We start from the raw sequence: 54925 nt of genomic DNA, 5'->3' as shown, positions 1-54925 counted from the left end.
AAGGCGCTGGTGGACCCGGCCTACTTTCAGGGCAACGTGACCTACTATCTCAAGCAGCAGCAGACCGGCGCGGTGCTCACCGAGGACGGGGACGACATCCCCTTCAAGGCCGTTACCGGCAGCATCGACGCGCTGGACTATGCGGTGAAGCGCTCGGACGGCAGCGTCCAGTACCCGCTGGGCTTCCGCAGCTGGAACTACGACCAGGTGATGGCGGAGGTGCTGGCCCAGGCGGGCACCCTGAGCGCCCTGCACGGCTTCGACCAGATGGACCCCTACTGGACCGACCTGTTCACCCGCTTCATCGAGCATGTGCAGCAAAAAGGCGTGAACGTGGTGTTTTTGATGACCCCCTATCACCCTTTCATCGCCCTGCACGTCTACAACAACCCCGAAGGCTTCACCGGCTTTTTTGAGGTGGAGCCCTGGGTGCGGGAATTTGCCGCCATGAACGGCATTCCGGTCTACGGCAGCTATCATGCCGGGCGGGTGGGCATTCAGGAGAGCATGTTCTTCGACGGGCTGCACTGCAAGCCCGAGGCGCTGCGGCTGATGTTCCCCGGCGTGGAAAAGGCGCTGGCGGGCGAACAGACCCCCTACCAGCAGCTCTATCTGGAAACCTACGGCGACACCGAAAACAGCGCCAATGCCCTCATCGGCTACGACGCCGGGTGCGTGGTGGTGGACGAAAGCTGGCTGGCCCAGGCCGAAGCGGCCACGCTGGGAGTTTGAACCGGGTTTGCCGGGGCCAATGGGCCCCGGCGTTTTAAAAATTGCCGCTTGACAAACCTGCTTTCACAAGGTAAAATGGTAGCATTATAAACGATGCGCAGATGGGGAGAAAGCCCGGGCAAAGCGTTTTTCAGAGAGCCGCCGGATGGTGCGAGGCGGCAGCGCGGCGCGGATATACTGGCCCCGGAGCACCCGGGCTCAACGGCGGTTTCCGCCTCATAGGCCCGGGCGGCACCCGCCGTTACACGGGCGCGGTTCGCAGTTTGCCGACCGTACAAGAGGCCGCCTTCGGGCGGCAATGAGAGTGGTACCGCGGGTGCTTTTCAAAAATTTGCTGAAAGCCCTCGTCTCTCAAAGCAGTGCTTTGAGGGACGGGGGCTTTTTTCGTTCCTCAGAGGCAGAACAGAAGGAGGAACTATTGCAATGATGGACGTGACCAAGTACAGCGTGGGCTATTACAATCCCCCCAGGTGCGAATACCGCTGGGTGCACAAAGACCACATCGAAAAGGCCCCCGCCTGGTGCAGCGTGGACCTGCGGGACGGCAACCAGAGCCTGATCGTACCCATGAGCCTGGAAGAAAAACTGGAGTTCTTTGACCTGCTGGTGAAGATCGGCTTCAAGGAAATTGAAGTGGGTTTCCCCGCCGCCAGCGAGACGGAATACGAGTTTTTGCGCACCCTCATCGAGCAGAACCGCATCCCCGCCGACGTGACGGTGCAGGTGCTGACCCAGTGCCGCGACCACATCATCCGCAAGACCTTCGACGCGGTGAAGGGCGCGCCCAGCGCGGTCATCCACTTCTACAACTCCACCAGCGTGGCCCAGCGGGAGCAGGTATTCAAGAAGTCGAAGGACGAGATCAAGAAAATCGCCACCGACGGCGCGGCGCTGGTGAAAAAGCTGGCCGAAGAATACGAGGGCAACTTCCGCTTTGAATACAGCCCCGAGAGCTTCACCGGCACCGAGCCGGAGTACGCCCTGGAAGTTTGCAACGCGGTGCTGGACATCATGCAGCCCACCCCGGAAAAGCCCATGATCATCAACCTGCCGGTGACGGTGGCCATGAGCATGAGCCACATCTACGCCAATCAGATCGAGTACATGAGCGACAATTTGAAATACCGCGACAGCGTGGTGCTGAGCCTGCACCCCCACAACGACCGGGGCTGCGGCGTGGCCGACACCGAGCTGGCCCTGCTGGCGGGGGCGGACCGGGTGGAGGGCACCCTGTTCGGCAACGGCGAGCGCACCGGCAACGTGGACATCATCACCCTGGCCATGAACATGTACACCCACGGCGTGGACCCCCATCTGGATTTCTCCGACATGCCCGCCATCGTGGAGCTCTACGAGCGGGTGACCCGGATGCGCGTCTACGAGCGCACCCCCTACGCCGGCGCGCTGGTGTTCGCCGCCTTCTCTGGCAGCCACCAGGACGCCATCGCCAAGGGCCTGACCTGGCGCAGGGAGAAAAACCTCCACCAGTGGACGGTGCCCTACATCCCGGTGGACCCCACCGACATCGGCCGCCGCTACGAGGCGGACGTCATCCGCATCAACAGCCAGAGCGGCAAGGGCGGCATCGGCTATCTGCTGGCCCAGGACCACGGCTACGACCTGCCCCCCAAGATGCGGGAGCACTTCGGCTACACCGTCAAGGGCGTTTCCGACCACGCCCACAAGGAGCTTTCCAGCGCCGAGGTGCTGGACATCTTTGAAAAGACCTACCTGAACAAGGTAAGCCCCCTGAACGTGGCCGAGGCCCACTTCATCCAGAAGAGCGGCATCTTCGCCGTCATCACGCTGGAAGAGGGCGGCAAGGTGCGGGAGGCCTCCGCCCAGGGCAACGGCCGTCTGGACGCGGTGTGCAACGCCATCAAAGCCGCCACCGGGCTGGACTTCACCATCAGCACCTACTCCGAGCACAGCCTGGAGCACGGCTCCACCAGCCAGGCCGCCAGCTATGTGGGCCTTGCCTGGGGCGACGGTTCCACCACCTGGGGCGCGGGCACCGACACCGACATCATCCGCGCCGGCATCAAGGCGCTGGTGAGCGCCGTCAACAACAAGTGACGCAAGCGATAAAAAGGAGGGAAAGACCATGGGAATGACCATGACCCAGAAGATCCTGGCCGCTCACGCGGGGCTGGCCGAAGTGAAGCCCGGCCAGCTCATCAACGCCAGGCTGGACCAGGTGCTGGGCAACGACATCACCACCCCGGTGGCCATCAACGAGTTCGAGAAGGCGGGGTTTTCGGGCGTCTTCGACAACGCCCGCATCAACATCGTGCTGGACCACTTCGTGCCCAACAAGGACATCAAGAGCGCCCAGCAGTCGAAACAGTGCCGCCAGTTCGCCGCAAAGCACGGCATCGTGAACTTCTTCGACGTGGGCAAGATGGGCATCGAGCACGCGCTGCTGCCCGAGCAGGGCATCGTGACCGCAGGCGACTGCATCATCGGGGCGGACAGCCACACCTGCACCTACGGCGCGGTGGGCGCTTTCTCCACCGGCGTGGGCAGCACCGACATGGCCGCTGGCATGGCCACCGGCACGGCCTGGTTCAAGGTGCCCGCCGCCATCCGCTTCGACCTCACCGGCAAGCTGGGCCCCCGGGTGAGCGGCAAGGATGTGATTTTGCACATCATCGGCATGATCGGCGTGGACGGCGCGCTTTACAAAAGCATGGAGTTCGCCGGCCCGGGCGTGGCCGCCCTTTCCATGGACGACCGCCTTTGCATCTGCAACATGGCCATCGAGGCGGGGGCGAAGAACGGCATCTTCCCTGTAGACGAGGTGACCATCGCCTACCTCACCGGCCGCAGCCGCCGGGCGTGGACGGTCTATGAGGCCGACCCGGATGCGGAGTATGAAAAGGTCATCCACATCGACCTCTCGGCCATCGAGCCCACCGTCTCCTGGCCCCACCTGCCGGAGAACACCCGCACCGCCAAGGAGAGCGAGGGCGTTGCCATCGACCAGGTGGTCATCGGCAGCTGCACCAACGGGCGGCTGGAAGACATGCAGGCCGCCTACGAGATTTTGAAAGGCAGGACCATCGCCCCCGGCGTGCGGGGCATCATCATCCCCGGCACCATGGCGGTGTACAAGGCCTGTTTGCAGAACGGCTGGCTGGAAGCCTTCATCGACGCGGGATGCATCGTGTCCACCCCCACCTGCGGGCCGTGCCTGGGCGGCTACATGGGCATCCTGGCGGAGGGCGAACGGTGCGTTTCCACCACCAACCGCAACTTCGTGGGCCGCATGGGCCACGTGAAAAGCGAAGTGTATCTGGCAAGCCCCGCCACCGCCGCCGCCAGCGCGCTGACCGGGCACATTACCGACCCTCGGGAGGTGGAGTAAATGAACGCACAGGGAACCGTTTTTAAGTACCCCGACAATGTGGACACCGACGTCATCATCCCCGCCCGCTACCTGAACAGCCAGGACGCGGCGGAGCTGGCCCGCCACTGCATGGAGGACATCGACCCGGAGTTCGTGAACAAGGTCAAACCCGGCGACATCATGGTGGGCGGCTGGAACTTCGGCTGCGGCTCCAGCCGGGAGCACGCGCCCCTGGTCATCAAAACAAGCGGCGTCGCCTGCGTTATTGCCAAGAGCTTCGCCCGCATCTTCTACCGCAACGCCATCAACATCGGCCTGCCCATTCTGGAATGCGAGGCGGCGGCCGAAGCCATCCGTGCGGGGGACGAGGTGGCGGTGGATTTTGACACCGGCGTCATCACCGACCTGACCACCGGCGAAGTGTTCCAGGCCCAGCCCTTCCCCCCCTTCATCCAGGACATCATCCGCGCCGGCGGGCTGATGAACAGCATCCGGCAGAAAGGCGGCGCAGTGAAATGAACAAAACCATCGCGGTGATCCGGGGCGACGGCATCGGCCCCGAGATCGTGAACGAAGCCCTCAAGGTGCTGGATAAGATCGCGGGAAAATACGGCCACACCTTCACCTGCGACGACGTGGACATGGGCGGCGTTGCCATCGACAAGTGGGGCGACCCGCTGCCCCAGGCCATGCTGGACAAGTGCCTTGCCGCCGACAGCGTGCTGCTGGGCGCGGTGGGCGGCCCCAAGTGGGAGGGCCTGCCCGGGCCCCAGCGCCCGGAAAAGGGCCTTTTGCGCCTGCGGGCGGGCATGGGCCTTTACTCGAACCTCCGTCCGGCCAAGCTGTGGCCCCAGCTGGCCCAGGCCAGCCCCCTGAAACCCAGCATTGTGGAAAAGGGCATCGACTTTCTGGTGGTGCGGGAGCTCATCAGCGGCATCTACTTCGGCGAGCACAAGACAGTGGAGCAAAACGGCGAGAAGGTGGCCACCGACGTGATGCGCTACGCCGAGCATGAGATCGAGCGCATCGGCCGCATCGCCTTTGAGGCCGCCATGAAGCGGCGCAAAAAGGTGACCTGCGTGGACAAGGCGAATGTGCTGGACTCGAGCCGCCTGTGGCGGGCGGTGCTGCACCGCATCAAGGAGGAGTACCCCGAGGTGGAGTACGGCGAGATGTTCGTGGACAACGCTTCCATGCAGCTGGTGAAGGACCCCAGCCAGTTCGACGTCATCGTGACCGGCAACATGTTCGGCGACATCCTCTCGGACGAGGCCAGCATGCTCACCGGCACCATCGGCATGATCCCCTCCTCCAGCCTGGGGGACGGCACCCGGGGCATGTACGAGCCCATCCACGGCTCCGCCCCGGACATCGCCGGCCAGAACAAAGCGAACCCCATCGGCACCATCCTCTCCGCCGCCATGATGCTGAAGTACAGCTTTGGCATGGACGCGGAGGCCGCCGCCATCGAAGCGGCGGTGAACAAGGCGCTGAACGACGGGGTACGCACCGCCGACATGATGGCCGGGGGCTGCACCCCCGTCAGCTGTTCGGAGATGGGCGACGCCGTCGCCGCCCGGATCTAAAATCCGCATAAAATGCGCTTTGCCCCTGCCCGTCCTGCTGGACGGGCAGGGGCCTTTGTGCTATACTGTGGGTAGAACTGACCGGGAGGTATACCAGCCATGAAAAAGCCGCCAGCCTTTGCCGCCTGCGCCCTGGCCGCCCTGCTGCTGGCCGGGTGCGGCGAGCGCACCTGCACCGGCATCCTCACCGCACCGGGCGACGAAGCCGCCCGCACCTTCACCCTGCAAGGGGAGGAGGGCACGGTCTATTCCGTCAAAGTGGCGGAAAACGCACCGGTGGCGGCATGGCCGGAGGGCACCGAGCCCGGCGACCTCTATTCCGGGAACTGGCCCGCCCTGCGTCTTTCGGTGAAAGGGCGCGCTTCCCTCTTTGGCGGTGAGCCCGTGGCCCTGACGGCCAGCAGCGTGCAGATCGACGCGGCCCGGCAGCCGGAGGGCCTGACCCTTGCCGGCGGCACTTCCCTGTCGGTCTGGCAGGCCAGCTTTGACCGGGAATACTGCGCCCCGGACGGCACGGTGCTGCTGGAGGAGCGGTTGAGCGGCAAGGCCGAGGACACCATCGAGAGCGTGCCCGGCCTGACCGAAGCGGCCAAAGAAAACATCCTCGCCTTTTACGAAGCCCAGGGCATCCTCTATGACCTGCCCGCCCAGCTGGAAAGGGCCTGGGCCGCATACAGCGACAGCGAAGTGTTTGACCGTTACACCCTGGGGCAGGAGGTGAACCTCTGCGCCCAGAACGACAGCACCCTCTGGTTCGTTACCAAGGTGACGCTGCCCCTGGGCGGGCGGGTGGTCACCGAGGAGCAGTTCTGCGCCGCCTTTGACAAGGCCACCGGCGAGGTTCTGGCCCCTGATGAGCTGTTCACCTGCACCGGCGAAACGCTGGCCGCCGCCCTGCTGGACGCCGCCGGCATCACCGACGAACCGAAGCGCAGCGAACTGCTGGCCGCCTTTGACGAGAGCCGGGTGGTGTTCCGCGGCGAGGCGCTGGAGGTATTCTATCCAGAGGGTGCGGTGCCCAGCGAGGAAACGGCCCTCATCCTCGGCCTTGACTACACCGGCGAAGTGAAGGCCCTTTTGCAGCCCCGGGCCCAGCCCCAAAAGGCAGCGTGACAAAATCACGGTAAAGGCCGCCGGTTTGGGGTATGCTATGAGCGTAAGGCAAACAAAGAGGCGGCAAGACCCGCCGAAAGGAGATAAGAACGATGAGCGTTGTGCATGTGGATTCCAAGAATTTTGAGGCCGAGGTGCTGCACAGCACCCAGCCGGTGCTGCTGGACTTCTGGGCCACCTGGTGCGGCCCCTGCCGGATGCTGGCCCCGGTGCTGGACGAGGTCGCCGCCGAGAAGGCCGGCCAGGTGAAGGTGTGCAAGCTGGACATTGACCAATGCCCCGAACTGGCCGCCCAGTACGGCGTGATGAGCATCCCCACCCTGATGGTCTTTAAGAACGGCCAGGTGGTGAACAAGAGCGTGGGCCTGGTGCCCAAGGCCGCGGTGGAAAAGCTGCTGGGCTGAGAAAAAACCGGCCGGGAGGACGGGCCCTTTAGGGGCCTTTTCTCCCGGCTTTTTTGCGTTTTACCGGCCGCAAGGCTCCCGCTGGCGGGCGGGGGGCTTTGCGGGGGCTTTTCTGCCTTACGCCTGCCCCAGATATTCCTCCAGGCAAAGGCCCTGTTCGGTGATGGCGCGGGCGGCCTGCGGCCCCACATAGCGGTAGTGCCAGGGCTCGTTGGCAATGCCGGTGATGTCCACCTTATCCGCCGGGTAGCGCTTGATGAAGCCGTATTCCCAGGCGTGTTCCAGCAGCCAGTCGTAAAGCTCCTGCCCGGTGCCCATGGATGCGTCGGGGTTGATGTCCACCGCCAGGCCCAGCTCGTGCTCGCTGGTGCCCGGCTGGGCCACCCACTGGGCCGCCGCCTGGCGGGCCAGGTCCTCGGGGTAGCCCTCCTGCCGGTAGGCTTCTATCTTGTCCTCCATGATCTGCCGCTGCTCCTCGCCGGTGCGCCAGCCGGAGGCCACCACCGAGTAAAGCCCTTCGGCCCGGGCCGCGTCGAACAGCTGCTGCAACGCGGGCAGGATGCGCTCGTCCACCCGCTCGCCGCCCGCCACCTCCACCGTCTGCACCTGCCAGTCCGCAGGCAGGGGGTGGCTGGCGTTCACCAGCGTCAGCTCCCAGCTTTCGGCGGCGGGGGCGCTGGCCGGCGCGCTTTCCGCCGGGCGGCTCACCGGGGCGGAGGGCGCGTCTGCGAGCAGGGCCTGCACCCCTTCCGCGGCCCAGGCGGACAGACGCCACACCCCCGCCAGCGCCAGCAGGAACGTTCCCAGCGCCAGCAGCCTGCGGCCAAGGCGCCGCCGGGCACGGCGGCGGTCGAACACCCGCTGCCGGGGCGGCGGCGCTGGCCGTTTTATCCTTCGATGCTGTTCCATATTTTCTTTCCCTCCCGATGCAAAAACAGCCGCCCTTAGCCGGGGTGCCGTAAGAAAACGGCGCCGGGAAAAGGGCGCTTTTGCGGTATCGCAGCGTCAAAGCGCCTTGACAACCACCAAGGGTGCCTGCGGCGCTTTTCCTTGCGCTGCCATCAAAATCGCCACTTTTCCTGGTGCGGAGCAGTTTTGCCCCAGGATTTTGGATGAAGAAAGCACAAAGAGCAGCCCCGCAAGCCTTGGTGGCTTGGGGGCTGCTCTGCGTGTTTTATGCGCCAAAATCCCCAGGCAAAACCGTCGTTTTCTTATGCCACCCCGGCTTTTTGCGGCACATTTATTGTACCGAAAAAGGGCGGCGGCTGTTTTTGCATTTCAGGACGGAAAACACAAGCTTTTCTTGCTGAAATCTTACGATTTTATGACGCGGGCATCTTTACCGTGAAGATGACCCGGCCCTCAAAACTCTCGGCGGTGATCTGCCCGCCGTGGCGGGCGACGATCTCTTTTGCAATGGCAAGGCCCAGCCCCGCGCCGCCGCTGCGGGTGGCGCGGGCAGAGTCTGCCCGGTAAAAGCGCTCGAACAGGCGGGAGAGCACCTCCGGGGGGATGGTACGGCCCCGGTTTTCCAGCCGGATGATCACCTCCCCCTGCTGTCGGGCAAGGCTGAGAAGGAGGGGGCTGCCCGGCTCGCTGTAGCTGATGGCGTTGCGGATGAGATTGTCCAGCACCCGCTCCATCTTGCCCGCATCGCAGGTCAGCATCACCTTCGGCGGCAGCTGGGCCCGCCATTCCAGGCCCTTGTCTGCCATGAGGGGCTTGAATTCCCACATCATCTGCTCCAGCATGCGGCTCACATCCACCTGCTCCTTTTCCAGCTCGATGGACGAGAGGTTGAAGCGGGTGATCTCAAAGAATTCGTTGATGAGCTCCTCCAGCCGCAGGGCCTTGTCCAGCGCCACGCCGGTGTAGCGCCCGCGCATTTCGGGGGAAAGGCCCGGCTCCTCCTGCAAAAGGGTCAGATAGCCCACCACGCTGGTGAGGGGCGTTTTCAGATCGTGGGCCAGATAGACGATCAGGTCGTTCTTGCGCTGCTCGGCCTCCCGGGCCACGTAGGCGCTGCGCAGAGCCTGCTCCCGGGCGAGGTTCAATTCGTCCTCCGCCGCTTTCAGCGCGGCGGGCAGGCGGATGGGCTCTTCGTCCGGGCGCGCCAGCCGTTTTGCCGCCTGCAGCAGTTCCTCGGTGCTTTGGAGGGCCCGGCGCAAAAACCACCACCCCACCAAAAACCACACCGCCAGCAGCCCGCAGGCGCCCACCAGCAGGAAATTGTCCTTGACCCAGCGGAACAGCTCGTAGTTGGGCTCCCAGCCCTGCCAGGCGCGGTTGTTGCCCGCCCACCAGACCACCACGGCCAACACCAGAAAGGCCAGGGCGGTGAAGAACATCGCCGCGAACATCTGAGCGGTGAGCTGGCGGCCAAAGCCGCTTTCTCGCTTCTTATTCAACGGTGTAGCCCACCCCCCAGACAGTTTTTACATAGCGGGGCTTGCGAGGCGGCTCGCCCAGCTTTTCCCGCAGGCGGGCGATGTGGGCCATCACGGTGTTGCTGCTGTCCAGGTATTTTTCGCCCCACACGGCGCTGAACAGCTCTTCCGAGGAGACCACCTTCCCCTGCCGCTGGCACAGGTACCACAGGATGTCGAACTCGGTGGGGGTGAGGGATACCTCTTTGCCGTTCAGGGTGCACTTGTGCCCCTCTTTGGAGATGCTCAAGGCCCGGATGTCCAGCCGGTCCGGCTCGTCGGCGTTGGCGGCGTCGTAGCGAAGGTAGCGGCGCAGCTGGGTCTTGACCCGGGCCACCAGTTCCAGCGGGTTGAAGGGCTTGGTGATGTAGTCGTCCGCCCCCAGAGACAGGCCGGTGATCTTGTCCATGTCCTCCACCCGGGCGGTGAGCATCACGATGGGGAACAGATGCTGCTGGCGGATGCGGCGGCAAAGGGAAAAGCCGTCCATGTCCGGCAGCATCACGTCCAGGATGGCAAGGTCCGGCTTGTCCGCTTCAATGCATGCCAGCGCCGCCGCGGCGGTGCCGCACAGCTGCACCCGGTAGCCCTCGTTTTTGAGATACACCGCCACCAAATCGGCGATCTCCTGCTCGTCGTCTACCACAAGGATGGTCTCGTTCATTCCGTGCCCCCCTCCCCCAGCGGCTTTGCCATGAACAGCACGTCCTCGTAGCTGCCGTCCGGGTACTTCATGTTCCGGGGCAGGACGCCGCAGACTTCAAACCCCAGCTTTTTGTAAAGGGCGATGGCCCCGGCATTGTGGGCGGCCACCTCCAGCTCCAGCTGTTCCAGCCCCTTTTTCCGGGCAATGCCGACGAGCTCTTCCAGCAGGGCGGTGCCGATGCCCTGCCCCGTGAATTTTTGATAGAGGGCCACGGCGACCTGGGCCCGGTGGCGGGTGCGCGCCGTGGAAAAGCCCGTCAGCGAGGCGCTGCCCGCATGCTCGCCGTCCACAAAAGCCAGCAGCATCAGGTTCACCGGGGACTCGTTCTGGCCGCGGATGAAGGCCTTTTCCTCCTCCTCTGTCATGGTGACCTCCTCCGGCCCGCGGGCCAGCCACGGGGTCTCGCCGCAGGTGGCCTTGAGATAGCGAAGAAGCATTTGTGCGTCCTGCTCGGCGGCGCAGCGCAGGGTGAGGGCATGGCCGTTCACGGTGCGGGCAATGGGTTTTACAAACATGGGCTTGTCCTCCTCTTTTTTGCATTTCGGCCCCGGCCTTTGGAAGGCCGGGGCCGGGCGTTTTATTTTGTTTTGGGCGCGCCGGGCAGGTATTTTTCCCGCTCCACGCCCTTCTCCCGCAGCTTGCGGCGGGTGGCGGTGCGCAGCAGGCTGTAGACCACCGAGCAGGCGGGGATCATCACCAGCATGCCCACCACGCCCATGGCGCTGCCGCCGATGGTGACGGCCATGAGCACCCAGATGCCGGGCAGGCCCACCGAATTGCCCACCACGCGGGGGTAGATGAGGTTGCCCTCGATCTGCTGGATGCAGAGGAACAGCACCACGAACCACACCGCCTGGAGGGGGTTCTGCACCAGGATGAGGAAGGCCCCCACAAAACAGCCGATGAAGGCGCCAAACACCGGGATCAGGGCTGTGACGGCCACCAGCACGCTGACCAGGGTGACGTAGGGCATGCGGCAGAGCAGCATGCCCACCGCGAACAGGCTGCCCAGGATGCAGGCCTCCAGGCACTGGCCGGAGAGGAATTTGGAGAAGGTGTGGCCCGTGAGCCGCGCCACCTCCACCACCTTATCCGCCCGCCGGGCAGGGCCCCAGGCATAGAGCAGCATCTTTGCCTGCCGGGCGAGGGTCTCTTTGCACACCAGCAGGTACATGGCGAAGATCAGGCCGATGAAGAAATCCACAAAGCGCATCACGATGCCGGTGGCGGCGGTGGCGGCGTTGCCCACCAGCGCGAAGCCGCCGTTTTTGAACCAGTCTGCCACGGCGGTGATGGCGCCCTCCCAGTCGGTAATAAACTCGATGGAAGCCCACTCCTCCAGCACCGGATACTGCACCATCAGGTCCGCCAACCATTTCTGGCACCCGGCCCAAAAGCCGGGCAGCTGGGCGCCGATGCTGGCAATGGTGCGGCCCAGCTGGGGCAGGATGAGCAGCAGCACCAGCGCCAGCACGCCCAGCACCGCCAGCAGGGTCAGGGCAAGGGCCGCCGCGCGGCGCATCTTTACCATCTTTTGGGGCAGTTTTTTTTCAATGGCCCGCATGGGCACGTTCAGGATAAAGGCCAGGCTGCCGCCCACCACAAAGGGCGACATAAGGCCCCACACTCTGTTCAGGATAACGCCCACCCGGTCCAGGTTTTGCAGCCCCCAATAGAGCACGATGCAGAAGCTGGCCATGAGCAGCAGCGTTCGGATGGTCTTTTTATCAAGCTGCATGGTTGCAAGCCCTCACTTTTTGTGTTCTCGCCCCGAAAAGGGGGCTTTTCCTTATTGTATCCTGCTTTGGGCCGATGCGCAAGCTGTGTTTTCAGCTTTCCAGTTCGCCCAGCAGCCAGTCGAGGCTCTGGCGGGTCAGGTCCAGCTGCTCCTGGGCCCGCTCCAGCTGGGCGCGCACCGCCTCGCAGTCCCCGCCGCCCATTTCTGCCAGGCCGGTGACCCCCGCCTGCAGCGGCGCCCAGTACTGCCCGGCCTGATAGTCGATTTTTGCCCATACCGCGCCGTTCCACTCGCCGTCGGTGACCTCAAAAGCGGGATAGCGGCCCACCGGCAGCGTGCCCGAGAGGGCCGCCGGGTCCGGCGCGTAGTAATAAATGGCCCCGCTCTGATACACCACCAGTTCGGTGTTCGCAAGCGGCAGGGTGGCCGGCCCCTGGGAGTAGCCGTTCTTGCCCGCCGCCTTGATGAGGGGCAGAAAGTCCTTGTAGCTGTAGTCGAGGTCCACGTTGCCGGAAATGCCGTTCACCCGGCCGGTGCTGGAATACTGCCACATGTCGTAGCCGCCCTGATGGCCCACATAGCCCCGGTAATCGGCGATCCACAAGGGATAGGCCGCCAGCTCGGCCATGTTCAGGTGGTTCTGGGCGAAGTTGGTGTAGGTGTAAAAGCCGGGGAACCAGCCCTTTTGGTCCAGAATGTCCATGGCGAAGCGCACAAGGCCGGTCAGCTCGGTGCGGCCCAGGGTTTGCAGGCTGGAGGCCTCCACATCCACGAACACCGGGTATTCCAGCCGCAGGCCCTCCAGCACCCCCAGCAACACGTCCAGCTCGTTGATGACCGCCGCCTCGGTGCGGGCGTAGGTGTAGTAATAAACGCCCACCCGCATGCCCGCCGCGTGAGCCTCGGCCACGTTCTTTTCAAAGTAGGGGTCCACATAGACCCCGCCGCTGCCCGAGGACACCGCCCGCACGATGGCGAACTGCTTGCCCGCCGCCACCTGCTGCCAGTCGATGTTCCCCTGATACCGGGACACGTCGATGCCCGTCTCGAAAATCTCCATAAAAAGCCCCCCTCTTTGCCATGGTATGCAAAGAGAGAGGCCGTTTGTTCCTTTAAGTCACCAGGCCGCCGTTGACGCCCAGCACCTGGCCGGTGATGTAACCCGCCCCGTCGCCGGCCAGAAAGACCAGCGCGCCGGCCACCTGCTTCGGGGTGCCGAGCGCCCCCAGGGGCGTTTCCTGGGCCAGGGCCTCCTTATCCTCGGCGGAGAAGGCGGCCATCATGTCTGTGTCGATGACGCCGGGGGCCACGCAGTTGACGGTGACGCCGCTGGGGCCTTCTTCCCTGGCCAGCGCCTTGGTCAGGCCGATGAGGCCCGCCTTGGCGGCGGAGTAGGCCGCCTCGCAGCTGCCGCCCACCTGCCCCCACATGGAGCTGACGGTGAGGATGCGGCCCCACTTTTGGCGAATCATGCGGGGCAGCGCACGGCGGCAGCAGTAGAAGGCGCCGGAAAGGTGCACATCCAGCATCCGCCGCCATTCCTCGTCGGTCACGTCGGTGAACAGCTTCTGGGCGGCGATGCCGGCGTTGCACACCAGCACGTCCACCCCGCCGAAAGCCTGTTCGGCGGCGGCAAACATCGCCTCCACCTGGGCGGGGTCGGCCACGTCCGCCTGCACCGCCAGCGCCCGGCCGGGCCAGCGGGCGGCCAGGGCTTCGGCTTTTTCGGCGCTGTGCAGGTAGTTGACGACCACCTGATAGCCCGCCTCGGCAAAGCTTTCGGCGGCGGCGGCTCCGATGCCCCGGGCCGCGCCGGTGATCAATACCGTTTTCATCGCGCTTCCTCCCGTTTTTTGCGCAGGGCGGCAAAGAATTCCTTCAAAAGCTGGGCGCACTCCTCCGCCAGCAGGCCGCCTTCCACCTTGGGGCGGTGGTTGAAGGGCAGGGCGAACAGGTCGGTGAGGGAGCCGCAGCAGCCCGCCTTGGGGTCCGCCGCGCCGTAGACCACCCGCCTGATGCGGCTGTTGATGATGGCCCCGCTGCACATGGGGCAGGGCTCCAGCGTCACGAACAGCTCGCACTGCCACAGCCGCCAGCCGCCCAGCGCTTTGCAGGCGGCGTCGATGGCCAGCAGCTCGGCGTGGTGGGTGGCGTTTTTGCCGGTCTCCCGGGTATTGCAGGCCATGGCCACCGGCTCGCCGTCCTTTGCCACCACTGCGCCCACCGGCACCTCGCCCAGGGCGGCGGCCTTCTTCGCCTGCTGGAGGGCAAGGCGCATCAGCTGTTCATCGGTCATGGTTCATCCCCCAATGGTCTTGTAGAAGCTCAAGGCCGCCAGCACCGCCAGCGCCGCCAGATAGCCGGGGCTGCGCAGAAGGCGCAGCCAGTCCCCGCCCTGCCCATGCAGGCGGCCCTTTTTCCGGGCGGGCAGCGCCCGCCAGGGGGCGAAGGCCAGGGCCGCCAGGGGCGGCAGGAACATCAGCGGATAGCAGATGACCTGAGGCGCGCCGTACTGCTGGCAGTACTGCCCCGCGAAGGCCAGGGTGTTGTTGTAAAGATGGAAGAGCATGCCCGGCACAAGGCTGCCGGAACACAGGGCGGCAAGGCCCAGCGCGGCGCCGCCGAAAGCCGCGGCCGCCACCGAGGGCGCGCGCCCGTGGAGCAAAGCGAACAGCAGCGCCGGCCCCGCCACGGCCACCACCGGGCCGAAGGGGCGCAGCCACCCCTGCAAGAGGCCGCGGAAGAGCAGTTCCTCCCCCACGGCGGGCACAAGGCAGACCGTCAGCCAGGCCGCCGCCAGCGCAAGGCCGGAAGCGGGCAGGTCCATCGGCCCGCCGCCAGCGCCGGGAAAGGCCGCCGCCAGCAGATTGCCCGCCATCATCAGCAGCCAGAACAGCAGGAACAGCCCGGCCCACTGCCCGGCGTTCAGCCTGCGGGGCGAGGCGGCGGGCGCGCCGCCCGTCAGGGGCAGCAGGGCAAAGGGCGCGGCGAGAGACAAGGCGCTCACCGCCGCCTGCAAAAGGATGGCCGCCGCAAGGCCGGTGCCCGCCGGGTTCGCAAGGCTGGCCCCCGGCACACGCAGGGCCAGCAGGGCGTTCGCCAGGGCGGTGAGCGCCGAGCGGGCCGCCAGATAGCCCAGAGCGGCACAGCCGCAGGCGTCGCCCGCCCGCCGCAGGGCCGCCGCCCGGGCCGCGCCCGCGGGCAGGACCTCAGCGGTCCTCATCGGAAAGGTCTTTGTAGTCCACGTCCACCGGGCGGCCGGAACCGGGGGCGGGGCGGCCGTCCAGCGTTTCGGTCAGCTTGTCCAGCTGGCGGGCGGCGTCCTTTGCGGTGCGCTCCAGGCCCCGCATCAGCACCGCGGCATACACCGCGCTGATGAGGCTGAGAGCCCCTTCCGCCAGCAGGATGACGCCGATGGCCATCACCAGCAGCTGCACCGTCTCGAAGGGATTGACCATCATCAGCACGCCCAGCGCCGCCGACAGGCCCGCCAGCACGAGGAAGCTCCACCAGCGGGCGTAGCCCATCTTGCGCAGCTCAAAGGCGGATTGCAGCCGCACCACCGCGTCCACGATGACGTAGATGCCCACCAGGATGGGCAGCACCGAGACCACCGTGTCCGGCTTAAAAAGCAGGAACACGCCCAGAGCGCTGGCGGCCACGCCGAACACCACGCCGAAATAGTCAAAGAAAAAGCGCTCCTCGGCCCGCACATAGCCCCAGATGCTTAAAAGGCCCTTGATGAGGATGACCGCGCCAAAGAGATAGCACACCAGCCGCAGGGAGGCCTCCGGCCAGAGCAGCAGCGCCAGGCCCAGCAGCATGAAGGCCAGCGCCGAAAGCAGAAAACCCTTTTTCATGTGTGTCATTGATCGACCATCCTTTCCCGCAGGGCCGTGTTCCGGCCCTGCCTGTTGGCGTTCCATGGGTTTAGTATACCATATTTGCGGCGCAAACAAAAGCGGGGCGGCCCCCAAGACGGGCCGCCCCGAAACTTTTATTGCATCAGTTCGCACACCGCCTGGGCGTAGGCCACAGGGTCTTCGATGGGCAGGCCCTCGATGAGCAGTGCCTGGTCGTAGAGGATGCCGGCGTATCTGCCCAGCTTCTCGGTCTCGCCCTTTTCCTGCAGGCTTTGCAGGGTGGCGAAGATGGGGTGGTCGGCGTTGATCTCCAGCACCTTCTGGCTCTTGGGCGCGCCCTCGGCGCCGGGCATGGCGGAGAGGACCTTCTCCATCTCCAGGGACAGGGGCCCTTCGCTGGACAGGCACACCGGGTGGCTCTTGAGCCGGGTGGACAGGCGCACCGCCTCCACCTTGCCCGCCAGCGCCTCCTTCATGGCGTCGAACAGGGCCTTGTTGGCCTCGGTCTTTTCCTCGGCGGCCTTCTTCTCCTCCTCGGTCTCCAGGCCGAGGTCCCCGGACGAGACGTTCCTGAATTCCTTCTCCGCGTCCTTCTCGCCGTAGCGGCGCAGCATCTGCAGGCAGAATTCGTCCACGTCCTCGGTGAGCAGCAGCACGTCGAAGCCCTTGTCCAGCACCAGCTCGGCGGCGGGCAGCTTGGCCAGCCGGTCGGCGGAATCGCCGGCGGCGTAGTAGATGAACTTCTGGTCCGCGCCCATCTTCTCCACATACTCCGCCAGGGTGACCATCTTCTTCTCCCGGGCGCTGTAGAACAAAAGCAGGTCCTTCAGCTGGTCGGCGTGCATGCCGTAGTCGGCGTAGCAGCCGTATTTCAGCTGGCGGCCAAAGTTCTTGAAGAACGCCTCGTACTTCTCCCGCTCGCCGGTTTTCATGGCGTTCAGCTCGTTCTTGATCTTCTTTTCAAGGCTTGAGCGGATGAGCTTGAGCCGCCCGTCCTGCTGCAGCATCTCACGGCTGATGTTGAGGGAGAGGTCCTGGCTGTCCACCACGCCCTTGACGAAGCTGAAATGGTCCGGCAGAAGGTCGGCGCACTTTTCCATGATGAGCACGCCGCTGGCATAGAGCTGCAGGCCCTTTTCGTAGTCGCGGGTGTAGTAGTCGTAAGGCGCGCGGCCGGGGATGAACAGCAGCGCGTTGTAGGTGGCGGCGCCCTCGGTGCGGCTCACAATGACCCGGGCGGGGTCGGTGAAGTCGTAGAACTTGTCCTTGTAGAACTGGTTGTACTCCTCGTCGGTCACTTCGCCCTTCGTGCGCTTCCACAGAGGCACCATGCTGTTGAGGGTCTCCAGCTCGGTGTAGGTCTCGTACTCGGGGGTGTAGTCCTCGCCGGCGTCGGCGGGCTTTTCCTTCTGGCGGGTCTTTTCCCGGTACATCTGGATGGGATAGCGCACATAGTCGCTGTACTTCTTGACGATGCCCACCAGGGTGTACTCGTCCAAAAAGCGGTCGTAGTTTTCTTCGGGGGTGCTCTCCTTCACCACCAGGATGACCTGGGTGCCCACCTCGGGTTTGTCCGCCTCGGTGATGGTGTAGCCCTCGGCGCCCTTGCTCTCCCACTTCCAGGCGGTGTCGCTGCCAAAGGCCCGGCTGATGACCGTGACCCGGCTGGCCACCATGAAGGCGGAGTAGAAGCCCACGCCGAACTGGCCGATGATGTCGATGTCCTCGGCCTTGTTCTCGGCCTTGAAGTCGAAGCTGCCGCTGCGGGCGATGGTGCCGAGGTTCTTCTCCAGCTCCTCCCTGGTCATGCCGATGCCGTTGTCGGTGAGGGTGATGGTGCGGTTGTCTTTGTCCAGCGTCAGGTGGATCTTGTAGTCCTCCTTGCGGCTGGGCACCGAGTGGTCGGTGAGGCTTTTGAAATAGAGCTTGTCAATGGCGTCGCTGGCGTTGCTGATCAGTTCGCGCAGGAAGATCTCCTTGTTGGAGTAGATGCTGTTCACCATCAGGTCCAGCAGCTTTTTGCTTTCGGCCTTGAATTGTTTCACTGCCATGTGTGTTCGCTCCCTTTATTTCAAAATATCAAAGCAGAATAATTTTAGCACTCTGTTCATTTGAGTGCTAATTAACTATACCGCGTTTTGCACAAAAAAGCAAGGGGTTTCACACAAAATTTAAATTCCGTTCAAATTCAGCGCGGCGCTGCCAAAAGGGCGCGGCGAGGCCGTGGGGCCCGCCGGCCAGAGGCAAGGCGGGCGGCTGCCAACGAAAAACGCCGGGCTGAGATCAGCCCGGCGTGAACAGCTCGTCCACGGTAGCCCCCAGCTCCTGGGCCAGCTTGAAGGCCAGCGCCAGGGTGGGGTCGTATTTGTTGTTCTCGATGGCGTTGATGGTCTGGCGGGAAACACCGCACTTTTTGGCCAGCTGTTCCTGCAAAAGGCCCTTTTCCCTGCGCATTTCGCGAATTTTATTTTCCACGTTCGAAATCACCGTACCGTTTCTTCAGCACCAGCAGCACCACGAAGTAGGTCACTGCGGTAACGCTGAGATCAATGAAGGGATTGGACTGCAGCTTCTGGGCCCGCACCACCGCCTCCACCACATCAAATATCTGAGTCAGCACCGTGACGAGCAGCGTGAAGGCCCCGGCCTTCCAGACGATGAGCTGGCGGCGCTCATCCCCCACCCGCATCAGCGAGACCACCATGGCCACATCCAGAAGGATGGAGCCCAGCAGAAAAAGCCCAAACAAAATCAGGAAAAAGTTTTCCCACGTGAACATGCCTTGCGTTACAGGATCCATTGCGCTGCCTCCTTTTCAAAATGTCAAATTCTTTTGACATTATCAGCATACCACGAGGGGTGGCTCATGTCAAGAGTTTTTGACATTTTGCTTTAAGAAAATGCGGGCGCCGCTTTTCGCGGCGCCCGCAGAAGGCTTGCATCGAGCGCGAAGATTTCAGCGGGTGCTCTTGTCGTAGGGGATGCCCTCCGCCTTGGGGGCGCGGCTCTTCTTGCTGGTGAATGCCAGCACCAGCAGGGTGATGAGGTAGGGCAGCATGCGGTAGAAATGGGGGCTGACGCCCAGGTCCGCCAGAAGGAACACGCCGTCGCCGTTGATGTCGATGCTGGCGTAGGAGGCGGCGATGCACTTGAACAGGCCGAACAGCAGCGCCGAGCAGGCGATGTTCAGGGGCTTCCAGTTGCCGAAGATCATCACGGCCAGGGCCAGGAAGCCGAAGCCCGCCACGTCGCCGGTGGAGGCGCAGTTGGCGGTGGTCAGCGCGTAGACGAAGCCGCCCATGCCGGCCAGTGCGCCGGAGATGGTGGTGCCGGCGTAGCGCATGACGTAGACGTTGATGCCCAGAGAGTCCGCTGCCTGGGGATTCTCGCCGCAGCTGCGCAGGCGCAGGCCGAAGCGGGTCTTGTAGAGCAGGATGGACAGAATGATGAACAGCAGGATGCAGATGTAGGTGGCAAGATAGGTCTTGTCGATGAAGGTGCTGCCGAAAAAGCCCATCTCGTCGCCCCGGCCATAACCAAAGAAGCTCTTCTTGATCATGAACCAGCTGGCGGAGTCGCCCTCGGCCATCTGCAGGGTGTTCTGGTTGGCGATGATGCGGATGAAGAACAGCACCAGGGCGGGAGCCAGCAGGTTCAGCGCGGTGCCGCCGATGGTCTGGTCCGCCTTCAGGTTCACCGAGGCGAAGGAGAGCAGCAGCGAGAACACTGCGCCCATGATGGCCGCCACCAGCATGGCCAGCACCATGAAGCCCTGCAGGGCCACCCAGTCACCGGCGGCCTTTGCCTCGGCAAAGACGCCCGCTTTCTGGGTGAGGTTGACGAACAACACGCCGATGAATGCGCCGAAGATCATGATGCCTTCCAGCGCCAGGTTGATGATGCCGCTGCGCTCGGCGAAAACGCCCGCCAGCGCCACGATCATCAGAGGCACGGCATAGGTCAGGGTCTGTTGGATCAGAAAGGTCATTTCGCCTCGCCTCCTTTCGCGTCCTGGGCCCCGTCGGGGGCGTCAGCCGGTGTGTCCGGCGCGGGAGCCGGGGCGGCGGCCGCCGCGGGGGCCGCCTTGTGCTTTTTGCCGCGGCCGCTGAGCCACAGCTTGATGACCAGCGAGAAGGCACTGAGGTAGACGATCACGGCGATGATAACGTCGGTGATGTACTCGTTGTAGGCCGTCAGGTTGGTCAGCTGCAGGCCCACGATGTCCAGCATGGACATGAAGCAGCCGGTGAAGATGACACCGATGGGGTTGCTGGCCGCCAGGAGCGCCACGGGGATACCGTTGAAGCCGGTGGCGGGCAGGGTCTGGTAGGTGGACCAGAAGAACTCGGTGTTGCCGGCGAGATAATAGAGGGAGGCGGCCGCGCCGGACAGCGCGCCGGCGATGGCCATGCTCAGAACAATGTTGCGCTTGTCGCTGATGCCGGCGTAGCGGGCCGCATGGCGGTTGGCGCCGCAGGCCTTCAGCTCATAGCCCAGGGTGGTCTTGTTCATCAGGACATAGACCAGGATGGCGATGACGATGGCCACGATGATGCCGCCGTTCACCTGAGAACCCGGGAACAGCTTGTCCAGGCCGAGTTTTGCGGTCTGTACGCCGTTGTAGCTGGTCTTGTAGATGTAGCCGCTCTTGGTGTTCTCCACCAGGTTGCGGAAGTCGCTGCCGTCGAACATCCAGGTCACCAGGTTGGCGGCGATCCAGTTGGTCATGATGCAGGCCAGCACCTCGTTGATGTTGAGGAAAGCCTTGACGATGCCGGGGATGCAGCCCCACAAAGCGCCCGCCAGCATGCCGCCCAAAAAGGCGATGACCCACACCAGCGGGGCGGGCACCGTTTCAGTGGGGATGCCCAGCGCCAGCATCAGGGTGGCGGCGGTGCCCATCAGGTACTGGCCGGGGGCGCCGATATTGAACAGACCGGTCTTGAAAGCGACCGCCACCGACAGGCCGGTGAGGATGAGCGGGGTGGCACGGAACAGCATGTTGCCCACGCTGGTGGGGTTGAAGCCGAAGGTCAGCTGGCCAGCGGCGTTGCGGCCGGTGCTGAACAGGCCGCCGAACACCAGGCGGATGCCTTCCCACGCGCCGGAAAGGCCCAGATTCTTGTTGCCCAGGCCCACCACCAGGATGATGACGCCGCCCACGGCCATGCCGATGAGAATGGAGATCAGCGAGGCCAGCACCGACTTGGCGCCGTCCTTCTGCCACAGTTTGGAAAGTCCTCCGTTCATGCGCCCTCACCCTCCTTCTTTGCTCGTTTTGCGCCGGCCATGTAGAGGCCCAGCTCCTGCACCGTGGTGGCCTTGGGGTCAAGCTCGCCCACGATCTCGCCCTCGTACATCACCAGGATGCGGTCGGACAGGCTCATCACCTCGTCCAGCTCCAGGCTGACCAGCAGCACCGCCTTGCCAGCGTCCCGCTGGGCCACCAGCTGGCCGTGGATGTACTCGATGGCGCCCACGTCCAGGCCGCGGGTGGGCTGCACCGCCACCACCAGGGGCTTCTGGCGGTCCAGCTCGCGGGCGATGATGGCCTTCTGCTGGTTGCCGCCGGACATGCTGCGGGCGATGGTCACGGGGCCCTGGCCGCTGCGCACGTCGTATTGGGCGATCAGTTTTTCGGCGTAGGAACGCACCGCGCCGTCATTGATGAATCCGAAATTCTGGAAACGGGGCTCGAGGTAGGTCTGAAGCACCATGTTCTGCTCCAGGGTGAAGTCCAGCACCAGGCCGTGCTTGTGCCGGTCCTCGGGGATGTGACTCATCGCTTCGCCCCGGCGGCGGATGGAAGCATGGGTGATGTCCTTGCCGCAGAGGGTGATGTGGCCGCCATTGGATTTTTCCAGGCCGGTGAGGCCGTGGATGAACTCGGTCTGGCCGTTGCCGTCGATGCCCGCGATGCACACGATCTCGCCCGCGCGCACCTCAAAGCTCACGTCGTTCACCGCGTTGTGCTTGTGGCCGCCTTTGCCGGGCATGGAGAAGTGTTCCACCTTGAGCACCGTTTCGCCGGGTTTCGCCTCATCCTTCACCACTTCCAGCTGCACGGGACGGCCCACCATCATGTTGGAGAGGGACTGCTTGTCCGTCTCGGCGGTGTTCACGGTGCCGATGTACTTGCCCTTGCGCAGAACGGTGACCCGGTCGGCCACGGCCATGATCTCGTTGAGCTTGTGGGAGATGAACAGGATGCTCTTGCCTTCTTTGGCAAACTCCCGCATGGTGTTCATCAGCTCGTCGATCTCCTGGGGCGTGAGCACGGCGGTGGGCTCGTCGAAGATGAGGATCTCGTTGTCGCGGTAGAGCATCTTCAAAATCTCCACACGCTGCTGCATGCCAACGGTGATGTCCTCCACCTTGGCGTCCAGGTCGACTTTGAGGCCGTATTTTTCGCTCAGGGCCTGCACCTTCGCCCGGGCCTGCTTTTTCTGCAAAAAGCCCAGCCGGGTGGTCTCGGCGCCCAGGATGATGTTGTCCAGCACGGTGAACACGTCGATCAGCTTGAAGTGCTGGTGCACCATGCCGATGCCCAGGGCCGTGGCGTCGTTGGGGTTGTTGATCTTCACGACTTCGCCGTTCTTGCGAATTTCGCCCTGTTCCGGCTGGTACAGGCCGAACAGCACGCTCATCAGCGTGGATTTGCCTGCGCCGTTTTCGCCCAGTAGGGCGTGGATCTCACCCCGCCGCAGTTGAAGGGTGATGTCGTCGTTGGCGATGATACCGGGGAACTCTTTGGTGATGTGCAACATCTCGATGATGTTCTCGGTTTGCATGATTCTGGTCCCGCCTCCTCCGCATAAAATGTGCGTTTGTAACAATTTTTATTATACCGTAGACCCGGGCAAAACACAAGAAATTTCCCACCCGTTCAGCAGTACAAAAAGTGGGGGCGAAGGCACTTGCCTTCGCCCCCGCCGGTCACATCAAAAGAGACGATCAGATGATGTTCAGGTTCAGGTTGGAGTACTCCTGCTCCAGGTTGTTGTAATCGCTGTCGATGGTCAGCTCGCCGTTCAGGACCTTCTCGTACAGAGCGTTGTACTCGTCCGCGGTGAAGGTCTCAAAACGCCAGGAGCTCTCGGCGGTGGGCAGGCCCACAGCATGCTCGGCAACGCCCAGGCTGGTGGCAACGCCGCCGATCTCGGAGAAGGTGTCGTCGTAGACCTTGGCAACAGCCCACTGCACAGCGTCGGCCAGACCCTTCATGGCGCTGGTCACAACGGTGTCGGACTGGCTGGCCTGGTCCACGTCAACGCCGACCACATAGCCGTCGTTGGCGGAAGCGGCAGCAGAGATGGACTGGAACATGGAACCACCGCAGGCGAACACGATCTCGGTGCCGTTGGCGTACCAGCCTTCCATCATGGTCTGCAGCTCAGGAGAAGCGCCGAAGGAAGCGCCGTACTCCCAGGAGAAGTTCATGTCAACAGTCTTGCCCAGCTCGGCAGCGGCAGCGTTGGCGCCCTGCACAAAGCCGTAGCCGAAACGGCAGCAGGCGGGGTTGGTGCCGCCGCCGCCACCGGAGAAGCCCAGCTTCTCGAAGCCGTCCTTCACAACGGCGTAGCCGGCGAAGTAGCCAGCCTGCTCTTCCTGGAAGGCGATGGCGGCAACGTTGGTCAGGGTGTTGCCCTCTTCATCGGTCAGGGGGTAGCCGTCGATGAAGACGAAGGGAACTTCGGGGAACTCGGCAGCGGCGCGCTTCAGAGCAGTCTCCTGCATGAAGCCGGCGCAAACGACCACCTTCGCGCCGCCCTCAACAGCGGCCTTCATCGCGTCGTAACGGTCGTCGTCGGTGGCCTGATCGCCGTTGGCGGGCTGGTAGTACTTGTAGCTCAGGCCGTTGGCGGCGGCGTACAGCTTGACGCCGTCGTAGGTGCCCTGGTTGAAGGACTTGTCCTTCAGCTGGCCCACATCGGTGATGAAAGCGATCTCATAGGTGCCGTCAGCGCTGGTCATGTTGTCCTCGATGTCGTCGGCAGAGACGGTCTCGGGAGCAGCAGGCTCGCTGGCGGGGGTGGAGGCGGAGGTGGGCTCGCTGGCAGGGGTGGAAGCGGGGGTAGACGCAGGGGTACCGCCGCAGGCAGCCAGAGACAGAGCCATCGCCGCAGCCATGACAAGAGCGATAAACTTCTTCATGCTTGACTCTCCTTTTCTTTTTTCGGCCGGCGGCCCGGCAGGCCGGCCGGTCTTTGTGTGCCGGGCGTTCGTCAGCCCGGCCGCGCAATTTAAGTATACCGCCCTTGGCCCCGGTTTTCAATGATTTCGGGGCAAAAGAGACAGTTACAAAAAGTTACACAGGGCGAAAAGCGCCGCGCTTTTTCGCGCCGGCAGACGATTTTCACTCCAGGTTGGCGGGCCCGAACCCGATGGGCAGAAGCTCGCCCAGGGTCATTTCCAGATAGTCCTCCTCGCTTTTGGCCAGGATGACCTCCAGCCCGTCGCCGCCGAACTCATAGAGGAACTGGCGGCACACCCCGCAGGGGGAGGTGACCAGGGTGTTCACCTTGCCCTCGGCCGCGCCCACGATGGCGATGCGAGAAAATTCCCGCGCGCCCTCGCTCACCGCCTTGACCAGGGCGGTGCGCTCGGCGCAGCAGGTGGGGGTGTAGGTGGCGCTTTCGATGTTGCAGCCGGTGAACACCCGGCCGTCCTTCGCTTCCAGCGCCGCGCCCACCTTGAAGCGGGAATAGGGCGCGTAGGCCTTTACCCGGGCGGCAAAGGCGGCGCGGATGAGTTCCTGTTTGGTCATTGTGGGGGGCTCCTTCCTTATTCGGCGGCGCCCAGGGCGATCTTCATCATGTTGGTGAAGGTGGTCTGGCGCTGCTCGGGGGTGGTGATCTCCGGGCTGACGAAGCTGTCGGAGATGGTGAGGATGCAGGCCGCCTTTTTGCCCAGCACGGCGGCGTTGTGGAAGAGGGCGAAACTCTCCATCTCCACGGCCACGCAGCCCTTTTCGTCCCGCAGCAGTTCCCAGTAGGCGGGGTTTTTGCGGCTGTCGTGGCGGTAGAACACGTCGCTGGAGTGGATGACGCCCTCCACCAGGGGGATGCCCTGGGCGGCGGCGCTTTTGCGCAGGCGGTCGTTCAGCTCGGCGCTGGGCAGGGTGGTGTCGCCCTCAAAGCCGGACATAGTTCTGGCGTAGCTGCTCTCGGAATAGGCGGCGGTGGCCAGCACCACGTCGTAGAGTTTGGCCTTGTCGGTGTAGGAGCCGGCGGAGCCGATGCGGATGATGTTCTCCACGCCGTACTGGGCGTAGAGCTCGTGGGAGTAGATGCCGATGCTGGGCATGCCCATGCCGCTGCCCATCACGCTCACCTGTTTGCCCTGGTAGGCGCCGGTGTAGCCCAGCATGCCCCGCACGTCGTTGAAAAGCACGGGCCCTTCCAGGAAGGTCTCGGCGATGAATTTGGCCCGCAGCGGGTCGCCGGGCATCAGCACGGTCTTGGCGATCTGGCCCAGTTCGGCCTTGTTGTGGGGGGTAGACATATCGATCCTCTCCTTTTTATCAATAAAACCGCTATGGGAAAAGGGCCCGTCAGCCCTCGGGGCGCTCTTTCACGAGGCCGGTCTGGTAGGCGGCCACCAGGCGCTTTAGGTCCTCCACGTCGGCGGCCAGCTTGCGGCCGTTGTCGGTGTCGCCCACCAGCACCCGCGTTTTGGTGGTCTCGAACACATCCACGCTGGAGACGATGTCCAGGTTCTCTCGGATGGCCTTTTCCACCGTTTCAAAGGGCTGGTGCGCCCGCAGGGAAAGGCCCCGGCTGTTGTAGACCAGGGTGTAGCCGGCGATGCCGGTCCGCACGTGGTAGGCGCGGCAGAAGCCGCCGTCGATGCGGATCATCCGCCCGGAGCCCTTCACCGGGGTCTCCCCTTCCACCGCCCGCACCGGCACATGGCCGTTGACGATGTGGCTGCGGGCCTGGTCCAGGCCAAACTCCGCCAGGATGGCCCGGTCCATGCGGGTGTCGTTCACGAAGCGGTAATAAGGGTTGCTGGGCTCGGCATGGGTGGCTTTGTCCGCCACAAAAAGCCGCTCGAAGGTGGTCATCTTGGCCCGGCCGTAAAGGGGCGAAAGCCTGCCACACCACAGATACCACAAAAAGTCGCACCCGGTCTGCCAGGCCTCGCTGCCCTCGGGAGAGAAATAGGCCCGCCGGGCCCGCTCGTCGCAGTAGTCCATCAGGGCCCGCCCGGCATAGCCGTGCTGCTCGAAGGTCTCCACCTGGAAGCTGCCGGACTCGGTGAGGGGGATGGCCCCGTGGAACATCAGGTTTCCGTTCTCGATGTGGTACACGCCGCCCTTGGCATAAAGGAAGCGCACATGGCGCTGCAGGCGCTCGCTGTCGGTGAAGGAGCGCCGCAGCGAGGCCAGCACCTCCTCCTCCGCGGGGGTGAGGCGGGCGGGGTCTGCCGGGTCCACGGTGGGCAGGTCGTCGTCCTGCAAAGGGTAGCGTTTGCCCTCCACCTCCACGGTGCCCGCCGCAAAGTCGATGCGGCGCAGAAAGTCCCGCCCTTCCAGCTCAAAGTCGGGGTTGCGGTCGATGACGGCGCACTCCAGCTTGAACATGATGACGGCGATGGCCTTGTGCATGCGGGCCACGCGGGCCAGCTCGCCGCGGTGGTAAGGCCCGCGGCTCTCGTCCACCTTGGGGTAGAAATGGTGGATGTCGCAGTCCCGGTAGGTGTTTTCGGCAAAGAGGGCCAGGGGGCGGGTGTTGATGCCGTAGCCGTCCTCCACCGCCTCCAGGTTGTTGTAGGCCAGGGTGGTGCGCAGCACGGTGGCGATGCACACCGGGCTGCCCGCCGCCGCGCCCATCCAGACCACGTCGTGGTTGCCCCACTGGATGTCCACCGAGTGGTGGGCCATCAGCTGCTCCATGATGAGGTCCGGCCGGGGGCCCCGGTCATAGATGTCGCCCAGGATATGCAGTTTGAACACCGCCAGCGTCTTGATGAGTTCGCACAGCGCCTCGATGAAGTCGTCTGCCCGGTCCACCGCCAGGATGCTGTTCAGAATCTCGTTGTAGTAGAATTCCTTGTCGTGGTCCTCAAAATGGGCGTGGAGCAGTTCGTCCAGGATGTAGGCGTAGTTTTTGGGCAGCCGCTTGCGCACAAAACTGCGGGTGTGCTTGCTGGACACCACCCGGCAGACGTCGATGAGGCGGAAGAGGGTCCGCCGGTACCAGGCGGGCAGGTCGGTCTGGCGGGCCTTCAGCTCGTCCAGCTTGCGGCCGGGATAATAGATGAGGGTGGCGAATTCCGCCCGTTCCGCCTCGCCCGCCTCCTCCCCCAGCACCCGGTCCACCTTCTCCTTGATGACCCCGGAGGCGTTGTTCATGATGTGGGTGAAGGCTTCGGCCTCCCCGTGGAGGTCGCTCATGAAATGCTCGGTGCCTTTTGGCAGCTTGAGGATGGCCTGCAGGTTGATGATCTCGCTGCAGGCGCTGGCGATGGAGGGGTACTCCCGCGCCAGCAGGGTCAGGTATTTCAGATCTTTGCGCAGCTTATCCGCACCGGATCGCATGACATCCGTCCTTTCATTTGTCTTTTTGCAGTGAAAGATTGCACGATCAGCTTTCAGGGCCATTATACCACACCGGGGGTGAAATATGGTACAATGTTCACGGAAAATTTAAATCCACGGGAAAGGTCGTGTCTCATGCTCATCCCCACCCACTGCGAACTGTGTCCCCGCCGCTGCGGCGCGGACCGCACAAAACGCGCCGGGCGCTGCGGCGCCGGCGGGCAGCTGCGCGCCGCCCGGGCGGCCCTCCATTTCTGGGAGGAGCCCTGCATCAGCGGCAAAAAAGGCAGCGGCACGGTGTTCTTCACCGGCTGCCCGCTGGGCTGCTGCTACTGCCAGAACCATCCTATCAGCCGGCAGGGGCTGGGCAAGGGCATCGACGAAAAGCGCCTTGCGGACATCTTTCTGGAATTGCAGGCAAAGGGCGCGGCCAACCTGAACCTCGTCACCGCCACCCAGTGGCTGCCCTGGGTGACCGCCGCGCTGGATTCGGCCCGCGCCCGGGGCCTGGCCCTGCCGGTGGTGTGGAACACCGGCGGCTACGAAACAGTGGAGACGGTGGCCGCTTTGAAGGGCTATGTGGACGTGTGGCTCTGCGACGTTAAGTATATTTCATCAGAACTCTCCAAAAAGTATTCGGATGCGGCGGATTATTTCACCGTTTGCGAAAAGGCAGTGAAGGCCATGCTGAAACAGGCGGGGCCGCCGGCGTTCGGCGAAGAGGGCTATCTGCAAAGGGGGGTCATCCTGCGACATCTGGCGCTGCCGGGCGCTCTTGCGGACAGCCTCGCCGTGCTGGACTGGATGGCCGGCCTTCCAAAGGGCAGCTTCATCCCCAGCCTGATGAGCCAGTACACACCTTTTTATAAAGCGAAGGAGATGAAGCCGCTGGACCGGCGCATCTCCACCTGGGAGTACCGGCAGGTCATCGGCCGGGCGGTGGAGCTGGGCCTGACGGAAGGCTACATGCAGGAAAAGAGCAGCGCGAAGGAGGAGTACACGCCCCCCTTCGATTTGGAGGGCGTATGATGGGCAATGTGCTGAGCCTTTTGTATATGGGGGTGTTCCTGGCGGCGGGGGCGGGCCTTGCCCGCCGCCTTGTGCCCCATTCTGACCCGCAGGAGCGGGTGGTGCTGGCAAGCGCCTTTGCCACGGCGCTGCTGGCGGGGCTGCCCGCCCTGGCGGCGCTGGCGTTCGATTTCACCCTGCCCGCCGCCCTCGCCGCCCTGGCCGCTGCTGGGGCGGCGGCGGTGTGGGGCTGGCTGCCCGCGGCGGGCACGGCCAGGGGCAAAGGGGTGGAAAAGGGGTTCTGGCTGTGCGTGCTGCCCGCGGCGGCCCTCACCGGCTGGCTGCTGTTCACCCACACCCTACATTTGAAGGACGGGGCCTACTGGTGCGGCCAGAGCACCTATGGCGACCTGCCCATGCACCTGGCCCTCATCCAGTCGCTGGCCCAGCAGGGGGGCTTCCCGCCGGGCTTTTCGCTGCTGGCGGGGCAGACGGCGGCGGGCTACCATTATCTGTGCGAAAGCGTTTCCAGCGTGTTCCTGCTGCTGGGGGCGGGGCTTAAATTTGCCTGCCTGCTGCCCCAGTTCGCGGCGCTGCCGGCGGTGTTCGGCGGGGCCTGGCTGCTGGCGAAGCGGCTTTTGAAAAGCGCCGGGGCGGCCAGCCTTGCCTTCTGGCTGTTCTTCATGGGCAGCGGCTTCGGCTTTGTTTATTTTTTGGGCGGCGAAAAGGGCAACTTCACCCGCATCTTCACCGCCTTTTATGAGACGCCCACCAACTATGTGGAGGAGAACATCCGCTGGGTGAACCCCATCGTGGACCTGCTGGTGCCCCAGCGGGCCACCCTGTTCGGCTGGGCGCTGCTCTTCCCCGCCCTGGCGCTGCTGGCGGCCTTCGCGCTGGAAAACCGACGCCAGCTCTGGCCCGCCATCGCCCTGCTGGCCGCGCCCCTGCCCCTCACCCAGACCCACGCGGCGCTGGCGCTGGCGCTCATCTGCGTCGTGCTGTTTTTCCGCCAGCTGCTCGCCGGGCGCAGCCGGGCAGCCCTTTTCCCTTGGCTGGCGCTGGCGGCGGTGTGCGCGGCGGCGTGGCTGCCCCAGATGCTGGGCGAGATCCTGCCCGGCGTGCAGGAGGGCGAGCGTTTCCTGCGCCTTTCCTTCAACTGGGCCAACGAGGGCGACAACTACTTCTGGTTCTACATCAAGAACATCGGGGTGGTGTATCTTCTGCTCATCCCCGCCTTTTTTGCCGCAAAAAAACCTCTGCGCTGGTTTTATGGCGGCGGGCTGGCCATCCTGCTTTTGAGCGAGTTCGTGGTGTTCCAGCCCAACGACTACGACAACAACAAGCTCCTGTTCGTCTGGCATCTGCTGGGCTGCATCCTGGTGGCAGGGCTGCTTTTCCGCTTGGTGAAAAAACTGCCCAAGCGAGCCGCCGGGGCGGCGCTGGCAGGCGCGCTGGTGTTTTTGGCCACCTTCGGCAGCGTGCTGACGGTGGGCCGGGAGCTGGTGAGCGAATACCAGCAGTTTTCCGCCGACGCCATCGCCGCGGGCGAATGGGCGAAGGAGGAGACCGGCCCCCACGCCCTGTTTTTGACCGGCACCCAGCACATCAACGCGGTGGCCAGTCTCGCCGGGCGCACCGTCCTCTGCGGCAGCCCCAGCTATCTCTACTACCACGGCCTTGACTACGCCGGCCAGCAGGCGGCGGCGAAGGCGATGTACGAAACGCCCGGCGCCGCCCTGCTGGAAGAGTGGGGCGTGGACTATGTGGTGTTCAGCGGCTATGAGCGCAGCGAATTCGCCGCCGACGAGGGCTGGTATCAGCGCAACTGCGCCGAGGTGTTCCGGCAGGGAGAATACGTCGTTTACCGGGTGGGATGACCTTTTCGCAAAAAAACAGCGCTTTCCGGGCTGATGCCAGCCTTTGGAAGGCGCTGTTTTGTTTTTCCTGCGCGGCGGCGCGCTTTATTCCGCGATGCCGCGGGCGTTTTCGCGGCGGCGGCCCATGTTTTCCAGCGCGCCCCACTTGTGGTAGCGGATGATCTCTTCCGCCCTGTCCTTGTCGCCGGCCTCCAGCGCGTCCAGCAGCTGAAAATGCTGCTGCATGGAGATCTTGTACCAGTCGTCGGGGATCGCGTTGGCGTAGTGGCCGGTAGGCCACTTGTTCCACAGTTCGTCGATGTAGCTCACCAGCACATCGTTCCCGGTGGCGCGGTAGAGGGTGATGTGGAATTTGTGGTTCAGCGCGGAGCACTGTTTCAGATTGCCCGCCTCGAAGGCGGCCACCATCTCCCGCGCAAGCGCGCGCAGCTTCTCGCACTGGGCGGGGGTAATGGTGTCGGCCGCGAGGCGGACCGCGCCGCCTTCCAGAATGGCTTTGACCGCAAACAGCTGCCGCAGGAAGGACTTGCTCACCCGGGAGACCACCGCGCCCCGGTTGGGCAGCAGTTCCACCAGCTTTTCGCTTTCCAGCCGGCGCAGCGCCTCCCGCACGGGGATCTCGCTGCATCCGTTTTCCCGGGCCACCCGGCTGATGACGATGCGGTCGCCGGGCAGGTAATTGCCTTTTTTTATGCCGTTGACGATCGACTTGTACACAAGGTCGACTTTTGACGCGTATTTCATACGAATATCCCGTTCTGCAAAGGCTCGTGGCGGGGGGCGCCTCTCCGGCTTTTGCGAATTGACGTTTTCTTTGGTTTCATTATACCACGCGCAGGCGCCGCCCGCAACCGTCCGGCGCCTGCGCGCGGGCGCAGAAAAGGCCTTCAGCACAGCCGGTCGCCCGACGGCTGAAGGCCCTTTTGCGTCAGTTGTTCCGTTTCGGGCCCGGGATCACTCGGCGCAGCGCAGGTCGGTGAAGAAGATGGCGTTGTTCACGTTCACGTTGAAGCCTTCCACCTTGTTGCTCATGGCCCACACGTTCAGGCGATCGTTGGTCCACACCGCGGCGGGGTCGTCGATGTAGAGGATCTGCTGGGCCTGCTTGTAGAGCTCCAGACGGGCTTCCTCGTCCATCTCCACGGCGGCAGCGTTCAGCAGCTCGTCCACGGTCTCGTTGGAGTACCAGCCGTAGTTGTTGTTGTTGTTGCCGTCGGGGCTGGTCTCCCAGATGCGGCGCAGGCCCTCGTCGCAGTCAGCGGTGCCGGCGCCGTAGCCCATGAAGAACATGCCCCAGGGGAAGTCCTCGCCGGGGTAGCTGCGGTTGCCCATGGCGCCGTTGAAGGTGGCGTTGTCCACCGTCTCGATGGTGGCGGTGATGCCCACCTCGGCCAGGTCGGCGACGATCATCTCGCAGGTCTCCAGGCTCTTGTTGTAGGTGGGGAGCACCATGATGGAGAACTCAAATCCGTCGGGATAGCCGGCATCTGCCATCAGCTGTTTGGCCTTCTCCTGGTCCTGCTCGATGACGCCGAAATCATAGTAGCCCCAGACGTTGGAGTTCACGGGGGCGGTAGCGGCCACCTCGCCGATGTCGGAGTACAGGGCGTCGATGATGGCCTGGCGGTCGATGGCGTAGCTCACGGCCTGGCGCAGGCGGGTGTCCTTCAGGTACTCGTTGGCGCAGTTGAACTGCAGGCCGTGGGCGCCGATGCCCTGGAACATGCGGATCTGCAGGTCCTCGTTCTCCATCAGGGCGGGCACCTCGCTGGTGGCCACGGTGGTGATGTCCACCTCGCCGGTCTCCAGGGCCACCTGACGGGCATTGGCGTCGGTGACGATCAGGATGTCGATGGTCTTGGTGGGCACGGCGCCGGCGTAGTAGTCGTCAAAGCGCTCCAGCACCATTTCCTGGTCGCGGTCCCAGGAGGCCAGCTTATAGGGGCCGGTGCCGTCCACCGACTCGGCGGTGAGTCCCAGCTCGGTGCCGTACTGCTCGATGTAGTCGGCATTCAGGATCAGGTTGGAGCGGTGGGTCAGGTTGGCCAGGAAGGGCGCAATGGGGGTGGGGGTGACCAGCTGGACGGTGTAGTCATCCACCACGTTGCACTCGGAGATGTAGCCGGCCACCAGGCTGCTGTAACGGACGGGGTTCTCCTCGTCCAGCAGGCGGTCGTAGCTGGCCTTGACGTCGGCGGCGGTCAGCTCCTTGCCGCTGTGGAACTTCACGCCCTGGCGCAGGTGGAAGGTCCAGGTGCAGCCGTCATCCGAGACCTCCCAGCTTTCAGCCAGGTCGCCCACCAGCTCGTTGTCCGGGGTGCGGCGGACCAGCTGGGAGTACACGGCGCGCAGGTACACGTCGTTGCTGTTGTTCATCTGGCCGTCCATGTAGTTCTGGTCGTTGGCGGCGGCGATGGTGATGGTATCCTTGTAGGTCACGCCCGCAGCGTCGCCGGAGGTCCCGCCGGAGGCGGGGGTGGAGCTGCCCGAGGAGCCGCAGCCGGCCAGCAGGGAAACGCTCATGGCCGCAGCGAGCGCAAGGGCAAGAAGCTTTGACTTTCTCATGATTTCTTCTCTCCTTTTTCAGTTTATATCCATGCCCCTGTGAGGCAAAAGATACGTCATTCGGCGGCGCACAGGTGGCAGGCCACCTGATGACCGGGTTCCACTTCCACCGGCACGGGCTTCTCCCTCGCGCAGCGCTCGGTGGCGTACTTGCAGCGGGTGTGGAAACAGCAGCCGCTGGGCGGGTTCAGCGGGCTGGGCACGTCGCCCTCCAGCTCGCCGCTCATGGCGGCCCGCTCGGGGTCCGGCACAGGGATGGCGTCCAGCAGCGCCTGGGTGTAGGGATGGCGGGGGTCGTCGAAGAGCTGTTTTTTGCCGGCGATCTCCACCACATTGCCCAGATACATCACGGCGATGCGGTCGCACAGGTGGTGCACCACGCTCAGGTTGTGGGAAATGAAGATGTAGGTCAGGCCATGTTTCTCCTTGAGTTCCTGCATCAGGTTCAATATCTGTGCCTGGATGGACACATCCAGCGCCGAGACCGGCTCGTCGCAGATGATGAGGCCGGGGTTGAGGGCCAGGGCCCGGGCGATGCCGATGCGCTGGCGCTGGCCGCCGGAGAACTCGTGGGGATAGCGGGTGATCTGCTCGTGGTTGAGGCCCACCTCCCGCATCAGCTCCTCCACCCGGGCATTTCGCTCGGCGGGGGTGCCGATCCGGTGCACGTCCAGCGGCTCGCGGATGCAGCGGCCCACGGTGAAGCGGGAGTCCAGGGAGGAATAAGGGTCCTGAAAGATGATCTGCAGCTTTTTGGCCCGCTCGCGGCTGAGGGCGTTTTTGCCCTGCACCAGCGACTCGCCCTCGTAGAGGATGTCGCCGGAGGTGGCCTTCAGCAGGCCCACGATGGCGTGGCCGGTGGTGGATTTGCCGCAGCCGGATTCGCCCACGATGCCGAAGGCCTCCTTGCGGCGCACCTGGAAGCTGATGCCGTCCACCGCCTTGACCCATGCCTTGCGGGGGATGATGGACTTGGTTTTGACCGGGTAATAGACCTTCAGGTCCTTGACTTCCAGCAGCACATCATTCATCGTTTTCACCTCCCGCATAGATCCAGCAGCGCACCTTGCGCCCGTCGGGCAGGGCCGTCAGCGGCGGCGGGGCCTTGCGGCATTTCTCGCAGGCCTTTTCGCACCGGGGCGCGAAGCGGCAGCCCTCGGGGTAGTCCTTGGGGCTGGGGATGTTGCCCTTGATGCTGTAGAGGGAATCTTTCTCCTCGCCCAGCACCGGCAGCGACTTCAGAAGGCCCCGGGTATAGGGATGCAGCGGATCCTTGAAGATGCTTTTTACGCCGGCGTACTCCACCGCCTGGCCCGCGTACATGACCATCACGCTCTGGGCGATCTGGGCCACAACGCCCAGGTCGTGGGTGATGAGGATGATGGAGGTGTCCTGCCCTTCTTTCAGATCGGCCAGCAGGTGCATGATCTGCGCCTGGATGGTAACGTCCAGGGCGGTGGTGGGCTCGTCGGCGATGAGGATGCCCGGGTTGCAGGCCAGGGCCATGGCGATCATCACGCGCTGGCGCATGCCGCCGGAAAGCTGGTGCGGGTAATCGTTGACCACCTTTTCCGGCGAGGGGATGCGCACTTTTTTGAGCATCTCCACCGCCTTTTCGTAGGCCTCCTTGCGTTTCATGCCCTGGTGCATGCACAGGATGTCGGTGATCTGCCGGCCGATGGTGAACACCGGGTTCAGGCTGGTCAGCGGCTCCTGAAAGATCATCGAGATCTCGTTGCCCCGGATGCTGCGCATCTGCTTTTCGGTCTTTTTCAAAAGGTCTTCGCCCTTGTAGAGGATCTCGCCGTCCAGGATCCTGCCCGGCGGGGTGGGCACGATGCGAAGGATGGACAGGCTGGTCACGCTTTTGCCGCAGCCGGATTCGCCCACGATGGCCAGCGTCTCGCCCTTGTGAAGGTCGAAGTCCAGGCCGTCCACGGCGGGGACGGTGCCTTCCTCCGTGTAAAAATAGGTTTTCAGGTCCCTCACCTGCAATACCATTTCTTGCATAGCCGTTCTCTCTTTCGTCCGCATTCAGGATACATTCTTCAGTTTGGGGTCCAGCGCGTCCCGCAGGCCGTCGCCCACCAGGCTGAAGCTCATCACCACCAGGGTGATGACCAGGCCGGGGAAGATGGCCTCCCAGGGATTGGTGCGGATGACCTCTTTCGCCTTGTTGAGCATGGCGCCCCACTCGGGGCTGGGCGGCTGCACGCCCATGCCCAGAAAGGACAGGGACGAGGAAGTCAGGATGGCGGTGCCCAGGTTCAGCGTGACGTTGACGATGATCTGGGACACGGAGTTCGGGATGATGTGCGTGAGGATGATCTGCCCGTCGGACTCGCCCATCACCTTGGCCGCGCCGATGTACTGCGCATCCTTGTTGGAGATGACCACGCCGCGCACCATGCGGGCGATGGAAGGCACCGCGAACACGGCGATGGCGATGACGGTGTTCTGGGTGCCGTTGCCCAGGATGGCCACAATGACGATGGCCAGCAAAAGGCCCGGGAAGGCCAGCAGCACGTCGATGATACGGGAGATGACGGCGTCCACCCAGCCGCCGAAATAGCCGGCGCACACACCCAGGATAATGCCCACAAAGCACCCGGAGAGCACCCCCGCAAAACTGATTCCCAGTGAAACGCGGGCGCCGTAGACGATGCGGGTGAAGGTGTCGCGTCCCAGGTAGTCAGTGCCGAACCAGTGCTCGGCGCTGGGGCCCTGGCTGATCATGCTGGTATCCTGCCCAAGGGGGTCGTAGCTGCACAGGAAGGGGCCGATGAGCGCCATCAGAAAAAAGGCCAGCAGCACGGCCAGGCCAATGATGGAAACCTTGCGCTTCAAAAAGCGCCGGACGATGGGTGATTTCATTCCGCTGCCTCCTCAATCGTATTTGACCCGGGGATCGACCAGGCCGTAGATGATGTCCACCAGCGTGTTCACGATCACGAAGGAAGCAGCCAGAACGAGCACCGTGCTCTGGATGGCGGGATAGTCGCGGCCATTCACACTGTCCACCAGGAAACTGCCGATGCCCTGGATGGTGAAGATGGTCTCTACCAGCGCCGCGCCGGCCAGCAGGCTGCCGAAGCGCAGACCGATGGCGGTGAGCACGGGGATCAGCGCGTTCTTAAAGGCGTACTGGGTGATGATCTTGAACTTCGAGGTGCCGTAGGCCCGGGCGGTGCGGATGTAGTCCTGGTTGATGACGTCCAGCATGGAGGACCGGGTGGTGCGGGCGATCATGCCCACCGCCCCAAGGCCAAGCGTGGCGATGGGAAGGATCGCGTGCCGCCAGCTTCGCAGGCCAAGGCTTGGCAAAACGCCGAGATGCAAGCAGAAATATAGCATCAGCAGCATCGCCAGGAAGAAGGACGGCACCGAGACCGCCACCATGGATATGACCATGACGATGTTGTCGCCCGCCTTGTTATGGAAGGTGGCGGCGAGGATGCCGCATATCACGCCGATGATGGAGCCCACCACCGTGCCGCCCACCGCCAGCGTGACGGTATAGGGATAGCGGTTGGTCAGTTCTTCCAGAACGGTCTTGTGGGTGCGCAGCGAGGTGCCCATGTCTCCCTGGACAAAGCCGGTGATCCAGCGGAAATACTGAACGATCAGCGGGTCGTTCAGGCCGTATTTGTCCCGCATGGCGTCCAGGTATTCTTCGCTGGTCCCACCGCTCTCGGACACACCGTAGAGCAGGGTGATGGGGTCGCCGGGGATGATGCGGACCATCAAAAACACGATGATGGACACCAGCAGCAGCGTGGGGATCAGCTGCAGCAGTCGTTTTACGATGTATCTGAGCATGGTTTTTCTCCCGCATTCTTTACTCTATATTTTCCCGAAGGGCGCGCCCCCGGGCCGGTTTTCAAGAGAAGGGAGAGAGCGTGCCCGGGGCCCGTTCGCGCTCTCTCCGAGAGGCGTTTTATTTCAGCGCCGCCACGACGCTCATCTCGAGGAAGTAGCCCTCGGGGATCTTCGCTTCCACGCAGACCCGGGCGGGGGCGCGGCCGGGGTTAAGCCAGGCGTCCCACACCTTGTTCATCTCCTCTTTCAACGACAGGTCGGAGATGTAGATGGTGACGAACAGCATGTGGTCCTTGTCGCTGCCGTGCTGTTCCAGCAGCTGCTCATAGCGCTCGCACAGGGCCTTGGTCTGGCCGGCGATGGTGTCGTGTTTCTGGCCGTCCACATGGCCGCTGAAATAGATCACGCCGCCGTGTTTGACGGCGCGGGCGAACGTGGGCGCCGGGTCGATGTATTCGATCATGATGCTGCTCCTTATTCTTTGACGATGCCCAGCTTCTTGGCAACAGCCAGGCCCTTGGTGTAACCGAAGGCGCCGGGATAGGCCACCTTCATCAGCTCGCGCAAAGCGTCGGCGGCCTTCTCGGGCTCACCGTGCAGGGTCCAGTAGCAGTACAGGCCGTAGTACATGCCGTTCAGCTCCAGGTTCACCCGGTTCTCGCGGGGCAGCACCTTGTCCTTCATGTCCGGCTCAACGAACTCCTCGGGTTTCACAAGGCCCTTGTACAGACGGACGGCGCGGCAGTAGCCATAGTCCATCTGGGGCGGCTCCACAGTGGCGTCGATCTCATCCAGGCACTTCCGGGCCTTCTCAAATTCGCCCAGCTCGATGTAGGTGGTGTAGATCCAGTGGATCAGGGGGTAGTGCTCAGCGGGGTTGGACAGCTTCATGCACTGGCGGAAGTCGTCGATGGACTCCTCCAGATGGCCGCCCAGGTTCAGGGTGGTGGCACGGTAGTACCAGTAGGTCCAGCTGTCGGAATCCAGATGGATGGCAACGGTGAAGTCCGCCACGGCGGCCCAGAAGCGGCCCAGGCCGTTGTTCTTGCGGCCGCGGCCGAAGTAGTTGGGGGCGTAGAAGGGGTCGAAGGCGATGCCGTGGGAATAGGCCTCCACCGCCTCCTCCAGCTGGCCGGCATTGCCCAGGGCAGTGCCGTACTCATACCAGGCGCGGGCGTCGGTGTCGTCCTTTTCCAGTTTTGCCTTGGCCTCCTCGATGGTGGGCTGCATCATCAGGATGTGGCGCATCTCCTCATTTTTCTCTTCGTTGTAGACGAATTTCATTTCAACTGCCTCCTGTTGTAAATTTGATCCGCGCACTGCGGTCTTTTGCCTTCTGCCTCACTCCATGAGGCCCAGCCGCCGGGCCACCGGAATGGATTTGGTGTAGCCGAACGCCCCGGGGTAGGCGATCTTGAGAAGCTTTTTAATGGCTTCGGCGGCCTTTTCCGGTTCGCCGTGCACCATCCAGTAGCAGTACAGCCCATAGTACATGGTGTTCTGCTCCAGCTCCACCCGCTTTTCCCGGGGGAGCACCTTGTCCTTCATGTCCGGCTCGATGAACTCCTCCGGCTTGACCATTCCTTTATAGAGGCGGACCGTGCGGCAGTAGCCGTAGTCCATCTGGGGCGGCGTGACGGTGGCGTCCACCTCCTCCAGGCTCTTTTCCGCCTTTTCGTACTGGCCCATCTCCACATAAGTGGAATAGATCCAATGGGCCAGGGGGTAATGCTCCGTCGGGTCAGACACCTTCATGCACTGGCGGAAATCGTCGATGGATTCTTCCAGATGGCCCGCCAGATTCAGGGTGGTGGCCCGGTAGTACCAGTAGAGCCAGTTGGAGCAGTCGAGATGGATGGCCATGGTGTAATCCGCCAGCGCGCTCCAAAGGCGGCCGGTGGAGCTGTATTTCCCGCCGCGGCCAAAGTAGTTGGGGGCGTAGAACGGGTCGAAGGCGATGCCCCGGCTGTGGGCCTCGATGGCCTCTTCATACCGTTTTTCCAGTGACAGGGCCTTGCCGTAAACGTACCATGCATATGCGTCGGTGTCGTCCTTTTCCAGGGCGGCCTTCGCTTCCTCCACCTTGGGCTGCATCATCAGCAGCTTGCGCGCATGGTCGTTCTTTTCCTGATTGAAAACGAACTTCATTTCCCGCACCTCCCGTGTTCTTTTCGCCGGTCATTCCGCCTGCGATTTAAAAAAAGCGTCCAGAGCGCGCCATGCGGTTCCGAACGCCTTTGTTCAGTCCCACGATCCATCCCGCCGCTCAGGGGACGATGCCCAGCCTTTTTGCAATGGGCAGCGCCTTCGTGTGGGCAAACGCCCCGGGCCAGGCCACCTTCATCAGCTCGCGTATGGCGTCGGCGGCCTTTTCCGGCTCGCCGTGGACCATCCAGTAACAGTAGAGGCTGTAGTACAGGCCGTTGAGTTCCAGCTGCACCCGCCCTTCCTGGGGCAGCACGTTCTTTTCCAAAAGCGGGATGTCGATGAACTCTTCCGGCTTGACCAGCCCTTTGTACAGCAGCACCGAGCGCCGGTAGCCGTAGTCCATCTGCGGGGCTTCCACCGAAGCGTCCACCAGTTCGAGGCTTTTTTCCGCCGCATTGTAGCGGCCAAGCTCGACGTTGGAGGTGTACAGCCAATCCGCCAGAGGGTAATGCTCCTCCGGCGCGGTGAGGGAAAGGCAGCGGGTGAAGTCGTCCAGCGATTCCTCCACATGGCCGTGGAGGTTGAGGGTGGTGGCCCGGTAGTACCAATAGATCCAGTTGGAGGAGTCCAGGTGGATGGCCATGGTGAAATCCGCCACCGCCTGCCAGAAACGGCCTGATGCATTGTGCCGCCTGCCGCGCCCGAAGTAGTTGGGGGCATAAAAAGGATCAAAGGCGATGCCCCGGCTGTGGGCTTCGACGGCCTCGTTGTATCTGTTTTCCAAAGCCAGGGCCGTGCCCAGCGCGTAAAGGGCGGCCGCGTCGGTATCGTCTTTTTTCAGCGCCGCCTCAGCCTCAGACACAGCGGGCCGCATCATCAGCATCTTCCGGGCTTCTTCGTTGCGCCGGGCATTGAATACGAATTTCACGTTTTCCGCCTCCCCCGTTTTTCCGGCATTGAAAAAATCATATATTTTATACCGTTGATATATGTTCTTCCCCGCGGGGCGGGGCCCTTCGTCAGATTGAACAACAACCTCCGTTGATTTTGGACATTTGCACGAAAAAATGAAAAAATATACGGTATTTTCCCTTATTTTGCCGCGAATTTTATATTATTGTAATCACAAAAGCTCACTTTGTCAATGTGCAAGTTTACAATTTTATCATTTTAAAGCCTTGAATTATCATATATTATTCTAATTGCTTTTCTCTTTCAGTTGTGGAATAATGGAACAAAAGCATGGCTGAAAATGCCAACAAGGAGGGCATCCCCATGAGCAATGCATCCGCCGGTGCGGCCCGCATCCTGAAAGAGAGCTGCGCCATCGACTCCCTGTTCCACGGCCTGTTCACCGACCCGCCCTTTGAGTGCGGCCCGGACCACAGCATCGTGGACATCCTTCTGGAGGGCGGCGTGACCGCCATCAGCACCACCATCGTGGACGACAACTATCCCTGCAATTTCACCGAGTGCTGCAAGGCGATCCACCAATATTACTTATTGGAAGAGACGCTGCCCGAAAAGGTCATCGTGGCCACCAGCGCCGCAGACATCCTGCGGGCCAAGGCCGAGGGCAAGCTGGCGGTCATCATGAGCACCCAGGGCGCCTTCTGCTTTGAACAGGACCTGCGCTACATCTCCCTTCTCAACCGCCTGGGGCTGAAGATCGTGCAGCTGACCTACAACCAGCAGAGCTTCATCGGCTCCGGTGCCTTCGTGAGCGACGATACCGGCCTGAGCCGCTTCGGCGAGCAGTGCATCTATGAAATGAACCGGGTGGGCATGCTGATCGACCTGTCCCACGCGGGGCGCAGGACCTCGCTGGACGCCATCGCCGCCTCGGCGGACCCGGTCATCTTCTCCCACTCCTCCTGTTACGATGTGGCAAAGCACACCCGCAACGCCAACGACGAGCAGATCAGGGCGCTGGCAGCCAAGGGCGGCGTGATCGGCCTGTGCCCCCACAGCGTGATGTGCGACGAAGACCAGAGCAGCTGGCCCACGGTGGACCGCTTCATCGACCACATCGCGCATGTGGCCGATCTGGTGGGCATCGACCACGTGGGCATCGGCACCGACCGCTGGAAGCGCCCCACCCTGGACTATCTGATGGGCCGGGTGGAGTTTGAGCGCACCTGCCCCAACTGGTTCGGCAGGTTCAACGGCTACCAGAAGCACGTGCAGGGCTTCAACTATTTTGACGAGTGGGACAACCTGGTGGACCATCTGCTGGCCCGGGGCTTTGGCGGGGAGGACATCAAAAAGGTGCTGGGCGGCAACCTGCTGCGGGTGTTCCGCAACGTGTGGGACAAGGAGTGACGCGCCATGTATGACATCCTTATAAAGGGGGGCACTGTCATCGACGGCACCGGCGCCGCCGCCATGGAGGCGGACGTGGCCATCCGGGACGGAAAGATCGCCGCCATCGGCTCCATCGACCCCTCCCAGGCCCGGGAGGTCGTCGATGCGGCGGGCAGGGTGGTCACCCCCGGTTTCATCGAGATGCACTCCCATGCGGATCAGACCCTGCTGGCCTATCCCACCATGGACAGCATGCTGCACCAGGGCATCACCACCTTTGTGGGCTGCATGTGCGGCCAGTCCATCGCGCCGGTGGGCAAATACTGGCTGGCCAACCAGGCCATGCGGGACATTTTCGACGAACTGACCCCCAAGCTCTACGCCGACATGTACGCCGACGACTACTACGCCCTGAGCGAAGAGGTCATCCCCCTCGTCCGCCGCCACTGCGGCTTCAACGTGACCTGGCGCACCTTTCACGAGTGGCTGGACGCGGTGGACGCTCACGGCACTTCCGGCAACATCGTGCCGGTGCTGGGCTACAGCACCATCCGCATGAACGCCGCCGGCCCGGACGGCGACCGCCCCCTCACCGAAGCGGAAAAAACGCAGCTGAAAGCGGACATCCATGAAGCGCTGGACGCCGGCGCGTTCGGCATGTCGGTGGGGCTGGACTATGAGCCGGGCATCTTTTCCGACACCGCCGAGCTGCTGGAGATGACCAGGGAGCTGAAAAAGGACGGCGGCATCCTGTTCGCCCACTGGCGCAAGACCGGCCAGCGCCGCGGCACCCCCACGCGGCAGAAAAAGATCGACGGCATCAAGGAGATTTTGGAGATCGGCCTTGCCAACGATATCCAGGTGCAGATCTCCCACCTCTCCAAGGGATACGACCTCTACCCCGCCAACGACGACTATCTCCAGGCCGCCGCCTCCAGGCGCACCCTGCAGGTCATCGACGAGTATGTGGCCAGAGGGGCGCGGGCGGGGTTTGACGTGATCCCCAACTCCACCGGCGGCACCATGATCGCCCCCGACCTCATCACCCTGTTCCGCCCCTGGTATAAGTTCACCGGCGGGGTGAGCCTGTTTTTGCGCAACCTGCGGGCGCAGGACTACCGCCAGATGATACGGGAGGCCATCTTCTCCGGCTCCTACTACATCCTGAATCCCAAGGTGCAGCCGGAGTGGGAGGACGAGATCAGGATCATCCGCTGCGCCCAGCGCCGCTACGAGGGCAAGACCGCCCGCCAGGTGGGCGAGGCGATGGGCTGCGACACCCTCACCGCTCTGTTCGAGCTGCTGCTCATCGACCGGCGCACCCAGATCTTCCGGGCGGTGCACGACGCCAGCGCCGAGAGCGTGAAGACCTTTGTGGGCCATCCCAAGGCCACCCTGGGCAACGACACCTTCGTGTTCGGCTCCACCTCCACCGTGGCCTACGACCCCGAGAGCCCCGGAAACAAACCCAATCCCAACACCTACTGCGGCTTCATCAAGTTTTTGACCGAGCTGGGCGGCGGCGACCGGGTGGAGATGATCCACAAGCTCACCGGGCGGCCCGCCGAACTGCTGCACTTCAAAAAGCGGGGCACCCTGGCCCCCGGCAAACAGGCGGATGTGCTGGTCATCGACTGGGAAGCGCTCAAGACCAACGAGAACGTCATCGATCCCACCGTTTATCCCGAGGGCATCCAGCACGTGCTGGTGAACGGCGTGCCGGTCATCCGGGACGGCCGCCACACCGGCGCGCTGCCCGGCGGCGCCATCCGCCGGCAGGACTGCTGACGCTCTGACAAAAAAGCAAGGAGGCAGAACATCATGTACACGACGGAAAAATTCGACCCGGCTTCCTTCACTCCCGCCCGCTTCGAATCGGACGGCGAGATCGAGCTGCGGGGCCGGCGCATCCCCTACCACACTGTCAGCGAGGACAACGTCTTTTATGACAAATCCGGCAAACCGCTGGCGTCCATCTTCTCCTATTCCTACTTCCGTTCCGACGTGGAGGACGCGTCGGAGCGCCCGGTGGTGTTCGGATTCAACGGCGGCCCGGGCTCCTCTTCCATGCACGTGCACGCGGGCCTTTTGGGCGCCACCCGGCTGGTCTATGAGGAGACCGACCGGGCCACTTCCCTGCCCCCCTACAAAAGCATGGACAATCCCGACTGCCTGCTGGATGTGGCGGACGTAGTTCTGGTGGACCCGGTGGGCACCGGCTACGGCGTGCTGCTGGACGAGGGCAGCGCCGGCCGGTTCTTCGGCATCGAGGAGGACGCGGAAGCCCTGCTGGTGTTCGTGGAAAAATGGCTGCATCGCTATGGCCGCTGGTCCAGCCCCAAGTACATCATCGGCGAAAGCTACGGCTGCACCCGCGCCGCCACCGCCGCCGGCATCGCCGCCACCCGCAGCCACGAGCGCTCCTACGCGGTGGCCTTTGACGGCATCGTGATGATCGGCAACACGGTGACCACCGGCAAATACTTTGAACGGGAGGTGCCGGTGGAACACGCGGTGGTGGCCTTCCCCAGCTATGCGGCCATCCACTGGTACCACAACCATCCCACCGACGCGCCGCTGGAAGCCTTCGTACAGCGGGCCAAGGAGTTCGCCGACACCACCTATCTGAGCGCCCTTTACAAAGGCCAGCGCCTGGCGGGCGAGGAGCGGGAGGAGGTCATCCGCCAGATCCGCGCTTTCACCGGCGTGTCCCGCCAGTATCTGGAGGACCGGGCGCTGCGCATCGACGACGAGAGCTTCCGTCTGGAGGTCATCAAGGACAAGGGCGCTTCGGTGGCCCGGTTCGACGGGCGCATCACCCGCCCCCGCTATGTGCCTGAAACCGTGGAGCAGGCGGCAGGCGTTTGGGACGACGCATCCAGCGACCGCTACGGCGCGTTCTTCTTCGGGGTGCTCACCGGCGTCATCTTTCCCAAGCTGAACATCCATCTGGACCGGGTGTATGTTCCTTCCGCCTGCATGTACGACATGTACACCAAGGAGGACAAGTGGAACCGGGAGGCCCCCATGGGCACCACCGGCGAGCAGCTGCGCAACGCCATGTTCCGCATGCACGGGCTGCGGGTGTTCTTTGCCAACGGCTACTACGACACCGCCACCCACATCGGCATCATCCACTACATGCTGGACCATGCGGGCCTGCCCATGGACCGCGTGTGCCTCAAGGGCTATCCCTCCGGCCACATGATCTACATCGGCGAAGACAACGTGAAGGCGCTGTGCGACGATGTGCGCGACTTTTTGGCCGGCGGCATGCCCGGCAACTGAACTGGATATCCGCGGTCAGCTTTGGCAGGGCGGGCGTTCCCGAACGGGGCGCCCGCCCTGCCCTTTTGAACGAAAAGGGCCCGCTCCGTGCGGAGCAGGCCTTTTCACATCACGATCACAAGCGCGGCGGGGCGCCTCACAGCAGCTTTCGGAGCTTGTCCAGGAAGGCTTCTTCGCCCCATGCGCCGGTCCTGACGAACGGCGCATGGCCGCCGCCGGCAGTAACGGCGGAGAGATGGACGGGCCCGCCGCCTTGAAAGAGGGTCAGGTTCATGCTCAGGCGGTTTGCGCCGGTGTAGCTGAAGCGCTCGAACACCCGCACGCTGCACCGGGCGCCGCCCTCCTGAAAGTCGCTGGAGTCCTCCGGCGCGGCGGAAACGCTGCCCTCCAGCAGGCCCCGCTCGATGCGCGCCAGCAGCGCGTCGAAATCGCCGTCAATGACTTTTTCCAGTTTCGCCATGCTTTTCCCCCTTTTCACATGCGCAAGAGAAAACGGCCCCGGTCAAAGACCGGGGCCGCTGGTGCGGATGAAGGGACTTGAACCCATATGGAGTTGCCCCCACTAGAACCTGAATCTAGCGCGTCTGCCAATTCCGCCACATCCGCGTATCACGCGCCAGCCGAACCGCTGTTGGAGCAGGTGATGGGAGTCGAACCCACGTCCTCAGCTTGGAAGGCTGATGTACTAGCCGTTGTACGACACCTGCGCACCGGCTGCGAGTTGTATTATAGCACAGCCCCCCGCCGAATGCAAGCATTTTTTTGCAGCCCGCCGGGCAAACCGCCGCCCTTTACTTTCGGGCCGCGCGTTGTTATAATGATACCGTTTCACAGATTTTTCGGGAGGCCGTTTTGTTGGACAAACGATACAAAGGCGTTTTTTACATTATTCTTTCGGCGTTCTTCTTTGCGCTGATGGCGCTGCTGGTGCGGCTGGCGGGGGACCTGCCCGCCGTGCAGAAGAGCTTTTTCCGCAATCTGGTGGCGCTGTTCTTCGCGGCGGCGGTGCTGGCAAAAAAGCGCCCCGCCGTCAAGATGGCAAAAGCCGACTGGTGGTATATGTTCCTGCGCTGTTCCTTCGGCACGCTGGGGGTGCTGTGCAACTTTTACGCGGTGGACCATCTGCTGCTGGCGGACGCCTCCATGCTCAACAAGATGAGCCCCTTCTTCGCCATCGTGCTGAGCGCGCTTCTTTTGAAGGAAAAGCTGAGCCCCTTCCAGCTGGGGGCGGTGGCGGCGGCCTTCTGCGGGGTGCTGCTGGTGGTGAAGCCCACCGGCCAGAACATGGCCCTCGGCCCGGCGCTCATCGGCCTTTTGGGCGGCTTTGGCGCGGGCTTTGCCTACACCATGGTGCATCTGCTGGGCACCCGCGGGGTGCCGGGGCCCTTCATCGTGTTCTGCTTTTCCCTGTTCTCCTGCGTTGCGACCGGGCCGATGATGCTGGCGGGCTTTGCGCCCATGACCGCCGCCCAGCTGGGCGTCCTGCTGCTGGTGGGGCTTTCGGCGGCGCTGGCCCAGTTCTCCATCACCGCCGCCTACACCTGCGCCCCGGCGCGGGAGATCTCGGTGTTCGATTACTCCCAAATCCTTTTCTCGGCGCTGCTGGGCTTTTTGTTCTTCCGGCAGGTGCCCGACGCGTGGAGCTGGGTGGGGTATCTGGTCATCGTCGCCACGGCGGCGGCAAACTTTCTTTACAATCTGCGCCGCAGGGCGTAACAAGGTGGGTTTTGCATGGGTCTGGCGGAACTGTTTATCCTGGCGGTGGGGCTTTCGATGGACGCCTTCGCCGTTTCCATCTGCAAGGGGCTCGGCCAGCCCAAATTGAAACCGGGCCACATGGCCGTCACCGGCCTTTACTTCGGCGGGTTCCAGGCGCTGATGCCCCTGCTGGGCTACATCCTGGGCGCCCAGTTCGCCCGGTTCATCAGCGGCTTTGACCACTGGGTGGTGTTCGGCCTGCTGGCCTTCATCGGCGTGGGGATGATACGGGAATCCCGGGAGCAGGCCTGCCCCGCGGACAGGGGCTTCTCCCCCAAAGAGATGCTGCCGCTGGCAGTGGCCACCAGCATCGACGCGCTGGCCGCCGGGGTGAGCCTGGCGCTGCTGGATGTGCAGATCCTCTGGGCGGTGAGCTTCATCGGCCTGACCACCTTCTGCCTGTCCGCCGCGGGCGTGTGGGCGGGCCACCGCTTCGGTGCGCGCTACAAGGGCGGTGCGGAACTGGCGGGCGGCGTGGTGCTCATCCTCATCGGCGTCAAGGTGCTGCTGGAACATCTGGGCCTTTTGAGCCTGTGAACGAAAAAGGGAGGCGTGCGGCATGGAGCTTCGGGAATATCTGCCCTTCTGGAAGGAGCTGACGGGCCAGCAGCAGGCGAAGCTGGAAAACTCCGCCACGCTGGAGCGCGTGAAAAAGGGCGAAGTCATCCACAACGGCACCGCCGACTGCGTGGGCCTGCTGGTGCTGGTGAGCGGCCAGCTGTGGGGCTTTTCTTTGTCGGAGGACGGGCGGCAGGTCACCCTCTACCGGCTGTTCAGCCGGGACGTGTGCCTGATGAGCGCCTACTGCATGCTGAACAGCCTGCAGTTCGACATCTCGGTGCAGGCCGAGCAGGACACGGTGTTCTGGCGCATCCCCGCGCCGGTGTACAAGGAGCTGATGCGCCAGTCGGCCCCGGTGGCGAACTTCACCACCGAGCTCATCGCCAGCCGCTTTTCCGACGTGATGTGGCTGCTGGACCAGATCCTTTACAAACACCTGGACAGCCGCCTGGCGGCCTTTCTGGTGGAGGAAAGCCGCCTCACCGGGTCGGGCACCCTGGCCCTCACCCACGACGCCATCGCCCAGCATCTGGGCAGCGCCCGGGAGGTCATCACCCGGATGCTGCGGTATTTTTCCTCCGAGGGCCTGGTGAAGCTGGGCCGGGGCAGCTTGCAGGTGCTGGACGAAGAGCGGCTCGTTTCCATCGCCGGCGACAGCCTGCGGTAACAAACAAAAAACGCGCGGTGCGGAAAGAAATCCTTTCCGCGCCGCGCTTATTCTTTTTCAGAAGGCCACGCTGGCCACCGGCTCGCCGTCCAGGGTCTTGGCGGTGAAAGCTCCGTTTTCATAGACCATGCAGCTGTGGCTGCCGTCCTTCGGGATGGACACGCTGCCGGGGTTCAGGATGAGGGTGTCGCCCTGCCGCCGGGCATGCTTCACATGGATGTGGCCGAAGGCGAAGGCGCTGCCCGCGGGCAGCGGGGGCAGGTGGTCCGGGTCGAAGAGGTGGCCGTGGGTGGCAAAGAGGGTGCGGCCGTTTTCCAGCAGAAGGGTAGTGTAGTCCGCCATGATGGGGAACTCCAGCACCATCTGGTCCACCTCGGCTTCGCAGTTGCCCCGCACGGCGATGATCCTGTCTTTCAGGCCGTTGAGCATGGGGATGACCTTTTTGGGGGCGTACCCTTCCGGCAGGTCGTTGCGGGGGCCGTGGTAGAGCAGGTCGCCCAGCAGCAGGATCTTGTCCGGCTGCTCGGCGGCGATGCGCGCCAGCAGTTTTTCGCAGAAGTGGGCCGACCCGTGCAGGTCGGAGGCGATGAGCAGTTTCATTCTCTTTCTCTCCTTATTCTTTCTCTCCCCCGGGCGTTTCGCTGTATTTTTTCACGATGGCTTTCATCTCTTCAAAATGTTCTTCCATCTCCGCCACCAGTTTGAACTGGGTGCGGCAGCGCACCAGGTTGTGGTGGGGGTACTGGGTCTTGAAGTAAACGTCGCCCTGGAGGTAGTCGGTGAGGAAACGCATGCCGCACTCCAGCGTGATGATCTTCGCGCCCCAGGGCAGATACTCCTTCTCCGCGTCGGTGAGCACGTCCCCCGCCGCCTCGAGATAGCCCTTGGTGTAGGCCTCGAAGAGGTCCAGCTCGAAGTGCACCTTGCTCACGTCCGGCTCGTCCTCCGCGGCGCGGGTGGCGCCGAAGCGGATGGAGTCGCCGAAGTCGTTGAGGGCAAGGCCCGGCATGATGGTGTCCAGGTCGATGATGCACATGCCCTTGCCGGTCTCGCCGTCAAAGAGGATGTTGTTCAGCTTGGTGTCGTTGTGGGTCACCCGCACCGGCAGCCTGCCCTGCCGCAGGCCGTCCATCAGCACGCTGCAGTCCGCCGCGCGCGCCAGCACAAAATCAATTTCCTTTTTGCAGGTGCGCACCCGGTTCTTCACATCCCGCTGCACCGCCCGCTTGAAGGCGCGCAGGCGGTTCTCGGTGTCGTGGAATTTGGGGATGGTCTCGTGCAGCGTCTCGATGGGATAACCGTCCAGCTGCTTTAAGAACTTACCGAAGCTGCGGGCGGACTGGTAGAACTGCTCGGGGGTCTCCACGCTCTGGTAGCACACCGAATCGGGGATGTAGTTGTAGCAGCGCCAGGGCAGGCCGCGGGTGTCCTGATAGTAATTCTCGCCGCCCTTGGTCTTGATGTAGCTCAAGGTCTCCCGGTCGGGGTCGCCGCCCTCGGCCCGGATGACGGTGCGCAGATACTCGGTGACGCCGAAGATGTTCTGCATCACCTCGCGGGGGTTCTTGAACACATGGGTGTTCACCCGCTGCAGCACATAGCGCAGCTCGTCCCCCTCCTCGCCGGGCATGTAGACGGCGTAGGTCTCGTTGATGTGGCCCGCGCCGAAGGGCTTGACGTAGCTGCACTGGTTGCCGAAGCCGAAGGCATAGAGGGCGTCCTGCAGCTCGCGGCTGTCCACCCCGTCGATGGCCCGGCGCTGGGCGAAGATGACCTCGCCCGCCTCCACCTTGCGGCCCGGCTCGATCTGGCAGTTGGCCTTGACCACGCTGCCCAGGCTGATGTGGGCGCCGTCGCCCACCACGGTGTCGTGGTCGATGATGGCGCCGCAGTTGACCAGGCACCCTTTGCCCAGCACGGTGTGGGTGTTCACCACCGCCCGCTGCATCACAAAGCTGCCCGCGCCCACCACCGCCGAGGGGCTGACCACCGCCGACGGATGGATGATGGTGGGCACAACGAAGCCCGCGGCCAGCAGGCGGTCCACCCACTGCACCCGCAGTTTGTTGTTCCCGAAGGCCGCCACCGCGCAGGGGTATTCCTCCCGCAGGGCGGTGTAGTCCACCAGCTTGCCGATCACCTCGGGGCCCTTGGCCGCGTCGTCCAGCATGGCGATCTTGTCAAACTGGCGGGTGCTCTGCACATTTTCATAGATCATGCGGCCAAAGCCGCCCGCGCCCAAAATCAACAGATTCGGCATTGCGTCGTCTCCTTTTGCTGGCCCTCGCCGCCGGGGCGGGGCTTCATCCCTTTTATTATAGAAGAAAGCGGCGGGGGTTGCAACCGCGCCGCGCCCCTTTTGCAAATTTTGCGCACGGCCTTGCAATCGGCGGCCACGGCGCTTATAATACTGCCTGTAAGTTTTTAAAAAGGGAAAGGAGCGTGGGCCGCCCATGCTGGGCACCATCGTAAACGCCGCCGCCATCCTGGCGGGAAGCCTTCTGGGCAGCGCCCTGCGGCGGGGCCTTGCGGAAAAATACCAGCAGGCGCTCTACACCGCCATGGGCTTCACCGCCGTGTTTCTGGGCACCCAGACGGTGGTGGAAAACCTCTCCGAGAGCCGGTTCCCGGTGCTGTTCATCGCCAGCCTTGCCATCGGCAGCCTCATCGGCACCGCGCTGGACATCGACGGGGCCTTCACCCGGCTGGTGCGGCGGTTTTCCAAGACCGAGCTGAGCCAGGGTCTCTCCACCGGCATCCTCCTGTGCTGCATGGGGAGCCTGTCCATCCTGGGGCCCATCCAGAGCGCCCTTCTGGGGGACCACACCTTCCTGTTCACCAACGCCACGCTGGACTTCGTCACCTTCATGGTGCTGGGCTCGGCCTACGGGCCGGGCATGTGCGCCGCCGGGGCGGTGCTCTTCTGCTGGCAGGGGTCCATCTACCTGGGGGCCAGCGCGCTGGAAGGCTTCTTCACCGGCGATGTGATGTGCGAGCTTTCCATCGTGGGGGGCGTGCTCATCGCCGCGTCGGGCCTCTCCATCCTGAACATCCGCGAGACCAAGGCCCTCGACCTGCTGCCCTCCCTTCTGGTGCCGGCGGTTTGGTTCTTGGCCCGGGCCGCCCTGGGCCTTGCCTGAAAGAGGAAAAATCCCGGAGCCGCGGCTCCGGGATTTTTGTGTTTCAGGGTTTTGCCGCCTTTTTCCGCGGCGGCAGCTGCGCCAGCACGATGGCGCAGAACATCAGCGCGCAGCCGCCCATCTCCCGTGCGGTGAGGGTCTGGTGCAGCAGCAGCCAGCCCGCCAGCACGCTGAACACGCTTTCCAGGCTCAAAGTCAGGCTGGCCAGGGTGGGCTCCACATGCCTTTGGGCCACCACCTGCAGGGTGTAGGCCACGCCGCAGCTCAGCACGCCGGCGTAGAGGATGGGGCCCCAGGCACCCAGCACTCCGCTGAGGGTGGGCTGCTCGAAAAGCAGCGCGGGCACGGCGCAGAACGCGCCCGCCACAAAGAACTGCACGCAGGAGAGCTTGACGCCGTCCACCAGGGGGGAAAAATGGTCGATGACGAGGATGTGCAGGCTGAACAGGCCGCTGCACCCGAAGAGGAGCATCTCCCCCGGGCCGATGGCGGCGCTGCCGTTCCAGCACAGAAGATACAGCCCGCCCAGGGCGACGGCCACCGCCAGCCACACCTGCGCGCCGGGCCGGCGGTGGAAGAAGATGCCCAACAGCGGCACGATGACGATGTAGAGGGCGGTGATGAAACCCACCTTGCCCACGCTGGCGTATTCCAGCGCCCACTGCTGCAGGCTGCTGGCAAGGCCCAGGATCACGCCGCACAACGCGCCGCCCAGCCAAAGGTTTTTCCGGTCGGCGGGGGCGGTTTCTTCCCGCCGGTTGCCGGACAGGCGGCCCAGCAGCGGGATGAGCGGCAGCAGCACCGCGCCGCCCAGCAGGCTGCGCACGCAGTTGAAGGTGAAGGGGCCCACGTATTCGTTGCCCACGCTCTGGGCAACGAAGGCCGCGCCCCAGATCAGGGCGGTGAGGGCCAGCATGGGCAGATATTTCAGTTCCTGTTTCAAAAGCGGTGTCCCTCCCCTGTCAATTTCCCGCGCCGAAGCCCAGGGCGGCAAGGTCCACCGCCGGGGCCCTGGGGGCCTCGGGCTGCGCCGCAGGCGCGGCAGGGGCGGCGGGCGAAGCGGGCGCTGCAAGCGCTTCCGTCGGCGCGTCCAGGTCCTGCGTGCCGCCGGGCTCGGGGGCATCGAACGCCTCCAGCGGGGTGTCAAAGCCGGCCTCAAAAGGCCCGCCGTCAGCCTGGGGCGCGGCGGGAGCCGGTTTTGCAGGCGCGGCGGGAGCGGCGCCGAAGGCGGCGCTGAAGCTGTCGGCCACCGGGGCGGCGGGCGCGGCGGCCAGCCACTCGGCGGGCAGGGCGGGCAGAAGGTCGGCGGCCAGCTCCTCCATGGCGGCGCAGTCCTCCGGCAGGTCGGTGAGGGTGGCGCCGTAGTGGGCCAGCAGCACCCGGCCCGCCGGGCCCACCAGCAGCGTCAGGGGCAGCTGCCAGGCCTCGCCCGCCCGGGGCCGGAAGCCCTTTTTCTTGGCTTCATTGATGATCTTCATGGCCTTGAGGGAAAAGCACTTCATCCGGCTTTTCTCGCTGGGCACGGCAAAGAAGCGGTAGAGCACGCCCTCGGCGTCGCACATCAGCTCGTAGGGCATGGCCCCTTCGGGGATGGCCCTGGAGATGGTCTGGGGCCTGGTCTGCACAACGCACACCAGCCGGGCGCTGCGCAGCGAGCCGGCGGACTTGATGTACTCCATGATATAGTTCCGGGTGAGGGGGTGGCCGAAGTTGCGCAGGAACACGAGGAACACGGGCTTTTCCCCTTCCAGCAGCTCGTAGAAGCTCTGCTGGGGGCGATAGGGGGTGTCGAAGCGGAACTCCGGGATCACATCGCCTGCGCGCAGTCGTTTTGCCATGGGGCGGCTCTCCTTCTTTCGCAAAATGCGTCTCCTTCTTATTCTACACGTTCCGCCCTTTCTGTCAATGTGGTATAATAAGGGCAAAAAAGCAAGGAGGAGCGAAGGATGCACGACGCTGTGAAGGACAACATTGAAAAGCGGGCCAAACGGGTGATCTCCGCTTTGAAGGCCAACAACATGGAGGGCTGGTATCTGCCCAGCGCCGCCGGGGTGCGGGAGTTTGTGGAAAAGCTCATCCCGGAAGGGGCCACCGTGGCAAACGGCGGCAGCATGACCCTGGCGGAGACGGGGGTCATGGACCTTCTGGCCAGCGGACGCTATGAATTTCTGGACCGCACCGGCCTTGCGGGCGAGGAGCTGGGCAGGCTCTACCGCCGGGTGTTCAGCGCCGACTGGTATCTGGCCAGCGCCAACGCCGTCACCGAGGCGGGCGAAATTTACAACGTGGACGGCAACTCCAACCGGGTGGCGGCCATCACCTTCGGGCCCGAAAACGTGCTGCTGGTGGTGGGCTGCAACAAGATCGTGAAGGACCTGGCCGCCGCGAAGGAGCGGGTGGAGGCCATCGCCGCACCGGCCAACACGGTGCGCCTCAACTGCGCCACCCCCTGCGCGGCCACCGGCAGGTGCGAGCACTGCCACAGCCCGGCCCGCATCTGCTGCACCACCACCATCCACAGCTTCCAGCGCATCCCGGGGCGCATCAAGGTGCTGCTGGTGGGCGAGCCGCTGGGCTTTTGAACCAAACGCAAAACAGGGACGCGCCCGTTCGGGTGCGTCCCTATTTTTTCTATAAAGGCCCCGCCTTGCCGTCTGCGGCCAATCAAAACCTACCGGGTGGCAGGTGGGTGCCCTGTGCCCGGTTTCTCGCTCCCTTCGTCCGCCTTGGCCCGCGCATGCGCGGGGCGGGAGGTCTGCAATCTGCCGGGCAACCGCCGGGCTCCCTTGATTTGATTAGTAGGATTATATCAAGCCGCAACAAATCGAACAAGGCAGGAATGCCGTTTCGCTTACTGCTCGATGTCGAAAAACTCCTGCAGGCGCTTTTCAAACATCTTGCTCACTTTGTAGAGTTCTTCGTCGTCCTCGACGATGTCCAGGTATTCGCCGTTCTCGTCCTCGCCCACCTTCATCAGGATCAGCTCGGCCTCGGTCTCTTCCAGCTGCTTTTCGTCCTCCACATAAGGCACCAGCGCCATATAGTGGGTGTCGTCCAGGTCCACCGCGTCGATCACCTCAAAGACGTGCTCTTTGCCGTCCTCGTCTTCCAGGGTGATGAGATCGGGGGTGTAATCGTCCTCTTCCTGCGGGGTGGGGGGCACTTTGGTCTCGGCCATGGCGTTCTCCTCTTTCCACGGGCGGCGCGCCGCCGGTTCTTTCTGGTCTTAGTGTAACCTGTTTTCCCGCCGCCGTCAATCCCCAATCGCCGGGGGCGCGCTGTGAAACTTTTTGCCCTCCCCTGCTATTTTGCCCCGGTGTATGCTATAATACTGATACATTCTGTTTTCCAGTTAAAGGAGAGAACGATGCGACGTTTTGCTTTTCTTGCCGCCTGCCTGCTGGCCGCCGGGGCGCTGGCCGGCTGCGGCGGCGCCCCCCAGCCCGGGGATGCCGTCAAGCGGCAGGCCTATGAATCCGCCGAGGTGCAGTTCACCGCCCCCGCCGAGGGCGACACCATCGCCATTTTTGACACCAGCGCCGGCGAGGTGCGGGCGGTGCTTTATCCCGACCTTGCCCCCATGGCGGTGGATAACTTCGTGGGCCTTGCAGAGCAGGGCTACTACAACGGCCTTGCCTTCCACCGGGCGGAGTACGGCTTTGTGGTGCAGAGCGGCGACGGCACCGGCTCAGGGCTCGGCGGTTCCACCATCTGGAACGGCAACCCCTTCCCCGCCGAATACACCGACAAGCTGCACCACTACGCCGGGGCGCTGTGCGCCGCCAACAGCCCGGACGCCGACCCCTCCACCACCAGCCAGTTCTACTTTGTGCAGGCCCTGCCTTCCAGCGTGGACAAGGCCGGCCAGCAGACCCTCGCCGACGCGGGGGTGCGCCAGGAAGTGATCGACGCCTACGCCGCCGTGGGCGGGCTGCCCTATCTGGACAACACCGACACGGTGTTCGGCCAGGTCTATGAGGGCATGGAGGTGGTGGACGCCATCGCCGGCGGCGAAAAGGGCGAGGACGGCCAGATTTTGGAGCCGGTGACCATCAACGCGGTGACCATCTCCACCTACGGCGCGCCCGACCCCGCGCCCGCCTCCCAGTCCGCCTCCGAGCCTGCCTCCGCCGCGGAATAAAACCAGCTTCGCCCCGGTCCTGCTGCCGGGGCTTTTTGCCGCCGGGGCTCTTTCGTTGGTGCGGCGGGCCGATTTGTGTTATAATATCCGGTAGAAACTCGTTGTATCAGCAAGAAAGACCTGCTAATAAAAGTCAAGCAGAAACTTTAAGTCTTTAAGGGGTGCAAAAAAGCAATGCAAAATCAAG

55 protein-coding genes, 2 tRNA genes and 1 other RNA gene (1 of these 58 cut by a window edge) are annotated in these 54925 nt (G+C 63.6%); 19 read left to right on the top strand and 39 right to left on the bottom strand.

The window, feature by feature from the left end; genetic code table 11:
• The 7 genes from ACH2AT_RS02490 to trxA form a co-directional block, all read left to right on the top strand.
• Positions 1 to 732, top strand: the 3' portion of a protein-coding gene (locus ACH2AT_RS02490) for a hypothetical protein (protein WP_394963310.1). 570 nt of this gene lie to the left of the window's left edge; the window shows 732 of its 1302 coding nt (coding positions 571-1302); the start codon falls outside the window, past its left edge; it ends in the stop codon at positions 730 to 732.
• Positions 733 to 1155: 423 nt separating this feature from the next.
• Positions 1156 to 2808, top strand: a complete 1653-nt coding sequence (locus ACH2AT_RS02485) for a 2-isopropylmalate synthase (protein WP_394963308.1) — start codon at positions 1156 to 1158, stop codon at positions 2806 to 2808.
• A 28-nt stretch (positions 2809 to 2836) separates the two neighbouring features.
• The gene (gene leuC / locus ACH2AT_RS02480; protein ID WP_394963306.1) at positions 2837 to 4099 is read left to right on the top strand and encodes a 3-isopropylmalate dehydratase large subunit; all 1263 of its coding nucleotides are present in this window, start codon (positions 2837 to 2839) and stop codon (positions 4097 to 4099) included.
• Positions 4100 to 4600, top strand: coding sequence for a 3-isopropylmalate dehydratase small subunit (gene leuD, locus ACH2AT_RS02475; protein WP_394963304.1), 501 nt, complete (start codon positions 4100 to 4102; stop codon positions 4598 to 4600). It abuts the gene before it with no gap.
• A complete protein-coding gene (gene leuB, locus ACH2AT_RS02470; RefSeq protein ID WP_394963302.1) occupies positions 4597 to 5667 on the top strand; it encodes a 3-isopropylmalate dehydrogenase in 1071 nt (356 codons plus the stop codon). Before leuD ends, leuB begins: the two co-directional genes overlap by 4 nt.
• Positions 5668 to 5766: 99 nt before the next feature.
• The gene (locus ACH2AT_RS02465; RefSeq protein ID WP_394963300.1) at positions 5767 to 6780 is read left to right on the top strand and encodes a hypothetical protein; all 1014 of its coding nucleotides are present in this window, start codon (positions 5767 to 5769) and stop codon (positions 6778 to 6780) included.
• Positions 6781 to 6872: 92 nt separating this feature from the next.
• Positions 6873 to 7184 carry a thioredoxin gene (trxA, locus tag ACH2AT_RS02460; RefSeq protein WP_394963298.1) on the top strand — a complete coding sequence of 104 codons (312 nt, stop codon included), beginning with the start codon at positions 6873 to 6875 and terminating at the stop codon, positions 7182 to 7184.
• Positions 7185 to 7301: 117 nt separating this feature from the next.
• Here the strand turns inward: trxA and ACH2AT_RS02455 are convergent, their stop codons facing one another.
• Complete coding sequence (locus ACH2AT_RS02455; RefSeq protein ID WP_394963296.1) at positions 7302 to 8093, bottom strand: D-alanyl-D-alanine carboxypeptidase family protein; 792 nt, start codon at positions 8091 to 8093, stop codon at positions 7302 to 7304.
• Between the two features lie 106 nt (positions 8094 to 8199).
• Here ACH2AT_RS02455 and ACH2AT_RS02450 point away from each other — a divergent pair, with 106 nt between their 5' ends.
• Positions 8200 to 8532: a hypothetical protein gene (locus tag ACH2AT_RS02450; protein WP_394963294.1), complete on the top strand. Its 333-nt coding sequence runs from the start codon at positions 8200 to 8202 to the stop codon at positions 8530 to 8532.
• Here ACH2AT_RS02450 and ACH2AT_RS02445 read toward each other — a convergent pair.
• From ACH2AT_RS02445 to ACH2AT_RS02355, 19 genes are all read right to left on the bottom strand, one after another.
• Entirely contained in the window at positions 8507 to 9592 is a 1086-nt protein-coding gene (locus tag ACH2AT_RS02445) for a sensor histidine kinase (RefSeq protein ID WP_394963292.1), read from the bottom strand. The genes ACH2AT_RS02450 and ACH2AT_RS02445 overlap by 26 nt on opposite strands.
• Positions 9585 to 10274, bottom strand: coding sequence for a VanR-ABDEGLN family response regulator transcription factor (gene vanR, locus ACH2AT_RS02440; protein WP_394963290.1), 690 nt, complete (start codon positions 10272 to 10274; stop codon positions 9585 to 9587). Before vanR ends, ACH2AT_RS02445 begins: the two co-directional genes overlap by 8 nt.
• Positions 10271 to 10831: a GNAT family N-acetyltransferase gene (locus tag ACH2AT_RS02435; protein ID WP_394963288.1), complete on the bottom strand. Its 561-nt coding sequence runs from the start codon at positions 10829 to 10831 to the stop codon at positions 10271 to 10273. Before ACH2AT_RS02435 ends, vanR begins: the two co-directional genes overlap by 4 nt.
• A 62-nt stretch (positions 10832 to 10893) precedes the next feature.
• The gene (locus tag ACH2AT_RS02430; RefSeq protein WP_394963286.1) at positions 10894 to 12054 is read right to left on the bottom strand and encodes an AI-2E family transporter; all 1161 of its coding nucleotides are present in this window, start codon (positions 12052 to 12054) and stop codon (positions 10894 to 10896) included.
• Between the two features lie 91 nt (positions 12055 to 12145).
• A complete protein-coding gene (locus tag ACH2AT_RS02425; protein WP_394963284.1) occupies positions 12146 to 13114 on the bottom strand; it encodes a glycoside hydrolase family 25 protein in 969 nt (322 codons plus the stop codon).
• A gap of 52 nt (positions 13115 to 13166) precedes the next feature.
• The gene (gene ymfI, locus ACH2AT_RS02420; protein WP_394963282.1) at positions 13167 to 13889 is read right to left on the bottom strand and encodes an elongation factor P 5-aminopentanone reductase; all 723 of its coding nucleotides are present in this window, start codon (positions 13887 to 13889) and stop codon (positions 13167 to 13169) included.
• Positions 13886 to 14350 (bottom strand): nucleoside deaminase, encoded by a 465-nt coding sequence (locus ACH2AT_RS02415; RefSeq protein ID WP_394963280.1) that lies wholly within the window; start codon positions 14348 to 14350, stop codon positions 13886 to 13888. The genes ymfI and ACH2AT_RS02415 overlap by 4 nt, the downstream gene beginning before the upstream one ends.
• Positions 14351 to 14353: 3 nt before the next feature.
• Positions 14354 to 15277: a CPBP family intramembrane glutamic endopeptidase gene (locus ACH2AT_RS02410; protein ID WP_394963278.1), complete on the bottom strand. Its 924-nt coding sequence runs from the start codon at positions 15275 to 15277 to the stop codon at positions 14354 to 14356.
• Entirely contained in the window at positions 15264 to 15923 is a 660-nt protein-coding gene (locus tag ACH2AT_RS02405; RefSeq protein WP_394963276.1) for an HdeD family acid-resistance protein, read from the bottom strand. The genes ACH2AT_RS02410 and ACH2AT_RS02405 overlap by 14 nt, the downstream gene beginning before the upstream one ends.
• 128 nt (positions 15924 to 16051) lie before the next feature.
• Positions 16052 to 17968, bottom strand: coding sequence for a molecular chaperone HtpG (gene htpG, locus ACH2AT_RS02400; protein ID WP_394963274.1), 1917 nt, complete (start codon positions 17966 to 17968; stop codon positions 16052 to 16054).
• Between the two features lie 232 nt (positions 17969 to 18200).
• A complete protein-coding gene (locus tag ACH2AT_RS02395; protein ID WP_394963272.1) occupies positions 18201 to 18392 on the bottom strand; it encodes a helix-turn-helix transcriptional regulator in 192 nt (63 codons plus the stop codon).
• On the bottom strand, positions 18382 to 18717 hold the full coding sequence (locus ACH2AT_RS02390) for a hypothetical protein (RefSeq protein ID WP_394963270.1): 336 nt from the start codon (positions 18715 to 18717) through the stop codon (positions 18382 to 18384). The genes ACH2AT_RS02395 and ACH2AT_RS02390 overlap by 11 nt, the downstream gene beginning before the upstream one ends.
• A gap of 156 nt (positions 18718 to 18873) precedes the next feature.
• Positions 18874 to 19905, bottom strand: coding sequence for an ABC transporter permease (locus ACH2AT_RS02385; protein WP_394963268.1), 1032 nt, complete (start codon positions 19903 to 19905; stop codon positions 18874 to 18876).
• The gene (locus ACH2AT_RS02380; protein WP_394963266.1) at positions 19902 to 21167 is read right to left on the bottom strand and encodes an ABC transporter permease; all 1266 of its coding nucleotides are present in this window, start codon (positions 21165 to 21167) and stop codon (positions 19902 to 19904) included. Before ACH2AT_RS02380 ends, ACH2AT_RS02385 begins: the two co-directional genes overlap by 4 nt.
• A complete protein-coding gene (locus ACH2AT_RS02375; RefSeq protein WP_394963264.1) occupies positions 21164 to 22708 on the bottom strand; it encodes an ABC transporter ATP-binding protein in 1545 nt (514 codons plus the stop codon). Before ACH2AT_RS02375 ends, ACH2AT_RS02380 begins: the two co-directional genes overlap by 4 nt.
• Positions 22709 to 22871: 163 nt before the next feature.
• The gene (locus tag ACH2AT_RS02370) at positions 22872 to 24071 is read right to left on the bottom strand and encodes a BMP family protein (RefSeq protein ID WP_394963262.1); all 1200 of its coding nucleotides are present in this window, start codon (positions 24069 to 24071) and stop codon (positions 22872 to 22874) included.
• 202 nt (positions 24072 to 24273) lie between these two features.
• On the bottom strand, positions 24274 to 24684 hold the full coding sequence (locus tag ACH2AT_RS02365) for a cytidine deaminase (RefSeq protein ID WP_394963260.1): 411 nt from the start codon (positions 24682 to 24684) through the stop codon (positions 24274 to 24276).
• A 17-nt stretch (positions 24685 to 24701) separates the two neighbouring features.
• Positions 24702 to 25421, bottom strand: coding sequence for a purine-nucleoside phosphorylase (gene deoD / locus ACH2AT_RS02360; protein ID WP_394963258.1), 720 nt, complete (start codon positions 25419 to 25421; stop codon positions 24702 to 24704).
• Between the two features lie 49 nt (positions 25422 to 25470).
• Positions 25471 to 27459 (bottom strand): fructose-1,6-bisphosphatase, encoded by a 1989-nt coding sequence (locus ACH2AT_RS02355; protein ID WP_394963256.1) that lies wholly within the window; start codon positions 27457 to 27459, stop codon positions 25471 to 25473.
• A gap of 135 nt (positions 27460 to 27594) precedes the next feature.
• Between ACH2AT_RS02355 and ACH2AT_RS02350 the strand changes: the two genes are divergently transcribed.
• Together ACH2AT_RS02350 and ACH2AT_RS02345 are read left to right on the top strand one after the other, a co-directional pair.
• Positions 27595 to 28488, top strand: coding sequence for a radical SAM protein (locus ACH2AT_RS02350; protein WP_394963254.1), 894 nt, complete (start codon positions 27595 to 27597; stop codon positions 28486 to 28488).
• Positions 28488 to 30347: a hypothetical protein gene (locus tag ACH2AT_RS02345; protein WP_394963252.1), complete on the top strand. Its 1860-nt coding sequence runs from the start codon at positions 28488 to 28490 to the stop codon at positions 30345 to 30347. The genes ACH2AT_RS02350 and ACH2AT_RS02345 overlap by 1 nt, the downstream gene beginning before the upstream one ends.
• A gap of 84 nt (positions 30348 to 30431) precedes the next feature.
• On the opposite strand, the gene ACH2AT_RS02340 is transcribed toward ACH2AT_RS02345, so the two are convergent.
• The 10 genes from ACH2AT_RS02340 to ACH2AT_RS02295 all read right to left on the bottom strand — a co-directional run bounded on the left by ACH2AT_RS02340 (position 30432) and on the right by ACH2AT_RS02295 (position 39807).
• Positions 30432 to 31091 (bottom strand): GntR family transcriptional regulator, encoded by a 660-nt coding sequence (locus ACH2AT_RS02340; protein WP_394963250.1) that lies wholly within the window; start codon positions 31089 to 31091, stop codon positions 30432 to 30434.
• 210 nt (positions 31092 to 31301) lie between these two features.
• Entirely contained in the window at positions 31302 to 32912 is a 1611-nt protein-coding gene (locus ACH2AT_RS02335; RefSeq protein WP_394963248.1) for an ABC transporter substrate-binding protein, read from the bottom strand.
• A 56-nt stretch (positions 32913 to 32968) separates the two neighbouring features.
• Entirely contained in the window at positions 32969 to 33943 is a 975-nt protein-coding gene (locus tag ACH2AT_RS02330) for an ABC transporter ATP-binding protein (protein WP_394963247.1), read from the bottom strand.
• Complete coding sequence (locus tag ACH2AT_RS02325; protein WP_394963245.1) at positions 33936 to 34922, bottom strand: ABC transporter ATP-binding protein; 987 nt, start codon at positions 34920 to 34922, stop codon at positions 33936 to 33938. Before ACH2AT_RS02325 ends, ACH2AT_RS02330 begins: the two co-directional genes overlap by 8 nt.
• A gap of 24 nt (positions 34923 to 34946) precedes the next feature.
• The gene (locus tag ACH2AT_RS02320; protein ID WP_394963243.1) at positions 34947 to 35786 is read right to left on the bottom strand and encodes an ABC transporter permease; all 840 of its coding nucleotides are present in this window, start codon (positions 35784 to 35786) and stop codon (positions 34947 to 34949) included.
• Between the two features lie 12 nt (positions 35787 to 35798).
• Entirely contained in the window at positions 35799 to 36731 is a 933-nt protein-coding gene (locus tag ACH2AT_RS02315) for an ABC transporter permease (RefSeq protein WP_394963241.1), read from the bottom strand.
• A gap of 118 nt (positions 36732 to 36849) precedes the next feature.
• Entirely contained in the window at positions 36850 to 37194 is a 345-nt protein-coding gene (locus tag ACH2AT_RS02310) for a RidA family protein (RefSeq protein WP_394963239.1), read from the bottom strand.
• Between the two features lie 11 nt (positions 37195 to 37205).
• Positions 37206 to 38015 (bottom strand): tetratricopeptide repeat protein, encoded by an 810-nt coding sequence (locus tag ACH2AT_RS02305; protein WP_394963238.1) that lies wholly within the window; start codon positions 38013 to 38015, stop codon positions 37206 to 37208.
• Between the two features lie 57 nt (positions 38016 to 38072).
• A complete protein-coding gene (locus ACH2AT_RS02300; RefSeq protein WP_394963236.1) occupies positions 38073 to 38879 on the bottom strand; it encodes a tetratricopeptide repeat protein in 807 nt (268 codons plus the stop codon).
• Between the two features lie 118 nt (positions 38880 to 38997).
• Positions 38998 to 39807 carry a tetratricopeptide repeat protein gene (locus ACH2AT_RS02295; RefSeq protein WP_394963234.1) on the bottom strand — a complete coding sequence of 270 codons (810 nt, stop codon included), beginning with the start codon at positions 39805 to 39807 and terminating at the stop codon, positions 38998 to 39000.
• 347 nt (positions 39808 to 40154) lie between these two features.
• Here ACH2AT_RS02295 and ACH2AT_RS02290 point away from each other — a divergent pair, with 347 nt between their 5' ends.
• The 3 genes from ACH2AT_RS02290 to ACH2AT_RS02280 are packed head-to-tail and all read left to right on the top strand — an operon-like array spanning position 40155 to position 44471.
• Complete coding sequence (locus ACH2AT_RS02290; RefSeq protein WP_394963232.1) at positions 40155 to 41201, top strand: dipeptidase; 1047 nt, start codon at positions 40155 to 40157, stop codon at positions 41199 to 41201.
• A gap of 6 nt (positions 41202 to 41207) precedes the next feature.
• Positions 41208 to 42971 (top strand): amidohydrolase family protein, encoded by a 1764-nt coding sequence (locus ACH2AT_RS02285; RefSeq protein WP_394963230.1) that lies wholly within the window; start codon positions 41208 to 41210, stop codon positions 42969 to 42971.
• Positions 42972 to 43004: 33 nt separating this feature from the next.
• On the top strand, positions 43005 to 44471 hold the full coding sequence (locus ACH2AT_RS02280) for a hypothetical protein (protein WP_394963228.1): 1467 nt from the start codon (positions 43005 to 43007) through the stop codon (positions 44469 to 44471).
• Between the two features lie 136 nt (positions 44472 to 44607).
• Here ACH2AT_RS02280 and ACH2AT_RS02275 read toward each other — a convergent pair whose 3' ends face one another.
• The 3 genes from ACH2AT_RS02275 to ACH2AT_RS02265 all read right to left on the bottom strand — a co-directional run bounded on the left by ACH2AT_RS02275 (position 44608) and on the right by ACH2AT_RS02265 (position 45178).
• Positions 44608 to 44931 carry a DUF6054 family protein gene (locus ACH2AT_RS02275; RefSeq protein WP_394963226.1) on the bottom strand — a complete coding sequence of 108 codons (324 nt, stop codon included), beginning with the start codon at positions 44929 to 44931 and terminating at the stop codon, positions 44608 to 44610.
• 59 nt (positions 44932 to 44990) lie between these two features.
• A tRNA-Leu gene (locus tag ACH2AT_RS02270) sits at positions 44991 to 45077 on the bottom strand.
• A 26-nt stretch (positions 45078 to 45103) separates the two neighbouring features.
• Positions 45104 to 45178, bottom strand: a tRNA-Gly gene (locus ACH2AT_RS02265).
• A gap of 148 nt (positions 45179 to 45326) precedes the next feature.
• Here ACH2AT_RS02265 and ACH2AT_RS02260 point away from each other — a divergent pair.
• The 3 genes from ACH2AT_RS02260 to ACH2AT_RS02250 are packed head-to-tail and all read left to right on the top strand — an operon-like array spanning position 45327 to position 47457.
• Positions 45327 to 46187 carry a DMT family transporter gene (locus tag ACH2AT_RS02260; protein ID WP_394963224.1) on the top strand — a complete coding sequence of 287 codons (861 nt, stop codon included), beginning with the start codon at positions 45327 to 45329 and terminating at the stop codon, positions 46185 to 46187.
• Between the two features lie 15 nt (positions 46188 to 46202).
• Positions 46203 to 46766 (top strand): manganese efflux pump MntP family protein, encoded by a 564-nt coding sequence (locus ACH2AT_RS02255; protein WP_394963222.1) that lies wholly within the window; start codon positions 46203 to 46205, stop codon positions 46764 to 46766.
• 22 nt (positions 46767 to 46788) lie between these two features.
• Positions 46789 to 47457, top strand: a complete 669-nt coding sequence (locus tag ACH2AT_RS02250) for a Crp/Fnr family transcriptional regulator (RefSeq protein ID WP_394963220.1) — start codon at positions 46789 to 46791, stop codon at positions 47455 to 47457.
• Between the two features lie 57 nt (positions 47458 to 47514).
• Here ACH2AT_RS02250 and yfcE read toward each other — a convergent pair whose 3' ends face one another.
• Positions 47515 to 48057: a phosphodiesterase gene (gene yfcE, locus ACH2AT_RS02245; RefSeq protein ID WP_394963218.1), complete on the bottom strand. Its 543-nt coding sequence runs from the start codon at positions 48055 to 48057 to the stop codon at positions 47515 to 47517.
• Positions 48058 to 48070: 13 nt separating this feature from the next.
• Complete coding sequence (locus ACH2AT_RS02240) at positions 48071 to 49717, bottom strand: phosphotransferase (protein ID WP_394963216.1); 1647 nt, start codon at positions 49715 to 49717, stop codon at positions 48071 to 48073.
• A 193-nt stretch (positions 49718 to 49910) separates the two neighbouring features.
• On the opposite strand from ACH2AT_RS02240, the gene ACH2AT_RS02235 reads away from it, so the two are divergent.
• Entirely contained in the window at positions 49911 to 50597 is a 687-nt protein-coding gene (locus ACH2AT_RS02235) for a DUF554 domain-containing protein (RefSeq protein WP_394963214.1), read from the top strand.
• 43 nt (positions 50598 to 50640) lie between these two features.
• On the opposite strand, the gene ACH2AT_RS02230 is transcribed toward ACH2AT_RS02235, so the two are convergent.
• Together ACH2AT_RS02230 and ACH2AT_RS02225 are read right to left on the bottom strand one after the other, a co-directional pair.
• Positions 50641 to 51540, bottom strand: coding sequence for a DMT family transporter (locus ACH2AT_RS02230; RefSeq protein ID WP_394963212.1), 900 nt, complete (start codon positions 51538 to 51540; stop codon positions 50641 to 50643).
• A 19-nt stretch (positions 51541 to 51559) separates the two neighbouring features.
• Positions 51560 to 52435 (bottom strand): hypothetical protein, encoded by an 876-nt coding sequence (locus ACH2AT_RS02225; RefSeq protein ID WP_394963210.1) that lies wholly within the window; start codon positions 52433 to 52435, stop codon positions 51560 to 51562.
• Positions 52436 to 52543: 108 nt separating this feature from the next.
• Between ACH2AT_RS02225 and ACH2AT_RS02220 the strand changes: the two genes are divergently transcribed.
• Positions 52544 to 53179 (top strand): lactate utilization protein, encoded by a 636-nt coding sequence (locus ACH2AT_RS02220; protein ID WP_394963208.1) that lies wholly within the window; start codon positions 52544 to 52546, stop codon positions 53177 to 53179.
• Between the two features lie 53 nt (positions 53180 to 53232).
• Here the strand turns inward: ACH2AT_RS02220 and ssrS are convergent.
• Positions 53233 to 53440: non-coding RNA, 6S RNA (gene ssrS / locus ACH2AT_RS02215), on the bottom strand.
• A gap of 8 nt (positions 53441 to 53448) precedes the next feature.
• Positions 53449 to 53775, bottom strand: coding sequence for a DUF1292 domain-containing protein (locus ACH2AT_RS02210; RefSeq protein ID WP_394963206.1), 327 nt, complete (start codon positions 53773 to 53775; stop codon positions 53449 to 53451).
• Positions 53776 to 53964: 189 nt separating this feature from the next.
• Between ACH2AT_RS02210 and ACH2AT_RS02205 the strand changes: the two genes are divergently transcribed.
• Positions 53965 to 54738, top strand: coding sequence for a peptidylprolyl isomerase (locus ACH2AT_RS02205; RefSeq protein ID WP_394963204.1), 774 nt, complete (start codon positions 53965 to 53967; stop codon positions 54736 to 54738).
• Positions 54739 to 54925 lie beyond the last annotated feature (187 nt).

The sequence above is a fragment of the Candidatus Allofournierella excrementigallinarum genome, assembly GCF_944388085.1.
Classification (GTDB): domain Bacteria; phylum Bacillota; class Clostridia; order Oscillospirales; family Ruminococcaceae; genus Allofournierella_A; species Allofournierella_A excrementigallinarum.
Note: the sequence above shows the minus strand (reverse complement) of the source record. Positions and strands in the feature narration are given on the sequence as shown.

What these genes read in the sequence shown, in the direction of transcription:
- ACH2AT_RS02485 (WP_394963308.1), top strand. Translation starts at nt 1,156, where the DNA reads ATGATGGACGTGACCAAGTACAGCGTGGGCTATTACAATCCCCCCAGG.
- leuC (WP_394963306.1), top strand. Translation starts at nt 2,837, where the DNA reads ATGGGAATGACCATGACCCAGAAGATCCTGGCCGCTCACGCGGGGCTG.
- leuD (WP_394963304.1), top strand. Translation starts at nt 4,100, where the DNA reads ATGAACGCACAGGGAACCGTTTTTAAGTACCCCGACAATGTGGACACC.
- leuB (WP_394963302.1), top strand. Translation starts at nt 4,597, where the DNA reads ATGAACAAAACCATCGCGGTGATCCGGGGCGACGGCATCGGCCCCGAG.
- ACH2AT_RS02465 (WP_394963300.1), top strand. Translation starts at nt 5,767, where the DNA reads ATGAAAAAGCCGCCAGCCTTTGCCGCCTGCGCCCTGGCCGCCCTGCTG.
- trxA (WP_394963298.1), top strand. Translation starts at nt 6,873, where the DNA reads ATGAGCGTTGTGCATGTGGATTCCAAGAATTTTGAGGCCGAGGTGCTG.
- ACH2AT_RS02455 (WP_394963296.1), bottom strand. Translation starts at nt 8,093, where the DNA reads ATGGAACAGCATCGAAGGATAAAACGGCCAGCGCCGCCGCCCCGGCAG.
- vanR (WP_394963290.1), bottom strand. Translation starts at nt 10,274, where the DNA reads ATGAACGAGACCATCCTTGTGGTAGACGACGAGCAGGAGATCGCCGAT.
- ACH2AT_RS02435 (WP_394963288.1), bottom strand. Translation starts at nt 10,831, where the DNA reads ATGTTTGTAAAACCCATTGCCCGCACCGTGAACGGCCATGCCCTCACC.
- ACH2AT_RS02430 (WP_394963286.1), bottom strand. Translation starts at nt 12,054, where the DNA reads ATGCAGCTTGATAAAAAGACCATCCGAACGCTGCTGCTCATGGCCAGC.
- ACH2AT_RS02425 (WP_394963284.1), bottom strand. Translation starts at nt 13,114, where the DNA reads ATGGAGATTTTCGAGACGGGCATCGACGTGTCCCGGTATCAGGGGAAC.
- ymfI (WP_394963282.1), bottom strand. Translation starts at nt 13,889, where the DNA reads ATGAAAACGGTATTGATCACCGGCGCGGCCCGGGGCATCGGAGCCGCC.
- ACH2AT_RS02415 (WP_394963280.1), bottom strand. Translation starts at nt 14,350, where the DNA reads ATGACCGATGAACAGCTGATGCGCCTTGCCCTCCAGCAGGCGAAGAAG.
- ACH2AT_RS02410 (WP_394963278.1), bottom strand. Translation starts at nt 15,277, where the DNA reads ATGAGGACCGCTGAGGTCCTGCCCGCGGGCGCGGCCCGGGCGGCGGCC.
- ACH2AT_RS02405 (WP_394963276.1), bottom strand. Translation starts at nt 15,923, where the DNA reads ATGACACACATGAAAAAGGGTTTTCTGCTTTCGGCGCTGGCCTTCATG.
- htpG (WP_394963274.1), bottom strand. Translation starts at nt 17,968, where the DNA reads ATGGCAGTGAAACAATTCAAGGCCGAAAGCAAAAAGCTGCTGGACCTG.
- ACH2AT_RS02390 (WP_394963270.1), bottom strand. Translation starts at nt 18,717, where the DNA reads ATGGATCCTGTAACGCAAGGCATGTTCACGTGGGAAAACTTTTTCCTG.
- ACH2AT_RS02385 (WP_394963268.1), bottom strand. Translation starts at nt 19,905, where the DNA reads ATGACCTTTCTGATCCAACAGACCCTGACCTATGCCGTGCCTCTGATG.
- ACH2AT_RS02380 (WP_394963266.1), bottom strand. Translation starts at nt 21,167, where the DNA reads ATGAACGGAGGACTTTCCAAACTGTGGCAGAAGGACGGCGCCAAGTCG.
- ACH2AT_RS02375 (WP_394963264.1), bottom strand. Translation starts at nt 22,708, where the DNA reads ATGCAAACCGAGAACATCATCGAGATGTTGCACATCACCAAAGAGTTC.
- ACH2AT_RS02370 (WP_394963262.1), bottom strand. Translation starts at nt 24,071, where the DNA reads ATGAAGAAGTTTATCGCTCTTGTCATGGCTGCGGCGATGGCTCTGTCT.
- ACH2AT_RS02365 (WP_394963260.1), bottom strand. Translation starts at nt 24,684, where the DNA reads ATGACCAAACAGGAACTCATCCGCGCCGCCTTTGCCGCCCGGGTAAAG.
- deoD (WP_394963258.1), bottom strand. Translation starts at nt 25,421, where the DNA reads ATGTCTACCCCCCACAACAAGGCCGAACTGGGCCAGATCGCCAAGACC.
- ACH2AT_RS02355 (WP_394963256.1), bottom strand. Translation starts at nt 27,459, where the DNA reads ATGCGATCCGGTGCGGATAAGCTGCGCAAAGATCTGAAATACCTGACC.
- ACH2AT_RS02350 (WP_394963254.1), top strand. Translation starts at nt 27,595, where the DNA reads ATGCTCATCCCCACCCACTGCGAACTGTGTCCCCGCCGCTGCGGCGCG.
- ACH2AT_RS02345 (WP_394963252.1), top strand. Translation starts at nt 28,488, where the DNA reads ATGGGCAATGTGCTGAGCCTTTTGTATATGGGGGTGTTCCTGGCGGCG.
- ACH2AT_RS02340 (WP_394963250.1), bottom strand. Translation starts at nt 31,091, where the DNA reads ATGAAATACGCGTCAAAAGTCGACCTTGTGTACAAGTCGATCGTCAAC.
- ACH2AT_RS02335 (WP_394963248.1), bottom strand. Translation starts at nt 32,912, where the DNA reads ATGAGAAAGTCAAAGCTTCTTGCCCTTGCGCTCGCTGCGGCCATGAGC.
- ACH2AT_RS02330 (WP_394963247.1), bottom strand. Translation starts at nt 33,943, where the DNA reads ATGAATGATGTGCTGCTGGAAGTCAAGGACCTGAAGGTCTATTACCCG.
- ACH2AT_RS02325 (WP_394963245.1), bottom strand. Translation starts at nt 34,922, where the DNA reads ATGCAAGAAATGGTATTGCAGGTGAGGGACCTGAAAACCTATTTTTAC.
- ACH2AT_RS02320 (WP_394963243.1), bottom strand. Translation starts at nt 35,786, where the DNA reads ATGAAATCACCCATCGTCCGGCGCTTTTTGAAGCGCAAGGTTTCCATC.
- ACH2AT_RS02315 (WP_394963241.1), bottom strand. Translation starts at nt 36,731, where the DNA reads ATGCTCAGATACATCGTAAAACGACTGCTGCAGCTGATCCCCACGCTG.
- ACH2AT_RS02310 (WP_394963239.1), bottom strand. Translation starts at nt 37,194, where the DNA reads ATGATCGAATACATCGACCCGGCGCCCACGTTCGCCCGCGCCGTCAAA.
- ACH2AT_RS02305 (WP_394963238.1), bottom strand. Translation starts at nt 38,015, where the DNA reads ATGAAATTCGTCTACAACGAAGAGAAAAATGAGGAGATGCGCCACATC.
- ACH2AT_RS02300 (WP_394963236.1), bottom strand. Translation starts at nt 38,879, where the DNA reads ATGAAGTTCGTTTTCAATCAGGAAAAGAACGACCATGCGCGCAAGCTG.
- ACH2AT_RS02290 (WP_394963232.1), top strand. Translation starts at nt 40,155, where the DNA reads ATGAGCAATGCATCCGCCGGTGCGGCCCGCATCCTGAAAGAGAGCTGC.
- ACH2AT_RS02285 (WP_394963230.1), top strand. Translation starts at nt 41,208, where the DNA reads ATGTATGACATCCTTATAAAGGGGGGCACTGTCATCGACGGCACCGGC.
- ACH2AT_RS02280 (WP_394963228.1), top strand. Translation starts at nt 43,005, where the DNA reads ATGTACACGACGGAAAAATTCGACCCGGCTTCCTTCACTCCCGCCCGC.
- ACH2AT_RS02275 (WP_394963226.1), bottom strand. Translation starts at nt 44,931, where the DNA reads ATGGCGAAACTGGAAAAAGTCATTGACGGCGATTTCGACGCGCTGCTG.
- ACH2AT_RS02255 (WP_394963222.1), top strand. Translation starts at nt 46,203, where the DNA reads ATGGGTCTGGCGGAACTGTTTATCCTGGCGGTGGGGCTTTCGATGGAC.
- ACH2AT_RS02250 (WP_394963220.1), top strand. Translation starts at nt 46,789, where the DNA reads ATGGAGCTTCGGGAATATCTGCCCTTCTGGAAGGAGCTGACGGGCCAG.
- yfcE (WP_394963218.1), bottom strand. Translation starts at nt 48,057, where the DNA reads ATGAAACTGCTCATCGCCTCCGACCTGCACGGGTCGGCCCACTTCTGC.
- ACH2AT_RS02240 (WP_394963216.1), bottom strand. Translation starts at nt 49,717, where the DNA reads ATGCCGAATCTGTTGATTTTGGGCGCGGGCGGCTTTGGCCGCATGATC.
- ACH2AT_RS02235 (WP_394963214.1), top strand. Translation starts at nt 49,911, where the DNA reads ATGCTGGGCACCATCGTAAACGCCGCCGCCATCCTGGCGGGAAGCCTT.
- ACH2AT_RS02225 (WP_394963210.1), bottom strand. Translation starts at nt 52,435, where the DNA reads ATGGCAAAACGACTGCGCGCAGGCGATGTGATCCCGGAGTTCCGCTTC.
- ACH2AT_RS02220 (WP_394963208.1), top strand. Translation starts at nt 52,544, where the DNA reads ATGCACGACGCTGTGAAGGACAACATTGAAAAGCGGGCCAAACGGGTG.
- ACH2AT_RS02210 (WP_394963206.1), bottom strand. Translation starts at nt 53,775, where the DNA reads ATGGCCGAGACCAAAGTGCCCCCCACCCCGCAGGAAGAGGACGATTAC.
- ACH2AT_RS02205 (WP_394963204.1), top strand. Translation starts at nt 53,965, where the DNA reads ATGCGACGTTTTGCTTTTCTTGCCGCCTGCCTGCTGGCCGCCGGGGCG.